The sequence below is a fragment of the Methylobacterium sp. 1A genome (genome assembly GCF_058072805.1).
The window spans coordinates 3,723,963-3,779,097 of sequence record NZ_JBYQVE010000001.1; the positions used below are offsets into that span (position 1 = coordinate 3,723,963).

Genomic DNA, 55,135 nt, shown 5'->3' on the forward strand with positions numbered 1-55,135 from the left:
GTTCTCGTTCTGGATCGACTCGAAGTACTTCATGCACGAGTAGGCCCCGGCGATGTTCTCGCCGCCGATGCCGTCAACCTCGTCCTCGGTCACCGACAGCGTCATCAGCACCTGCTTCGACAGGTCGATGCCCGCCGCCTTCAGCTGCTTGTAGAACGCCACGTTCGAGCCGCCCACGATCGTGGCGAAGATCACCTTCGGCTTGGTGAGCTTGATCTTGTTGATGACCGAGTTGAACTGCGTGTGGCCGAGGGGGAAGTACTCCTCGCCGACGACCTTGCCCTTGAGCACGGTCTCCACGTGCTTGCGGGCGATCTTGTTGGAGGTGCGCGGCCAGATGTAGTCGGAGCCGATGAAGTAGAAGCTGTCGCCGCCCTTCTCCTTGTGGACCCAGTCGAGGCCGGCGAGGATCTGCTGCGTGGCCTCCTGGCCGGTGTAGAAGACGTTCTTCGACTGCTCCAGGCCCTCGTAGAAGGTCGGATAGTACAGCAGGCCGTTGTACTGCTCGAAGACCGGCAGCACCGCCTTGCGCGAGGCCGAGGTGAAGCAGCCGAACACGGCGGCGCAGTGGTCGTTGACGAGGAGCTTCTTGGCCTTCTCGGCGAAGGTCGGCCAGTCGGAGGCGCCGTCCTCCTGGATGATCTTGATCTTGCGTCCGAGCACGCCGCCGGCGTCGTTGATCTGCTGGATCGCCAGCTTCTCGCCCTGGCTCGGCCCGGTCTCCGAGATCGCCATGGTGCCGGTGATCGAGTGCAGGATGCCGACCGTCACCTCGCTGTCGGTCACCGCCAGAGCGCCGGCCTCGGCGGCCGCCGCGACGCGCGGCAGCGATGCCGCGAGCGGGGCCGCCGCCAGCCCGAGCAGCAGGCGCCGGCGGAGGGTGAAGTGCGCGGGATCGTCTGTCGCCATGGGGGGCAAATCCTTCAGATCGTTCGAGAAGGTGGGCCGCCCCGTCCGCACCGGATCAGCCGTCGCGCACGGATCGTCTCCTTCGGCATATTTCTTCAAAAGAAAATAAATTTCGCAAGATGAAAACATCGGCAGCCTGCCCATATCGGCGGCGGCGATCCCGGGCGCCGGCTTCCTATTTGCGGCGGCGCGCCGGGGCGAGCCCGGTCAGCGCCGCGAAGGCGCGACCAGCGGCCGCCTCCAGCCCCGCCGCCAGGGTGCCGCCGTCGGGCGCGAGGAGCCGGAGGCCGAGCCCGGCCGCGTTCGGCAGCGGGCTGAGCCCGGCCCGGCAGCCGGTGCGGTCGGCCGCGGCCTGGACGTCCCCGGGATCCGGCAGGCACGGGGCCGGACCGAGGATGACGAGGGCGCCGTAGGCCCGCCACGGGCCGAGCGGCGAGGCCGGATCGCGGAACTCGGCGCCGGCGATGCGCGCCCGCTCGCGGACCAGGACGGCCCCCGCCGCCGTCTCGATGCCGAGGGCGAGCTCGACGTGCTCGAACGGCCTGCCGCGGCCCTCCGGGTCGTGACACGCAATGCTCTCGGAGACGACGGCACGGGCCCCGGGCTCGAGCGTGACCCGGGTCGAGGCCGAGAGGGCGGCGCCGGGGAACAGGATCAGGGGATCGGGCACGCAGTGGAGGAAGGCATCGGCGCCGACGCGGATCCGCGTGTCCTGGCGGGCCGGCTGGTCGGCGCTGCGATGGACGACCGTGGCGGCCTGGGTGGTGACGTGCGCCGCCGAGCCCGGACCCATCGTGATGTCGAGGCCGAGACGGTCGCCGCGGTAGAGGCCGCCGGAGGCCGATTGCAGGTACAGCGTGATCAGCTCCGGCCGCTGCGGATACAGGCGGAACGGCTTCGTGATGTGGAACGGGTACGGCACGTGCTGGTCGGCGAGCACGCTGGTCCCGCCGCCGCGCACGAAGCCGAGGCGGGCCGTCGCGCGGCGGCCGGTCTGGACGTCGTCGGGCACGGCTAGGGCGCGAACAGGACGGCCCGGCCGATGGCATCCGCCACCGCGTCGATGCCGAGGCCCGCGCGCGCGTTCGTGGCGAGGACCGGCCTGCCGCTCCGGACCCGCGCGGCCTCCGCGAGCATCCCGTCGAGGTCGACGCCGACATGCGGCGCGAGGTCGACCTTGTTGATCACGAGGAGGTCGCAGCGCAGCACGCCCGGGCCGCGCTTGCGCGGGATGTCGTCGCCGCCGGCCACGTCGATCACGAAGATCCACCAGTCCACGAGGTCGAGGGAGAAGGTCGAGGCGAGGTTGTCGCCGCCGGATTCGAAGACGAGCAGCTGCAGGCCCGGGAAGCGCGCCTCCAGCGCGTCGCCCGCGGCGATGTTGAGGGTCGGGTCCTCCCGGATCACCGTGTGCGGGCAGGCCCCGGCCTCCACCGCCTCGACGCGGCTCGGATCGATCAGCCCGGAGCGGCGCAGCCGCTCGGCATCCTCCTTGGTGACGAGATCGTTCGTGATCACCGCGAGATCGACGCCCCGCGCCCGCAGCACGGGGATCAGCCGCTCGATCAGCGCGGTCTTGCCGGATCCGACCGGGCCGCCGATCCCGATCCGGGCGGCGTTCGCGGGAGTCACGTCGGTCATGGGGAGCGGGGCCGTGAGAGGGGTGGCGGGGTTCGGCGCCGCTCAGCGCAGCATGTAGCGCTGGGCGAGCGGCAGAGTCCGGGCCGGCTCGCAGGTGGCGAGCACGCCGTCGACGAAGACGTCGAAGGTCTGCGGGTCGACGCGGATCTCCGGGCAGGCGTCGTTCCAGAGCATGTCGGCCTTCGTCAGCGTGCGGGTCCCGCGGGCGGGCAGGAGCGCCTTGCGCAGGCCGAGCCGGCCGCCGAGATCGGCCTCGATCGCCAGGGGGTGGACGAAGCAGGCCGAGAGCGCCTGCTTGGCGCGCCCGAAGGCGCCCCATTGCGGGCGCATCAGCACCGGCTCGCAGGTCATCAGCGAGGCGGCGGAATCGCCCATCGCGCCCCAGGCGATGAAGCCGCCCTTGATCACGAGCTCCGGCTTGATCCCGAAGAAGGCCGGCCGCCAGACCACGATGTCGGCCATCTTGCCGGGCTCCAGCGAGCCGACATGCTCCTGGATGCCGAAGGTGCGCGCCGCGTTGATCGTGTACTTGGCGATGTAGCGCCTGATCCGGGCATTGTCGCCGAAGCCCGGCCTCTCCTCGGGGAGCGGGCCGCGCTGGTCCTTCATCTTCGAGGCGAGCTGCCACGTCCGGCAGACGACCTCGTGGATCCGGCCCATGCCCTGGCTGTCGGAGCCGAGCATCGCGATCGCCCCGATGTCGTGGAGCACGTCCTCGGCGGCGATGGTCTGGGCGCGGATGCGGCTCTCCGCGAAGGCCACGTCCTCCGGCAGGGCCGGGTTGAGGTGGTGGCACACCATCGTCATGTCGAGGTGCTCGTCGAAGGTGTTGACCGTGTAGGGGTTGGTCGGGTTCGTCGACGAGGGCAGGCAGTGCGGCAGCCCGGCGACCCGGATGATGTCCGGCGCGTGGCCGCCCCCGGCCCCCTCGGTGTGGTACATGTGGATGGTGCGGCCGCCGATCGCCGCCAGCGTGTCCTCCACGAAGCCCGACTCGTTCAGCGTGTCGGTGTGGAGCTGGACCTGGAAGTCGTACGCGTCGGCGAAGCCCAGGCAGGCGTCGATCGCGGCCGGCATCGCGCCCCAGTCCTCGTGGATCTTGAGGCCGAGGACGCCGGTCTCCAGCTGCTCCTTCAGGGCGGCCGGCCGGTGGGTGTTGCCGCGCCCGAGGAAGCCGAAATTGACCGGCCAGGCCTCGGCGGCCTGGAGCATGCGGCCGGTGTTGAACGGGCCGCCGGAATCGATGCCGACGGTGATCGGCCCGAGCGAGCCGCCGAGCAGGGTCGTGACGCCGGAGGCGATCGCGTGGTCCGGCAGGCCGGCGGAATCGAAGTGCACGTGCACGTCGATGGCCCCGGGCGTCGCGATCAGACCCTCGCAGTCGCGCACCGTCGTCCCGGCCGACACGATCAGGCGCGGGTCGACGCCGTCCATGATCGCCGGGTTGCCGGCCTTGCCGAGCGCCACGATCCGCCCGTCCTTGATGCCGAGATCGCCCTTCTGGATGCCGAGGACGGGGTCGATCACCACGACGTTGCAGAGGAGGAAGTCGAGCGCGCCCTGCGCGGCGGTCACCCCGGGCGCCATCCCGATCCCGTCGCGCAGGGTCTTGCCGCCGCCGTGCAGGCACTCGTCCCCGTAGACGGCGTGGTCGTGCTCGACGACCGCCACCAGGGAGGTGTCGGCGAGCCGCACCCCGTCCCCGGTGGTCGGCCCGTAGAGGGCGGCGTAGTCGCGGCGCGGGATCGTCACCATGGCACTCTCCCTAGGCGCCCTTGAAGCCGCGGGCCTTGGCGCGGGCGAGGGCCGCCGCCCGCGCCGCGTCGTCGGGCAGGGTCCCCTGCGTCAGGTCGTTGAGCCCGGTCAGCTCCCGGGCGCCGCCGAAGCCGACCAGCGTCACGGTCTTGCGCTGCCCCGGCTCGAAGCGGATCGCCGTCCCGGCCGGGATGTCGAGGCGGTAGCCCAGGGCCGCCGCCCGGTCGAAATCGAGCGCCCGGTTCACCTCGAAGAAGTGGTAGTGCGAGCCGATCTGGACCGGGCGGTCGCCGGTGTTGACGACGTCGAGGGTGACCCGCGGGCGGCCCGCGGCCAGCTCGATCGCGCCGTCGGCCGGCAGGATCGCCCCGGGCTCCAGGGTGTCGGCGGGGGCGCCCGCCCGGGCGCGGACCGGCTCGTGGACCGTGACGAGCTTGGTGCCGTCCGGGAAGACGCCCTCGACCTGCAGGATCGGCAGCATGGCGGCGATGCCCGGCATCACGTCCTCGGTCGACAGGATCGTGGAGCCCCAGCCGATGAGGTCGGCGACGCTGCGCCCGTCGCGCGCGCCCTCCAGGATCTCGTCGGTGATGAGCGCCACCGCCTCCGGGTAGTTGAGCCTGAGGCCGCGGGCCCGGCGCTTGCGGGCGAGCTCGGCCGCGGTGAAGATCGTGAGACGTTCCAGCTCGGTGGGCGTGAGCAGCATCACCCGCTCCCTAGTTGGCGAACAGGCGCAGGTCGGCGCGCGCGTGCCGCATCGCGGCGACCTCGATCAGCGGCGTGAAGCCCGTGAGGACGATCGCGCCGTCGGGGTCCTCGGTCACGGGCCGCTCGGCGATCTCCGCGACGAGCGACAGCACCGTCTGGAGGGCCTGCTGGCCCTGGATGGCGCCCACCTGACCGAGCCGGACCGTGGCCGAGACCAGGCCGGAGACGAGCTGGTAGCCGGCGACGGCCGCCGCCTCCGCTTCCGACAGGCCCAGCCCCCGCCACAGGGCGCCCTGCACGGTGGCGAGGTGCCCCAGCATGAGCCCGGACCGGATCGCGGCGCGAATGTCCCCGGCACCGGGCGTGGCGAGCCGCGCGTGGGTGGTCAGCAGGGAGGCGCCGTTGCGCCGGCTGCCGGTGCGCATCGCCTCGACGAGGGCGGCCGCCTCCACGGCGGCGTCGATGCGGCCGAGCCGGGCCGGATCGGGGCCGGCGCGGTGGGCGAGGATCAGGGCGACGCGGTCGCTCTCCGCCCACCGGAAGCGCACGAGGGCCGTGAGCGTCCGCGTCAGGCTCACCGTGTCGAAGGCCGGGTCGCCCGCGACGAGCCCCTCGATCCCGTTGGAGAAGGCGAAGCTCCCGCTCGGGAAGGCGGCGTCGGCCTGCTGGAACGCCAGGAGCCGGCTCAGCACGGCGCCGCCTCGTCGAGGATGGTGTGGGTCACCTGCCGGTCGGTGACGAGGGCGCCGAGGCGGACGAGGTACGCGTCGGCCGGTCCGTCCAGGGCCACCAGGAGGGCGCCGTCGGCGAAGCGAACCCGCCAGTGGAGGTTGCCGGCGTGGTAGCCGAGCTCGAGGGCGGCGGCCTGGCTGTCCGGGACGAGGCGGAGCCAGCGCTCGGAGCCGACCCGGGCGACGAGGGCGCGGTCCGCCTCCAGCGCCAGCACGGCCCCGTCGAAGAGCGGCTCGTCCCGCGGCAGGGCGAGGGCGATCTCCTCGCCGGACTGGGTGGTCGCGCGGATCCGCCGCCGGGCGACGTCGGTGCTCGACACGACGAGCACGTCCACCGCGCCGTGATGCGCGAGATGGTGCAGGCGCTCGGCCATCCCGGATTCGTGCCGGCTGCCCAGGATACGATGGATCACACGCATGTCGGTCCGCGTCCCGCTCCCCGTCGCCAGGATCGAACTGGGCCTTGCAAGAGCCGGTCCGCCGTTCGGCGCGTCACCGGCAGCACCGGCTCAGACATCGAGCGTGGTCTCGCGCTCCCAGGCGGTGAAATGGGCGCAGTAGCTGTCCCACTCATTTTGCTTCAACTTGAGGTAGGCGACGGAGAACGCGCCGCCCAGATTGTCCCGCAGGGCCTCGTCGGCCTCGAAGGCCCGCAGCGCGTCCAGCAGGTTGAGCGGCAGGCGCGGCGCGCCGGTGACGGCGTGGCCGTCGCGGTACATGTCGACGTCGCTGTGCGGCCCGGGATCGGCCGCCGACGCCACACCGTCCAGGCCCGCGGCCAGGATCGCCGCCTGGAGCAGGTACGGATTGGCCGCCCCGTCGGGCAGGCGCAGCTCGAACCGGCCCGGCCCGGGCACGCGCACCATGTGGGTGCGGTTGTTGCCGGTCCAGGTCACGGCGTTCGGCGCCCAGGTCGCGCCCGAGATCGTGCGGGGCGCGTTGATGCGCTTGTAGGAATTGACCGTCGGGTTGGTGATCGCGGCGAGCGCGGGCGCGTGCCGCATGATCCCGCCGAGGAAGTGCCGGCCCCGGGTCGAGAGGCCGAACGGCATCTCGGGATCCGCGAAGGCGTTCACGGTGCCGGCCGTGTTCCACACCGAGACGTGGCAGTGGCAGCCGTTGCCGGTGAGGCCGGGGAACGGCTTCGGCATGAAGGTCGCCCGCAGGCCGTGCCGCTCGGCGACCGAGCGGACCATGAACTTGAAGAAGGCGTGCTTGTCGGCGGTGGCCAGCGCGTCGTCGTACTCCCAGTTCATCTCGAACTGGCCGTTCGCGTCCTCGTGGTCGTTCTGGTAGGGCTTCCAGCCCAGAGCCAGCATGTGGTCGCAGATCTCGGCGATCACGTCGTAGCGGCGCATCAGCGCCTGCTGGTCGTAGCAGGATTTCTCCGCCCGATCGTGGTGATCCGAGATCGCCGATCCGTCCGCGCTCAGCAGGAAGAACTCGGCCTCGACGCCGGTCTTGACCCGCAGGCCCTCGTCGGCGGCCCGCGCCACGAGCTGCTTCAGCACCACCCGGGGCGCCTGGCCGACGGGGGCGTCCGCCATGGTGCAGTCGGCCGCCACCCAGGCGACGTCTGGCTTCCAGGGCAGGCGGATCACCGAGGCGGCGTCCGGCATTGCGAACAGGTCGGGATGGGCCGGGGTCAGGTCGAGCCAGGTGGCGAAGCCCGCGAAGCCCGCGCCGTCGCGCTGCATGGCGCCGATCGCCTGCGCGGGCACCAGCTTGGCGCGCTGGCAGCCGAACAGGTCCGTGTAGGAGATCATGAAGTACTTCACGCCGTGCTCGGCGGCGTAGGCGGAAAGGTCGGTCGTCACGGCAGCCCCCTGAGCGCGGATCGGGTGGGGGCCGGCCGCGCCCCGTTCCGGCGCGACCGGCGGGGTTGAAGGGCCCTAGAAGCCCGCTTTGCCCGGGTACCAGTCGGTGCCGGCCAGCGGCACGCGGGCCATGGCGGCGGCCTCGAGCGTCAGCGCCACGAGGTCCTCGGGCTCCAGATTGTGCAGGTGGTTGTGGCCGCAGGCGCGGGCGATGGTCTGCGCCTCCAGGGTCATCACCTTCAGGTAATTGGCGAGCTTCCGGCCGGCGCGGACCGGGTCGAGGCGGGCCGCCAGCTCGGGATCCTGCGTGGTGATGCCCGCCGGGTCGCGGCCCTCGTGCCAGTCGTCGTAGGCACCCGCGGTCGAGCCGAGCTCGCGGTACTCCTCCTCGTAGGCCGGGTCGTTGTCGCCGATGGCGACGAGCGCCGCGGTGCCGATCGAGACCGCGTCCGCCCCGAGCGCGATGGCCTTGGCGACGTCCGCGCCCGAGCGGATGCCGCCCGAGATCACGAGCTGCACGCTCCGCTGCAGGCCGAGATCCTGCAGCGCCTGCACGGCGGGGCGGATGCAGGCGAGCGTCGGCTGGCCGACATGCTCGATGAACACGTCCTGAGTCGCCGCCGTGCCGCCCTGCATGCCGTCGAGGACGACGACGTCGGCCCCGGCCTTCGCGGCGAGCGCGGTGTCGTAATAGGGCCGGGCGCCGCCGACCTTCACGTAGATCGGCTTCTCCCAGTCGGTGATCTCGCGCAACTCGCCGATCTTGATCTCGAGATCGTCCGGGCCGGTCCAGTCCGGGTGCCGGCAGGCGGAGCGCTGGTCGATGCTCTTGGGCAGGTCGCGCATGGCGGCGACCCGGTCGGAGATCTTCTGGCCGAGCAGCATGCCGCCGCCACCGGGCTTCGCGCCCTGGCCGACCACCACCTCGATGGCGTCGGCGCGCCGGAGGTCGCGCGGGTTCATGCCGTAGCGGGAGGGCAGGTACTGGTAGACGAGGATGTCGGAATGGCCGCGCTCCTCGTCGGTCATGCCGCCGTCCCCCGTGGTGGTCGAGGTGCCGGCCAGCGTAGCGCCGCGGCCGAGGGCCTCCTTGGCGTTGGCGGACAGGGATCCGAAGCTCATGCCGGCGATGGTGATCGGGATCTTCAACGCGATCGGTTTCTTGGCAAATCGCGTGCCGAGGGTGACGCCGGTCCCGCAGGCCTCCCGGTAGCCCTCCAGGGGATAGCGGGACATCGAGGCGCCGAGGAACAGCAGGTCGTCGAGATGCGGGAGCTTGCGCTTCGTGCCGCCGCCGCGGATGTCGTAGATGCCGGTGGCCGCGGCCCGGCGGATCTCCGCCAGGGTGTGGTCGTCGAAGGTCGCCGACTTGCGCGGCGGCATCGGCGGGTTCTGATAGGTCATGCCCGGTCTCCCGCTTGAGCCGCTCCCGATCGGGAGCGGCTTTAAGTCCTTGATTCGACGCGCTCGCTCGCGCCGAACCGGTATCCACTCCGGCGGCGCGCTCTCAGTAGGCGTCGGCGTTGTCGATGTTGAAGCTGTAGAGTTTGCGGGCCGAGCCGTAGCGCCGGAACTCTTCCGGCCGGACGTCCGCGACCCCGGCGCGGTCCAGCAGGGCCGCGAGGTGCGCGCGGTGCTCGGGGCGCATCGGTTTCTCGATGCAGTCGGCCCCGAGGCTCTTCACGCTGCCGCGGACGAACAGCTTCGCCTCATAGAGCGAGTCGCCTAACGCCTCGCCGGCATCGCCCAGGACCACGAGGGATCCGGACTGGCCCATGAAGGCCGACATGTGCCCGATCGAGCCGTGCACGACGATGTCGATCCCCTTCATGGAGATGCCGCAGCGCGAGGCCGCGTTGCCCTTGATGACGAGGAGGCCGCCGCGCCCGGTGGCGCCGGCATATTGCGAGGCGTCGCCCTCGATCACGACCGTGCCGGACATCATGTTCTCGGCGACGCCCGGGCCCGCCGAGCCCTGCACCGTGACGGTGCCGCCGTCGTTCATGCCGGCGCAGTAGTAGCCGACCGGGCCGCGCACCGTGACGGTGACGGGCCCGTCGATCCCGACCGCGACCGCGTGCTGGCCCCGCGGGTTCAGCACCTCGAATTCGGTGTCGTTGGCGCCCGGCGCGACGCCGTGGAGGGCCTGGTTCAGGGCGCGCAGGGGCGTCGCCGCCAGATCGAAGACGGGCATGGGCGAGATCCGTGAAGGCTGCGGGGGGAGCGGCTCAGGCGGCCTGCCGCTGATCCCAGAAGTAGACGGTCGCCGGCTCGGGCTCCCAGACGCGGGCGGATTCGATCCCCGGCAGGCCGACGAGCGCCCGGTATTCCGAGCCGAAGGCGACGTAGCGCTCGGTCTCCGTCATGATCGCCGGCTTGCAGGCGATCGGGTCGCGCAGCACGCCGAAGCCGGACTTGGTGCCGACCACGAAGGTGAAGAACCCGTCGAGATCCGTGAGCGCCCCCGCGAGCGCCGCGCCGAGGTCCCGGCCACGCGCCATCGCGGTGGTGAGATAGGCCGCCGCGACCTCGGAATCGTTCTCCGTCTCGAAGGCCATGCCGGCCCGGGCGAGGCTCCGGCGCAGGTTGTTGTGGTTCGACAGCGAGCCGTTATGGACGAGGCACTGGTCGGCGCCCGTCGAGAACGGGTGCGCGCCCATCGTGGTCACGGCCGATTCCGTCGCCATCCGGGTGTGGCCGATGCCGTGGGTGCCCGACATTCCTGCGATGCCGAAGCGCGCCACCACGTCCTTCGGCAGGCCGACCTCCTTGTAGATCTCGACGCTCTCGCCCGCGCCCATCACGCGCAGATCGGGCGCGAGGCCCTTCAGGGCATCGCGCGTCGCGGCGAGGCAGTCGGACGCCACGGTGATGACCGCGTGCGAGCTCTTCACCGCCACCCGCGCCGAGCCGCCGGAGGCCTCCGCGAGGCGCTGCTCCAGGGCGGGGAAATCCGCCTCCGGGCGTGCCGACTGCACGGTGATCTTCGACAGGCCGGGGGCCGGCGGCCGGTAGATCGCGAGGCCGGCCGAGTCCGGCCCCCGATCCGTCATGGTGACGAGCATGTCGGCGAGCAGCGCGCCGAGCTGCGGCTCCAGGGCGGGGTCCTTCAGGAACAATCCGACGATGCCGCACATGGCACCACCTCCGTCGCGGGTTCGCCCGGAGCATAGGCGGCCTGCGCGGCGGAAATCAACCCTCAAGAAATAAGATTTCTTCTTGAGAACAACGCGGCCCGTCAGCCGGTGCGGCCCGACTGCGGATACGCGATCACCGAGAGGTAGCGGGCCGGCAGCACGAGCAGCTCCGCCGGCCCGTGCGGGGCATCGGCGTCGAAGAACAGGCTGTCGCCGGGCTGCATGTGGAAGTGCCGGTCCCCGTGCCGGTACAGCACCTCGCCCTCCAGCATGTAGAGGAACTCCAGGCCGGGGTGCTGGAAGGTCGGGAACACGTCCGAATCGGTCGTGAGCGTGATCAGATACGGCTCGACCGTCACGCCGCTGGTGTTCTCGTGGATGTGCCCGAGCAGGTTGTACTGGTGCCCGGCCCGCGTGCCGCGCCGCTCCAGCTCGATCCCCTCCCCGGCCTTGACGAAGACCGCGTTGCGGACCTCCTCGTAGCCGCGGAAGAAGCCGGTGATCGGCATGCCGAGCGCCTGGGCGAGCAGCTGCAGCGTCGTCAGGGACGGCGAGATGTTGCCGTTCTCGATCTTCGACAGCATGCCGGGCGACAGGCCGGTCGTCGCGGCGAGGTCCGCCGAGGTGATGCCGAGCCGCTTCCGGCGCTCGCGCACCGCGTGGCCGATCGCGCGCTCGAGGTTGTTCTCGCGCGGCTCGCGGACGGCGTGCGGATCCTGCAGCAGGACCGGCTCCCGCTCCGGCCGCGGGGCCTCCCCTGCCGTCCGGTTCGAAGCGCCTGACGGCATGGCGGATCTCCCTCCTCGGCGATCGTGGGCTCCGGCCAAGCGGGTCCTCCGCCGCCGTGCCGTGGCCCCGGACGCCTGTCAACGTCGCGATCCGCGACCCGTCGAAGAATCGCGGTTGAGGACGGATCGGCGCGCGGCGCCGACGGCCGGAGCGCGGGCGCTCGACCGCGCCGGGGGCGGCGTGGCATCGTCCCGGCCGGCGGCGCACCGCGCTCCGTGCGTGATCTCACGCCGCCGGATCCGAACCCGTCGCAGGGTTGGCCGGCGGGGCGAGCCGGTCGCCCCGCCGGCGCGAATCGAGGGTGGGCATGGCCGGGACAGGACCGAGCAGGCGCGGGATCCTCGCGGGCGGCGGCGCCGCGGCGGCCGCCGCGCTGCTGCCGCGGACGGCCCGGGCCGCGCCGCGGATCATCCTCAACGACGCGAGCGGCCTCAACCCGACCCCGGTGACGCGCCACGCCGTGCTCCCGACGGGCTCGACCGACGCCCTGATCGAGGCCGTGCGCGCCGAGATCCGGGACGCCGCCGCCGCCGGCCGGCCTGTCGCCGTCGGCGTCGCCCGCCATTCCATGGGCGCCCAGAGCCTCGCCCGCGACGGGACGGCCGTGACCCTGGAGGGCGGCCCGATCGAGCCCGACACAGCCGCCGGCCTCTACCGGGTCGGGGCCGGCGCGCGCTGGTCGCAGGTCATCCGGCAGCTCGACCGGATCGGCTACTCGCCGACGGTCATGCAGTCGAACAGCGATTTCGGGGTCGGCTCGACCTTCTGCGTCAACGCCCACGGCTGGCCCGCGCCGCACGGCCCGTTCGGCTCCACCGTCCGCGCCCTCCGCCTCGTCCTGGCCGACGGCAGCCTCGTGACCTGCTCCCGCGAGGAGAACGCCGAGCTGTTCGGGCTGGCGATGGGCGGCTACGGCCTGTTCGGCATCGTGGTCGACCTCGTGGTCGAGATGGTGCCGAACCGCCTCCTGACGCCGACCTTCGCGGTGATGCCGGCCGCGGATTTCGCGCCGGCCTTCGCGGCGGCGGTGGCGCGCGACGCCCGCCTGCGGATGGCCTACGGCCGGCTCTCGGTTGCGCAGCCCGGATTCTTCGACGAGGCGATCCTCGTCACCTACGCGGAGACCGAGCACCCGCCGCAGGTCCTGCCCGCGGCGGCCGCGCAGGGGGCGTTCTCGGCGGTCTCGCGGGAGATCTACCGGGCCCAGGTCGGCAGCGAGTTCGGCAAGCGCGCCCGCTGGATCGCCGAGACCCGGCTCAACCCGACCCTGGATCCCGGCCTCGCCACCCGCAACAGCCTGATGAACGAGCCGGTCGCCAACCTCGCCTCGCGCGACCGCAGCCGCACCGACATCCTGCACGAGTACTTCGTACCGCCCGAGCGCTTCGACGCGTTCCTCGCCGCCTGCCGCGAGACCATCCCGCGCTCGGGCTGCGACTGCCTCAACGTCACCCTGCGCTACGTGGCGGCGGACCCGGACTCGACGCTGGCCTACGCGCCGGGCCCGCGGATCGGCGCGGTGATGTCGTTCTCGCAGGGGCTCACCCCAGGCGACGAGGCCGCGATGATGCGCATGACCGAGGCCCTGATCGAGCGCGTCGTGGCGATCGGCGGGGCCTATTACCTGCCCTACCGCCTGCACGCCCGGCGCGACCAGATGGCCCGGGCCTATTCGAAGCTCGACGCCTTCGTGGCGGCCAAGCGCCGCTACGATCCGGGGCTGCTGTTCCGGAACGCCCTGTGGTCGACCTACATGGCCTGACCGCGCCCCGGCACGGATCCGCCTCGCGCGGGCCGCGCGTGCCGACTCAGGAGACGCCCATGAGACCCACGCCCCCACAGGTGGCCGCCCTCGCCTTCGCGGCCATCCTGCTGTTCGCCGCCGCCACCGACTACGTCCCGGCCTTCCGGGACGCGGAGGGCCGCGTCTTCGGCCTGTTCCGGCTCGACGTCTACAAGGACGCGCTCCACCTCGCCTCCGGCCTGTGGGCGCTCGCCGCCGGCCTGTGGTCGCGCTCCGCCGCCGTGACCTTCCTGCGGGCCTTCGGGGCGATCTACCTGCTCGACGGCGTCGTCGGCGTGCTCACCGGGTCGAGCTTCCTCGACCTGTCGCTGTTCCTGAAGGGCTTCCAGGACAGCCCGCTCCTCTCCAACGGCCCGCACCTGAGCCTCGGCCTCGCCGGCGTCGTGCTCGGCTGGTGGCCGTGGCGCGCCCGGACCGCGGCCGGGGTCGCCGCGTGAGCCCCCGGCCCCCCCGCCGCCGGCGACGGGTCGTCCGCTGGGCGGTCGCCGGCCTCGCCGTTCTGGCCCTCGCCTGCGCCCTGCCCGTCGCGGCGATCGAGGGGGGCTGCACTGTCAGGCCCGATCCCGCCGGGCCGGGGCGTTCGGCGGGCGGCTCGCGCTTCGGGATCGCCCCCGAGGGCTACAAGCGCGCGGCCGGCGACAGCTACCTCACCTTCCCCGAATGGGACATCGTCCACGCCTACGCGGACCTCGCCGGGGTGACGCGTTCCGCCTCGGAATCGGCCTTCGACTACTGGGCGGCGACGACGGGCTTCTGGACGAGCCTGTGCGGAGCGACCCGGGCGGCCGGGCGCACCGGCGACGTCACCGCGGGCCAGAAAGTCACCAACTACGTGATCGGCCTGAGCTTCACGGCCGAGATGTTGATCCAGGGCGCCTACGAGCGCACCCTCGGGGCGCTGACCGCGTGGTGGCGGGGGCCGGAGCCGACGGACGAGGACCGGTTCAACGCCCGGCTGCTCGGGGATTACGCCGCGTTCCTGCGCCAGACCCCCTGGTACCGCTACCCGTTCGACGCGGAGCTGTCGCGGCTCTGGCACGAGGTCCCGTTCACGCCGTCCCTGCGGGCGGTCGAGCGGCGCGGCGCGCTCACGCTGCAATACGGGGTGAAATGGGCCTACGCCCAGGGGATCGCGTGGCTCGCCGGGATGGACCCGGCCGGCCTGACGATCCGCAGCGTCGTGGCGGGGCTCGATGCCGGCGACGCGGCCGCCGACCCGCGCATCACCCTCCTCGGCCCCGTCCCGGCCGGCGACGGCGGCCCGGCCGCCCTGATGGAGACGCCGCGCTACCGGGCCTTCACGGAGATCGTCCGGGGCCTCGGCGCGCGGGGCCGGAACGTCCTGGAGATCGCCGGCAACCACCGGATCCTCACCACCGTCCTCCTGCCGCCGGGCCGGACGGTCACCCTCGGCGGGGCCGAGCCGCTGTTCGCGATGCCGATCCAGTCCGAGCCGGGCTGGCAGCGCGTCGGCTACGACACCGCGGTAGAGCAGCTCGTCGCGCAGATCCGCGACGTGGAGGCCGCGGGGGGCCGGTTCGAGCATGCCTACGATTACTGATCGGCGCCCCCGGCGCGGCCTGCCGGTCGGCGCCGTCGCGGCGGCGCTCGCCGGGGGGCTCGGCGTGACCGCGCTGACCGCCCTCGCGGTCCAGCCGGAGACCGTGGTGGCGCTCGGGAACCCCGCCGCCCTGGCGGCCGCCGACGACGGGGCCCTGGTCTCGGCCGGCCGCGCGTATCTGGTGCTCCGGCCCGCCGCGCCGGGCGCGGTCCGGCGCCTCTACGCGGGCGGCGCCTGGCTGGTCCTGCCGGCGCCCGGGACCGGCTGCCTCGGCGTGCGCTGAGGACAGCGCCCGCGGGGCGGCCGGAGGGCCGGCCGCGGGCCGGTGCTCAGTAGGGATCGGATCGCTCGAGGATCTCCTGCCCCATCAGCACGCAGCTCCCGGGCATCGGCGCGTAGATCAGCCGGATCCGATACGCGCCCTTGTAGATGCTGCCCTCCACCTCGATCACCTGGAAGCGCCGCGTCCCGACCAGGGACGCGACGGTGCCGACGGACCGGACGGACGCGGGATCGACCGTGGCCCGCGCGTCGCCGTCGCTGTGGAAGCGCAGCAGCTTGAGGGCCTGCCGCTCGGCGTCGGCCGCGCAGGGGGGAATGGGGGCCGCGACCGCGGCGGTCGCGGCCAGGCCCGTCACGGCGATCAGCGGCAGCGCCCGCAGGATCCGTCTCATCGGCACGCGACCCCGTACTCGTGGACCTCGGGCAGTTCGCCGTCGCCCGTCGTGGTCACCGAGAGCGTGCCGGCGGCCCCGGGCCGGCGCAGGGCCCGGATCAGGCGCGGGGGCGTGCGGTCCCATCGTCACCGGCTGCTCGGGGCGCCCGCCGGCGCGGGCGGGCTCGATCCCGGGGCCGTCCGGGCCGCCGAAACCGGGTCGGGCGGCGGATAGGCGGGGTCGGTCAGGCACGCCGAGAGCCAGGTCTCGGCATCGGCGTCCGGGGCCAGCTCGACGTCGAGGACGGGCCGAGGTCCCGCGGGTGCCGCCGCGCCGGCGACGGCCGGGGCGGCAGGCCGCGCCCAGCGGCCGTCGGCGCTGTCGGGACCCGGGCATTCCGCGTCGTCGCCCCCGCCGATCGTGCAGGTCGCGACCGTGCGCGCGGCGCCGTCGACGACCCGCGCGACCGTGCGCGTCTCGGAGGTGTGGCCGCTCGCCCAGTCGTCGGACAGCGTGCAGACCCGGTCGCCGTTCTGGTAGCGCCGGCTGCCGAAGCACCCGTAGACCCGGTCCTGCCCGACGGGCAGGAAGTCGCACGCCGTGTCGAACCCCGCGAAGGGGCCGCCGGTGAACCGCGCCGCGAAGGCCCGCTGCCGCTGCGCCGCCGCGATCCAGTGCGGTCGGGCGGGATCGCTCTTCGAGCGGCCGGACAGGTCCTCGGTCCGTGCCCGGATCGCCTTCAGCACGACGGCGCGCGCGTCGGCCGCGTCCAGGTCGCCGAGCCACGTGTCCCGGGCCGCCACCCAGCGTTTCTGGCTGGCGACCAGCATCGCGCGGATCTCGGCGTCGTCCGTGCTGTGCAGGAGGCCGGAATAGGCCGCACCCAGGGCGGCGTCCGCCTTCCGGAGCGCCGGGTCGGCGCAGATCACGCGCTCGAGTGGGCTGGCCGCCTTGCGGCAGTCGATCGCGCGGGCCGACGACGGCGCCAGGAGGGTTGCGGCGAGGAAAGCGGCGAGGGCTGCCGCGAGGGTGGCCGCCGGGAGGCGCGTCACGGCCGGCCCCGCGCTGAGCATCGCCCCGAACCTTGCCCCGAAGCTCGCACCGGACTGCGCATCGGAACCTCGCCTCTGGGCCGCGTGCCTGGAGCCGGTCGGCATCGGGGGCCTAATGCGCCGCGGCATCGACGATGCGGCACAGGTTCTGGTCGACGTCCTGGCCGATCTGGCCGGCCTGCACCATGAACAGGGCGTCGACCCGGCTGCCCGCCCCGGCCTTGCGCACGACGACCCGCAGCGTCTGCGGTCGCCCCGAACCGGATGTCTCCTGCTGGGCCGTCAGGGTGCCGAGCGCCTTCTCCACGTGCACGCCCACGAACCCCTCGGCCAGGACCGCCCGCGTCACCCGGTCGAACGCGGCCCTGGGGCTGACCGAGGGGAAGATCATCCACGTCTTGTAGGTGATGGCCTGGAGCATCGGCGTCCCCTCGCTCCGGTAATGGTCGCGGCACGTCTCCGCCGCGGCCGCCGGGAGCGGGAGCGTCGATAGGATGGCCGCGTAGATGGACGCGTTCCGCATCGATCCCATGGGGCGCCTCTCACTTCGCTCTGCTGGTGGTTCTACTGGTGGCTCTGTCGGTGACCTGCCGGACCTGTGCAGCGGGGGCCCGGTCAGGCGTGGATTCGCCGGATGAGCGAGGCCGGGCCGCACCGGCCGGCCCCGCGGGTCTCAGAGCTGCGGCGTGGCCGCTGGCCGGGGGCGCGGCGCCGGCGCCATCGCGCGTGGCGGCGGAGGCTCGGTCCGAGGCGGCGCGCCGGGCGCGTCCGCCGCGGCCGCCTCGGACTTCGGAGGCTCCGCGACCGGTGCCGGCCGCGGGGCCGCGACCGAGCCGCGGACCGTGTCGCGCAGGAAGTCGCCGGTGCTGGTGCCGGCCTCCCGGGGGGCCGGAGCCGGCGTCGCCCGGGCCGCCGGCGCGGCCTGCCCGGCGCCGCCCGCGCGCGGGACGGGCGCCTGCGACACCGCCGGGGCCCGGCGGGGCTCGCCCGGCGGCACGGTGATCCGGAACGTGTACGGCACCGTGGACCCATCCCCGAAGGTGACGTCGATCGACAGGGTGTCGAGTCCGGAGAAGTCGGGCCGTGCCGTGTAGTAGAGCGACATCGAGTCCTTCTTGGCGTCCTCGCAGCCGTCCGGCTGCCGGATCTGCGCCCCCGTCTCGTCGACCTTGCCGCTGAGGATCCGGAACTCGCGCCGCTGCTCGATGCGCCCGCCGCGCGGCGGCCTGACGAGCTCGATCGTGGCCGCGCGCGAGCGGCACCCCTGCGTGGCGAAGTAGTAGGTGAAGCCCTGGAGGAAGATCCGCTGGCCGGCGCGCGCGGTCTTGTTCTCCACCTCCGCCCGGGCCGGCAGGGCGAGGCAGAGCGGCAGGCAGAGCGGCAGGCAGAGCGCCGATCCGAGGGCGAGGACGCCGGCGCCGGCGCGCCGACGCGGTCGGGTCGGTGCCGCGGATCGGGGGGCGTTCGGGAGGCGCTGATGCACGGGACTCGTCCTCGGCTTGGCGGTGGGGGTGCGGGCGGCCGGTCCGGCCGTCCGCGCCGGAGCTGCGTCAGAGCTGCGGCGCGGCGGGCGGGCGCGGTGGTGCCAGCTGCTGCTGCGGCGGCGGTGCGGGCGTGCCGGGCACGGGCGCCGCGGCCTCGGCGGCTTTCGGGGGCGGCGCGGCCGGCGCCGGCCGGGTGGCCGAGACCGCGCCCCGGACCGCGTCGCGCAGGAAGTCGCCGGTGCTCGCCTCCCGGGGCGCCGGAGCCGGAGTCGCAGCCGGAGTCGCGGCCGGAGTCGCCCGCTCGGCGGGAGCGGCGCGCGCCGCCGGGGCCGGCCGCGCGAGGCCCGCGTCGCGGGGGGCAGGTGCCTGGGACACCGCCGGCGCCCGCCGACCCTCGCCCTCGGGCACCGTGATCCTGTAGGTGTAGGTGGCCTCCTCGCCGGTGACGAAGGTGACGATCACCGACACCGTGTCGTGGCCGGCGAAGTCGGGCCGGGCCGTGTAGTAGAGCGTCCGCGCGTCCCGCTCGACGTCCTGGCAGCCGTCCCGCGACGGGGTGCCGTCGATGTTCTGGCCGAGGACCAGGAACTCGCGCCGCTGCTCGATGCGGCCGCCGCGCGGGGGCGTGACCAGCTCGATCGCGGCCGCCGGAACGGACGGGCAGCCCGGTCGGGTCTCGTGGGTGGCGTAGCCGTCGAGGCGGACCCGCTCCCCGGGCCGCGCGGTCACGCTCGTGGATCCCGCGAGCGCCGGTCCCGCGAGGCAGAGCCCCAGGAGGCCGACGAGGATCCCGGTGCCGCCGGCCCCTCCCGTCGTCGCAACGCGTCGTGCCATGGGATCCTCCTCGGGTTCGCGGGTCGGGCGATTCCGGTCCGCGGCGAGAGCCTCACTTCGCGTCGCCGCGCGTCAGGACCGGCTTGCCGCCGTCGGTGCGGAACCGGACCGCGTAGGTGCTGTTCGCCGACTGGGCGTTGCAGGTGATGACCACCGGGCCGCCCATCGGGTTGGGCATCTCGCAGGTGCCCTTGACCTTGAAGGTCGACTGGTCGCGCTCGGCGTACATCAGCTCGTCGACGGGCTGGTGCAGGGTGCCGCCCTCGACGAAGCCCTTGGCCGAGGCCATGAACGCCATGGCCTTGCCGTCGGTGGTGCCGAAGATGAACCCGGCCTTCGGGCTGCCGACGACGGAGGTGTTCACCGCCTCCGGGGCGCAGGTCGCGGTGAGGTCCTCCCCGTCCATCATCAGGGACTCGCAGCGGCCCTTGAAGGACAGCTTCAGGAACGTGCCCGGCGGCGGATCGCGCCCCTCCGCGCCGTCGCGCGGCGGAGGCGGCGCCTGTGACGGCGCCTGTGACGGTGGCGGCGACGGCGGCGTCTCGGGCGGGGCCGGAGCCCGGGCCTCGGCCCGCCGGTCCCAGCCGCCGCGGGGCTGGCCGGGCTGCCAGACGCAGAGACGGGCGCCGTCATTGTCCCAGCAGGGGCCGCTCGGCGACAGGGCGCCGAGGGCCTCGGCGGCGCGCAGGCCCCCGGACGACCCGTTCCAGAAGGCCGTGGCCTTCAGCGGGTTCTGCGGGTCGCGGACGAGCTGCGCCACGACGTCGAGCTTGCCCGCGGCGTAGGAGCGGATCTCGAAGCCGCGGGCACCGGTCTGCCCGGTCTCCGACCGGAACTGGCAGGCCCCGTCGAGGCGGACATCGCCCGCGACCTCGAGGTAGCAGTCGGCGGCCCGCGGGGCGCCGGCCTCGGGCGCCGCCGCGGGGGCGCCGCCGAAGCCGGGGCGGCCCTCGCCGACCTTCCAGGCGCAGATCCGGCTCCGGGACCCGGTCCAGCAGGCGCCCTCCGCGGTGACGCTGTCGGCGGGGCCGTCCTCGGGCTTGCCGCCGGGCTCCCGGTTCCAGGTCGCCGTGCCCTGGCCGGGCGCCGTCACCGACACGACCACGCCGTCGCGCAGGTAGCCGTTGGTGTAGGTGGCGAGGCGGAACCCGCCCACGCCGTAGCTGCGCGCGTCGGTCAGGAACTCGCAGACCCCGTCGATGACGGTCCTGCCGTCGGCCGCGAAGAAGCAGTCGGCCTTGCGGACCTTGATCTGCGCCTGCGCGGCGGCGGGCAGGAGGAGGCCGGCCAGCAGGCCCGCCATCAGGGCGGCGGTGCGGTGGCCGATGCGGCTTCCGGCCCTGGGGGCCGGGAACCGCGCGGGATCCTTGCGGCGGGGACCCATGATGGCCGTCTCCTATGGATTGCCGAGGAGGCGGCGCGCCGCCTGGATGGTCCGGTCGTTGCGCTGGTCGACGACGCGGCCCTGGTAGAGATTCCGGTCGGCGAGGCGCTGCTGGAGGGCGGCCCAGAAGCCGGCGCCCCACTGGTCCTGCTCGAGATTCTGCAGGATCTCGGTGGACTTGAGCTCGAGGGCGCGGATCGTCAGGTCGGCCGCCTTCGCGGGATCCCGCTGCAGGCCGGCGCCGCCGAGGTCGTACAGGAAGGCCGCCGAGGCCGCCGCGGGGGCGAAGGAGCGCTCGACCGCGAGGCGCTCGAGATAGCGGCTCGCGAGGGGGCCGTCCGGCGCGGTGACCCGCTGCTCCTTGTTGGCCGGGGACAGGTGCATCGCGGCGTAGAGGTACTGCGCCACCGGGACGCCGCTCTCCGCCAGGCCCCGGAGCTTCGCCGCGTCGGCGGCGTTGGAGACCGCGCTCTTCGACAGCGCGATGAGGTCCTCGACGCTCGGCGTCGCCGCGGGCGGTGCCGGAGGCGGCGGGCCGGCGGGCTTTCCGGCTCCGCTGTTGCCGGCTCCGGGGTTGCCCGCCCCCGCACTGCCAGCTCCCGCGTTGCCCTGCGGGCCGGCACCCCGGCCGGCCAGGGCCTGCACGGCCGCGCGCGTCTGCGGCGTCGCCGTCCCGTCGGCCGGCCCGGTGTAGAAGCCGCGCTTGGCGAGGTCGCGCTGGATCGCCGCCACGAGGTCGGGGGGCTGGCGGCCGAGCTCGTCCGTGAAGGTGGTGACCGCCCGCGGCAGCTTGGCCGCCACCGTGTTCATGTAGAGGTCGGCGGCCTTCTGCGGATCCCGCGGGACGCCGCTCCCGGCATCGGTGTAGCAGCCGGCGATCCAGTAGAGCGTCGACCAGGAATCGAGGTAGTTGTTCCGGACCGCGACCGGGTTCGCCTGGAAGGCCAGCCCGTAGCGGCAGCCCCGCTTGAGATCGTGCTGGCCGCGGGCGGGGTCGAGCAGGAGCTCGGTCATGCCGCGCTGGGCCCCGGGGAAGCCGAGGTCGGCGGGCTTCTGGTAGTAGGTCAGCGCCTTGGCGGCGTCGGGCTTGACCGGGTTCTTGGCGTAGACCGCGGCCCATTCGGGATTGTAGAGGGCGCCCATGAACGAGCGGGCGCTGACGTCGCCGGCCTCGGCGGCCGTCCGCAGCTTCTCGAAGGCGGCCCGGTCGCCGTCCTTGCCGGCCTTGTCGAGCAGGTCGAGATAGAGCTTCTCGTTCTCCTTGCTGTCGGCGGGCTTGCCCCACTCGCCCGCGGGCTTCAGCAGCGCCAGGGCGAGGCCGGCCAGGAGGGCGACCGCGGCCTGGGGCAGGACCAGCCAGGCGAGGCGGTAGCGCGCGTCCGCGTACCAGAGCGTCGCGTGCGCCCGGAGCCGGTCGGTCCCGATCGTGACGCCGCTCATGACTTGGCTTTCATGTAGGCGCGCAGGGCCGTGATGACCGCGGAATTGCGCTTGTTCTCGACCGGGAGCGTGTAGAAGCCGCGGGCGGTCAGCGCGGCCTGGATCGCGCCCCAGAACCCGTCGCTCCAGTTGCCCGCCTCCGGGAACAGCAGCCAGAAGGTGATCTGGTCGTCCTTGAGGTCGACGCCCCGCAGGGCGAGGGCGGCGGCCTTCCGGGGATCCTTGGCGACGTTGCCGTAGCCGGAATCGTACAGCACCGCCGCCTCGCCGGCCGCCATGCCGTTGCCGGCGGCCGCGGCGCGCTCGTAGGCGGCGACGGCGACCTGCGCGTCCGGCGCGAAGACGTCGCCCTTGTTCATCACCGGGTTGAACAGGCGCGCGTAGGCGGTGAGCGCGTCCGCGTCCCCGGCCTCGGCGCGGCTCTTCAGGTCGGCCATCTTCCGCCGGTCGCCGGTCCGGGCGGCGGCCTGGAGGGCCAGCACCTCCGGATCCGGGCCCTTGGGCGTCACCCGCCGCGGCTCGGGCCGCGGGGTCGCGACCGTGTTGGTGATCCCCGCCTCCACCTGGAGGGCCGTGATGATCCCGGGATTGGGCCGCCCGTCCACCGGGCCGATGTACCGGCGCTGCTCGGCCAGGTGCCGCTGGATGCCCGACACCAGGGCGGGGTTCTGCTGCCCGAGATTGTTGATGAAGGCGTCCATCGTCGGCCGGTGGCGGCGCCACAGCACCGCGGTCACCAGCCCCCCGGCCCGCACCGGGTCCTGCGGCAGGCCGCTCTCAGGCTCGACGTAGCAGGTGGCGAGCTTGACGGTCAGCCGCTCCTCGCCGGTGATCGTGCGCTCGAGCGTCTCGGGGGCGTCGATCCAAGTCTGGGCCAGGCGGCAGCCGCGCCGGAGGTCGCGGTTGGGGTTGGCCGGGTCGAGCAGCACGTCCGCGAGGCGCGTGACCGCCAGGAGATCGCCGATCGCGGCGCCCGGTCCGTAGAGGGCGGCCGCCCGGTCGAAATCGTTCGGCGCGGGCTTGTTCGGGAAGTAGGCGGCGGTCAGGGGGTCGTAGAGCGTCCCGAGCTTGGTCGCGGCGTCGATCTGGCCCTGGGTGGCCGCGGCGGTCAGCGCGTCGAACGCCTTGCGGTCGCCGTCCTTGCCGGCCCGGTCGCGCAGGGCGCTCAGCTCGGCGAGCCGCGCCTTCGAGGCGGTGGCCGGCTGACCCCAGACACCCTGCGCGGCCAGCGCCATGCACAGGCCCGCCACCGCGCAGGTCACGGCCTGCGGCAGGGCGAGCCAGGCCAGGCGGTATCGGCGATCGTCGTACCAGAGGGCCGCGTGCGCGCGCAGCCAGTCCTCGCGGGCGATGCTCATGGCTGCGACGGCTCCCGGGCCGTCACGACAGGGCGGCGGCGCGCGGGGCCCCGCCGCCGAGCGCCCGCTCGACATCCACGAGCTCGAACTGGCCGTAATCGCCCAGGGGATCGCTGGCGAGGCGCATCGCCTGGGCCTCGCGCAGGCGCTCCAGGAGCGTGCGCATCTCGCGGGCATTCGCCCAGTCGTGCCGCTGCGCGCGCTGCTCGACCCACGGGATCAGCAGGGTCTCGAAGCGCGGCGGCAGCCGGAACGATTGCCGCGACGCCATCAGGCGCAGGATCTCGACGAGGTCGTACGGGTCGTAGGCCGGGAACGCGACGGTCTTGGTGAAACGGCCGGCGAGGCCGGGATTCGTGTCGATGAACCGGGCCATGTCGCCGGTGTAGCCGGCGACGATCACGATGATCCGGTCGCGGTTGTCCTCCATGAACTTGAGGAGGGTGTCGATCGCCTCCTTGCCGAAGTCGCTGCCGCCCCCGCCGCCCTCGGCCAGCGTGTAGGCCTCGTCGATGAACAGGATGCCGTCGAGGGCCTCGCGGCAGCGCTCCAGGGTCTTGGCCGCGGTCTGGCCGACGTAGCCTGCCACCAGCCCGGCCCGGTCGACCTCGACCACGTGCCCCTTCCGCAGGACGCCGAGCGTCCGGAAGATGTCGCCCATGATGCGCGCCACCTCGGTCTTGCCGACGCCGGGGGGCCCGGTGAAGACCATGTGCTGGCTCACCGCGCCGACCTCGATGCCCTCGGCGCGGCGCCGGGCATCGACCAGCACCCGCGCCGCCACGATCTTCACCTGCTCCTTGACCGGCGCGAGCCCGATCATCGCGTCGAGGCGGGCCATGACCTTCCGGGCCGCGTCCATGTCGACCGCGCCGCCGGCTTGGCGGCCGAGGGCCGCGGCGATGTCGGCGGGTTCGAGCCGGTTGATGTCGCCGCCGGGGCTGGCGGCGAGGCGCAGCGCCTGCGCCTGGCGGGCCTTCTCCAGGACCGTGCGCATCTCGCGGGCGTTGGCCCAGTCCTCGGCCTTCGACCGGGCCCCGACATAGGCGGCGAGGTCCTTCTCGAACCCCTCCGGCATGACGAAGCCCTGGCCCGCGGCCATGCGCTTCAGGATCTCGGCGAGCTCCGGCGGGCTGTAGGGCGGGAACTCGACGGTCTTGGTGAACCGGCTGGCGAGACCGGGATTCGCGTCGATGAACCGGCGCATGTCGTTGGTGTAGCCGGCGACGATCACGATGATCCGGTCGCGATTGTCCTCCATGAACTTGAGGAGGGTGTCGATCGCCTCCTTGCCGAACTCGCCGCCGCTCCCGCCGCCGGGAGCCAGCGCGTAGGCCTCGTCGATGAACAGGATGCCGTCGAGGGCCTCCTTGCAGCGCTCCAGGGTCTTGATCGCGGTCTGGCCGGCGTAGCCCGCCACCAGCCCGGCCCGGTCGACCTCCACGAGGTGGCCCTTGCGCAGCACTTTCAGCGCCTTGAAGACGCTGCCGAGGACCCGCGCCACCTCGGTCTTGCCGACGCCGGGGGGGCCGGTGAACACCATGTGCTGGCTCATGGCCGCCACCGGCAGGTTCTGGGCGCGGCGCTGCTGCTCCACCTGCATCCGGGCGATGACGCCCTTCACCTCCAGCTTCACGGGGTCGAGCCCGACCATGCCGTCGAGGGTCGCGAGCGCGGTGGCCAGGAGGTCCTTCTTCTCCGCGGCCGCGCCGTCGTCGACGAAGCGGATCGGGCGGATCTTGCGGCTCGCCCGGGCCCGGTCCAGGGCGCGCCGCGTCGCCTCGATCCGCGCCGGGATGTAGCTCGCCGCGAGCAGGCCGCCGACGAGGCCGCCGAGGATCAGGCCGTTGCGCAGCAGCGCCGACGGCGTCGCGGCGAGCGACCCGAGCACGTCCGGCCGCAGGGCGACCAGCAGGCCGGTGGCACCCAGCACGATGACCGCGAAGAGCGCGACCGGATGCTTGTCGAGGCGTTCCATGGACGTGGTGAACCTTGGTGCTGGCCCTGGTGATGGCCTGGGTGCTGGCCTGGGTGCTGGGCGCGCGTGGCCCCTCGGGCCGCCCTCAGGCGTCCTCGCCGGTGGCGCGGAGCAGATCGACGATCTCCAGGCGGCGCAGGTCGCCGCCCTGGAGGGCGACCCGGGCGGCCTGGGCCTCGCGGGCCTTCTCGAGGAGGGTGCGCATCTCGCGGGCGTTCGACCAGTCGTCGGCGCGGGACCGCTGCGCGAGCCAGGGGGTCAGCGCCGCCTCGAACCCCTCGGGGAGCGCGAATTGCTGCCGGGCCGCCATGCGCTTCAGGATCTCGCAGAGATCCTTCGGGCTGTAGGGCGGGAACTCGATAATCTTGGTGAACCGGCCGGCGAGGCCGGGATTCGTGTCGATGAACCGGCGCATGTCGTTGGTGTAGCCGGCGACGATCACGATGATCCGGTCGCGGTTGTCCTCCATGAACTTGAGGAGGGTGTCGATCGCCTCCTTGCCGAAGTCGCCGCCGCCCCCGCCGCCGGCGGCCAGGGTGTAGGCCTCGTCGATGAACAGGATGCCGTCGAGGGCCTCGTGGCACTTCTCGAGGGTCCTGGCCGCGGTCTGGCCGACATAACCAGCCACCAGGGCCGCGCGGTCGACCTCCACGAGATGCCCGCGGCGCAGCACCTCGAGGGACCGGTAGATCTCGCCGATCGCCCGCGCCACCTCGGTCTTGCCGACGCCGGGGGGGCCGGTGAACACCATGTGCTGGCTGATCGCCGCCACCGGCAGGCCCTCGGCGCGCCGCCGCTGCTCCAGCTCCAGCCGCGCGATCAGGGCGTTGACCTCGCGCTTGACCGGCGCGAGCCCGACCATGGCCTCGAGATTCGCGATCACGGCCTCGGGGGACCGGGCCTCCACGACCCGGCGCGGCGCCACGATCAGGCGCGGCAGGGCCAGCAGGCCGCCGGCCGGCTGCCCGAGGCCGGCCTCCGCCTTCCGCGCGGCCGTCGCGGTCGCGGCGAGGCCCAGAGCCGCCAGCAGGGCGACGGCGATCCCGATCGCCGCCTTCCAGCGCAGCTCCGGCCCGGCGGCGTTCCACCAGGCGATCGGGCCGTAATCGGTGCTCAGCAGGAGCGGGGTGAGGACCGCGACCACCAGCCCGGAGACGACGAAGGGGAGGATGGCGGATTTCGACATCCGTCAGCCTCCGCAGGGCTTGCTGGTATTCCAGATCACGGGGATCCGCTGGACGCCGCCGGTCGTGTCGATCTTCAGGCCCGGCGTCAGCTCGACGAAGACGTCCTTGGCGGCGCCCTCGATGGTGATCTCGCCCTTGCCGGTCTCGTAGGGCGCCGGGAACGGGACCGCGATGTTGATCGGGCCGTCGGCGACGTTGAAGGCGGGGGACAGGTAGTTCCCGGCCCGGATGCGCACCACGCCGCCGGCATCGGCCGCCATCTTCGACAGGCGCATCTGGCCCAGCGGGGCTCGGCAGGCCTTGGCCTCCGCGACGATCTTGTCCTTCTCGTCGGAGGGCAGGGTCTCGGCGGCCTTGTCGATCTCGCCCGCCTTGACCAGCGTCAGGGCCGGCCGCGCGGCCGTCCCGGCGGTCTCGCCGCCGCCCGAGAGCAGCACGCCCGCGACGGCGCCCGCCGCCACCAGGCCGCCCACGATCGCGATGAGGCTCGGCGAGAGGCCCGCCTTGGCGGCGGGCGGGGCGCTCGGGGCCGCGCGGGGCTCGGAAAGCCTATCCTGAGCCTGCCGCTCAGCATTCTGGTGTTCGACTTCCGACATCCAGCGGGCCCCCGAACATGGAACGACGTAATTCGTGCGTCGCGTCGGCGCGCACGACATGACCTGCAGCCTCGCTCTTTTTGGAAAGATTCGAAGAAATTAGCGGGTCGATGCCTGTCACCATGACCGGCCGACTTCTAGGCAGGCGGAAAAAACCGGTCTACTAGTGTATATGACCTATCGTCGCAGCCTTGACACGCCGGGGATTTTCCTCGGCATGGCTCCGCGCCGCGACGTCATGGGGATAGATTCCGATGCTGCGACCGGGAGTGGCATGAACGGCTCCGCGCGAGAGACCCTGATCGTTGCCGACGATCACCCGCTGTTCCGCGAGGGCATGCGGCGCATCGCGGAGCGGCTCTACCCGCAGGCCCTGGTCCGGGAGGCCGCCACCATGGAGCAGGTCCTGGCGATGGCCCGCGCCGGAGCGCCCCCGCGGGCGTTCCTCCTCGACCTCCTGTTCCCCGGCCTCGATCCCCGCCACTCCATCGGCGCGCTGCGCGTCGAGTTCGAGCGGGCCTCGATCATCGTCGTGTCGATGATCGAGGACGAGAGCCTGATCCGGACCGTCATGGCCGAGGGTGCCGACGGCTTCATCGGCAAGGCGCTGCCCGCCGCGGAGATCGCCCAGGCGATCGCGGCGATCCGCGACGGCGAGTTCGTGATCCGGCGCAGCCCGGTCTCGGGTCTCGCCGCGCCGCGCGGCCCGCTCCCGCCCCTGACGCAGCGCCAGCGCGACGTGCTGCGCCTCGTCGCCCTGGGACGCACCAACAAGGAGATCGCCCGGGAACTCGAGATCTCCCCCTTCACCGTCCGCATCCACGTCTCGGCGCTCCTGCGCGCCCTCGACGTCACCTCCCGGTCCGCCGCGGCCGCGAAGGCCGCCACGGCCGGCGTCGGGGATTGAGGAGGCGGACCGTGCTGCGGGGCCGATCGTACACCTGTCCGAATGGCCCGGTGCCGGGCTCCGTGGCAGAGCCCGGCGCATGAGACGGGCGGGACGGGGAGACGGGCGCGCGGCCCGCGGGCGTTTTCTGACGGGCCCGGCCCTGGCGGTGCTGCCGGTGCTGGCGGCCGGACTGGCGGTCGGACTGGCTGCCGGGCTCGCTGCCGCGCCCGCCGCGGCCGATCCCGACCTCGCCATGCTGCCGCGCGCCACGGTGCTGGCGGCGATCTGCGGGCGGCCCGCCGACAAGGAGGCCGAGACCTGCCGGATGAAGGACGGCCGCACGGCGGAATTCTGGACCGCCGCGATGTTCTCCACCGAGACCGGGAGCCGGTTCACCGGCTTCGTCACGATGCCGGCCCCGGGCGCGGACGCCGCGGCGCCCGACCGGCTGAGCGTCGCGGCCGCCACCTACGTCCTCAAGGATATGCGCTGGCGCCTCGAAGACGTGCAGGTCCTGTCCGGCCGGATCGGGACCGGGAACCGCAACGGCGGCGCCCCGGAGGTGGACGAGCGGCTCGGCGCCGTGTTCAGGCCGCTGAGCCGGGGCCGCCTCCTGATGGGCCTGCGCCTCACGGTCTACGGGACGGCCGGATCGCAGGGCTTCTCGTACCTCCTCCTCCAGTTCCGCGACGCGCCGGCGCACTGGACGCTCGCGGGCGAGGTCGCGGCGGGCGCCGACGAGACGGCCGGCTGCTCGGAGGATCCCTGCCGGCTGGGATCGAGCACGGGACGGCTGGAGATCCTGCCGGAGGATCCGCGCGACCCCGCCGCGTGGCCCCCGGTCCGAGTCGCCCTGAGCGGCACCGTGCTGGGCGCGGACGGGGTGCTGCGTCCGGCCACGGACCGGGATGCCCGGGTCTATCGATTCGATCCGGGCGCCGGCACCTACCGCTGACGGCGCCCGCGACCGTGCGTGCGGCCGGTCGACGAGATCAGACCTGCAGTGAAGTAAAAAATAATCTGCCGCATATTTTCCGCAGGAACGTCTCGCTGCAGCACGGGGACCATTGTAGCGGAGACTGAATAAGCGGTTCTAGCACCGAAGACTCGTCCGCGCCGCCACATCGCGGGCTCCCGCCGCGTCTGGTGGCGTCGATCACCTTCAGGTAGACTTGTCAGATCTGTCCGCGATCGGCGACGGCGGCGCGCCGTTGCCCGGATCCCGGGCGGCGACGCGGCAGGGCGACTGCACGATGAAGCGACAGCGGGAGACCGGGGCCGGCACGGCGCGATTCAGGGCGGACGCCGCGGGGTCCGCTCCGGCGGAGCGGGTGCCCGGCCTCGGTCTCGGTCTCGGCGTCGCTGCCGAGCGGGCCTGAGCCGACGATGTTCGGGTCGCGGCGCCGGCGGGACGAGACGTACGACAACGAGAAGGCGCAGGCGCTGATCCGGGCCGTCGTCATCGGCCTCGCCTGCCTGTATCTCCTGCCCCAGATCTACGGCGGGATCGCCCCGCCGGAGGCCCGGTTCGTCGCCTATCTGGTGACGTGCCACTGGGTCTTCGCCGTGGCGCTGTACGGCTGGATCAGCCGCAACCCCGGCAGCAACACGCCGCGCCGCGTCGTCACCTTCCTCCTCGACCTCGGCGGGATGACCTACACGATGGCGGTGGGCGGCGCGCCGTTCCTGCCGCTCTACGCGATCGTCATCCGGCTGATCGTCGGCAACGGCCTGCGCTACGGCGTCACCGCCCTGAAGGCGTCCACGGCGGCGGCCCTGGTCTCGATCGCGGTCACCACGTACTTCAACGCGTACTGGCGCGCGAACCCGTTCCTCGTCCTGACGCTGACGGCCATCACCGTCCTCGTGCCGACCTACATCTACAGCCTGCTGGAGCGCCTGCGCGGCGCCTACGAGCGCGAGCAGGAGGCGAGCCTGTCCAAGTCGCGCTTCCTGGCGCAGGCGAGCCACGATCTGCGCCAGCCGATCCACGCCATCAGCCTGTTCACCGCCTGCCTGCGCGGCGCCCGGCTGGGGCCGGAGGAGCTGCAGATGGTCGAGAACATCGACCGGTCGCTGCAGAGCGTCTCGCGCCTGTTCAAGTCGCTCCTGGACATCTCGACCCTCGACAGCGGACGGGTGGAGCCCCGGCCCGAGCCCGTCGCGATCAACGACATCCTCGAGGATGTCCGGCGCCAGAACTCCGAGGCCGCCCAGATCGCCGGGACGGCCCTGCGCAGCCGCGCCTGCGCGGTCGTGGTGCGCACCGACCGGGCCCTGCTCACGACCATGGTCCAGAACATCGTCAACAACGCGATCAAGTACGCGCCCGGCCGGCCGATCCTGATCGCCTGCCGCCGGCGGGGCGACCGGCTCGCCATCCAGGTCTACGATCGCGGCCCCGGGATCCCGGTCGCGCATCAGGAGCGGGTCTTCGACGAGTTCTACCAAGTCCGCCGCCGCGGCGACCGGGACGTCGAGGGGGTGGGCCTCGGCCTGCCGATCGTCCGGCGGCTCGGCGCGCTCCTGGACCTGACGGTGACGCTGCGCTCGGTGCCGGGGCGCGGGACCTGCGTGACGATCGGTGACCTGCCCCTCGCCCGGGCCCCGCAGCCCGTGGCCCTCCCCGCCCGGCTCGACCCGCCGGCGACGATCGGCGGCCTGCGCGTGCTGCTGGTGGAGGACGACGCTGCCGTGCTGCGGGCGACCGCCAGCCTGCTGGAGAAATGGGGCTGCCGCGTCCGGCCCGAGACCGGGATCCCCGACGCCGTGCCGGAGATCGACCTCCTCATCACCGATTTCGAGCTCGGGAACGGCGTCACGGGGACGGACTGCATCGCGGCGGTCCGGAGGCTCGCCGGCCGCCCGCTGCCGGCGGTGGTGATGAGCGGCCACGACGAGGCGCGCGTGCGCGAGGATCTGGGGGCGCCGGACATCCCGATCCTCTCGAAACCGGTCCGGCCGGCCGAGCTGCGCTCCGTGCTCACCGCCGCGAGCCTCCGGCTGCGCCCCCGGCCGGCGCCGGCCGCGTGAGGCGCGCGGTCGGCGCCCTACCGGGCCGGTTCGCCCGGGGCCCTGCCCGGCCCCCTGCCCGGCTCCTCGCCGGGACGCGCGGTCCCCGTCCGGCCGCCCTGCTGGTCGAGCATCGCCCGGAGCAGCGCGTCCCGCGCGAGGCCGTGCTCGGTCGCGATGCGGTCCACGATCCGGAGCGCCTGCGCGGCGGGGGAGCGGTCCGTCACCGGCAATTGCGCGAAGGCTTGGCTGAGTCGCGTTCCCGCGACGTATCCGATGACGATCCCGACGAGGACGCCGCAGGCGCCGGCCAGGATCAGGACGCCGAACTTCATCACTCACCCGCCGGCTGCCGCGAGACTGCCGGCCTTCTGACCATCCCGCGCGGGTGATCTCAAGAGGCGGGCCGCCGGCTCGGCGGCCCCGGTCGCCGCGTCAGCCCTGCTCCGCGCGGTCCGCGCCGTCGCGGGCCTCGGCCTCCCGCCGGGCCGCGCGGGCCTGGGCGATCAGGTCGACGGCCGTCAGCGGGGCATTCGCCCCCACGCCGCCGGCCAGCAGCAGGCCCGGCGGCACCGTCCGGACCTGGGCACGGCCGCCGCGGACGCCGCGGCGGCCGGCCCTTCGATCGGTCGCGTTCGTCATGACAGCGCGCCGCCCGTCAGCGCGGGCCGGCCTGCGGCCGCGGCCGCGGAACGGCGATGGTGACCAGCTCGCCGGTGATCGGATCCAGGATCGTCATGGGCCCCCCGTGGTTGTGCCCCATGGCGGACCTGAATTGTGTTTTAACATTGGCCAACCGGGGCCGTGTGCACAGATTTGGCGGTCGATGTCGGCCCCGGCCGCGCTCCGATTGTTGATTATCCGTCCCGATATCCGGATCGAAGTGCGGTATTCCCGGGCCCGGCGCCGGCGGGACGTGCGGCGGGACGTGCGGCGGGCGCGCTAGACGGACATCCAGCGGAGCACGTCGGCCTCGACCATCCCGGCCCGGGGGCCGGCCAGCACCACCTGCCCGCGATCCATCACCGCGTAGGAGTCGCAGAGGTCCCGGGCCCACTCGAAATACTGCTCGACCAGCACGATCCCCATCTCGCCCTTGCCGCGCAGGTAGGTGATCGCCCGGCCGATATCCTTGATGATCGAGGGCTGGATCCCCTCGGTGGGCTCGTCGAGCACGAGGAGCTTCGGCCGCGTCACCAGCGCCCGGCCGATGGCGAGCTGCTGCTGCTGGCCGCCCGAGAGGTCGCCGCCGCGCCGGTGCAGCATGTCCTTGAGCACCGGGAACAGGTCGTAGATCTCCCCCGGGATATGGCGGTCGCGGCGCCTGAGCGGCGCGAAGCCGGTCTCCAGGTTCTCCTTGACGGTGAGCAGCGGGAAGATCTCGCGGCCCTGGGGCACGAAGGCGATCCCGGCCCGGGCCCGGTCGTAGGGCGCGAGGCCCTGGATCGGGCGGCCGTCGAGACGGATCGCGCCGGAGCGCACCGGCTGCTGGCCGACGATCGCCCGCAGCAGCGAGGTCTTGCCGACGCCGTTGCGGCCCAGGACCGTGGTGACCCGCCCGGCCTCGGCCGTCAGCGAGACGCCGCGGAGCGCCTGCGCGGCGCCGTAATAGAGGTCGATGCCGTCGACGGAGAGCATGGTCATCGTCCCAGATACACCTCGACGACCCGCGGGTCGGCCGAGACGGCGTCGATCGAGCCCTCGGCCAGCACCGCGCCCTCGTGCAGGCAGGTGACCCGGCAGCCGAGGTCCCGGACGAAGTGCATGTCGTGCTCGACCACCAGCACGGCGTGCTCGCCGGCGATGCGGCGCAGCAGGCGGGCGGTCTCGGCGGTCTCGGCGTCGGTCATGCCGGCCACTGGCTCGTCGACCAGCAGGAGCTTGGGGTCCTGCGCGAGCAGCATGCCGATCTCCAGCCACTGCTTCTGGCCGTGGCTGAGATCGGCCGCCGGGCGGCCCCGGTGGGCCAGCAGGCCGACGGTCTCCAGCAGCGAATCGATCCGCGCGGCCTCCACCCGGTTGCGCCAGCCGAACAGGGACGCGAAGGCGGCGCGCGGACCTTTGAGGGCGAGCAGGATGTTGTCGGCGACCGTGTGGCTCTCGAACACGGTGGGCTTCTGGAACTTGCGGCCGATGCCGAGGTCGGCGATCGCCGGCTCGTCGCTCCTGAGCAGGTCGTGGGTGCCGTCGAACAGCGCGATGCCGCTGTCCGGCCGCGTCTTGCCGGTGATGCAGTCCATCATGGTGGTCTTGCCGGCGCCGTTCGGGCCGATGATCGCCCGCAACTCGCCGCGGGCCAGCGTCAGCGACAGGCCGCGCAGGGCCTTGTAGCCGTCGAAGGTCACCCGCAGGTCGTCGAGGTAGAGGAGCGCGTCCGTCTCGCGCTTCCGGTTGGCGGGGCCGCGGGCAGCGGCATCCGGCGGTTCGAGGAGGTCGGTGCTCACGAGCCCTGCCCTTCTTCGGCAAGTTTCGGGGCGATGGCGGGCTCCGGCGGCAGCTTGGCGGCGGCGCGCCGGGAGCCGAACCGCTCGATCGCGGTGCCGACGAGGCCGCGCGGCAGGAACAGCGTCACGAACACGAACAGGCCGCCGAGCGCGAACAGCCACGCGTCCGGCATCGCGCCGGTGAGCACGGTCTTGGCGTAGTTGACCAGCACGGCGCCGAGCGCCGCGCCGACCAGCGTGCCGCGACCGCCCACCGCCACCCAGATGACCGTCTCGATGGAGTTGGTGGGCGCGAACTCCCCCGGGTTGATGATGCCGACCTGCGGCACGTAGAGGGCGCCGGCGACGCCCGCCATCATGGCCGAGACCGTGAAGGCCAGCGTCTTGAAGTGCTCCGGCCGGTAGCCGAGGAAGCGCGTGCGGCTCTCGGCGTCGCGCACGGCGATCAGGATCTTGCCGTAGGCCGAGACCGTCATGACCCGGGCGATCAGGTAGCCCAGCGCCAGCGCGATTCCGGTGGCCACGAAGATGCCGACGCGGAAATTCTGTGCCTGAACCGAGAGTCCCAGGAGATCCTTGAAGTCGGTCAGCCCGTTGTTGCCGCCGAGCCCCATGTCGTTGCGGAAGAAGGCGAGCATCAGCGCGTAGGTCAGCGCCTGGGTGATCGACAGGTAGACGCCGGTCACCCGCGACCGGAAGGCGAGCCAGCCGAACACGAAGGCCAGCAGGCCCGGCACCAGCAGCACCATCAGGGCCGCGAAGGCGAAGTGGTCGAAGCCGTACCAGTACCAGGGCAGCGCCTTGTAGTTCAGGAACACCATGAAGTCGGGCAGGACTGGGTTGCCGTAGACGCCCCGGGCGCCGATCTGGCGCATCAGGTACATGCCCATCGCGTAGCCGCCGAGGGCGAAGAACGCCCCGTGGCCGAGCGAGAGGATGCCGCAATAGCCCCAGACGAGGTCGAGGCTGACCGCGAGCAGCGCGTAGGCGAGGTATTTTCCGAAGAGCGAGACGAGGTAGGTCGGCAGGTGCAGGCCGGAGCCCTCCGGCACCGCGAGATTCAGCACCGGCACGGCGAGGCAGAAGGCGGCCAGGACGGCGAGGAAGATCCAGCCCTTCAGGTCGATGAGGGGGGTGCGAGGCGGTATGGGGCTCACGATTCCACCGCCCGGCCCTTGAGCGCGAACAGGCCGCGCGGGCGCTTCTGGATGAACAGGATGATGAAGATCAGGAGGCCGATCTTGGCGAGCACCGCGCCGATATACGGCTCGGCGAGCTTGTTCACGACGCCGAGCGTCAGCGCCGCCACCAGCGTCCCCCAGAGGTTGCCGACGCCGCCGAACACCACCACGAGGAACGAGTCGATGATGTAGCCCTGGCCGAGATTGGGCGACACGTTGTCGATCTGCGAGAGGGCGACGCCCGCGATCCCCGCGATGCCGGAGCCGAGCCCGAAGGTCAGGGCGTCGACGTAGGGGGTGCGGATGCCCATCGCGGCGGCCATGCGGCGGTTCTGGGTGACCGCCCGGGTCTTCAGGCCGAAGGACGTCTTCCGCAGCACGAACAGGAGGCCAAGGAACACGGCGAACGCGAACACGATGATCCACATCCGGCCCCAGGTGATCGACAGGCCGTAGAAGTCGAAGGCGCCGCTCATGAAGGCGGGGGCGCCGACCTCGCGGTTGGTTGGGCCGAAGATCGAGCGCACGCCCTGCTGCAGCGCGAGGCTGACCCCGAAGGTGGCGAGCAGCGTCTCCAGCGGGCGCCCGTACAGGAAGCGGATGATGAACCGCTCGATCAGCACCCCGACGAGGCCGGCGACCAGGAACGCGCAGGGGATGCTGATCGCCAGCGACCAGCCGAACAGGACGGGCGCCTTGGTGCGGATCAGCTCCTGCACGAGGTAGGTCGTGTAGGCGCCGAGCATCACCATCTCGCCGTGGGCCATGTTGATCACGCCCATCACCCCGAAGGTGATGGCGAGCCCGATGGCGGCGAGCAGCAGGACCGAGCCGAGCGAGATGCCGTACCAGACGTTCTGGAGGGCGCCGATTATCGCGAGCCGCGTCTCGATCGCCGCGATGCCGCGGGCGGCGGCGGCGCGCACGGCCTCGCTCGGATCCGCCGCGAGACCGCGCAGGATGCCCATCGCGTCGCCATCGCCCCGGGCCTGGATGGCTGGAATCGCGGCAATCCGGTCGGGTTCCGCGGTGCCCGGCCTCGCGAGCAGCACGGCGGCGCGGGCCTCGGTGAGCGCCTGCCGGACGCCCGGACTGGTCTCGCGGGCGAGCGCCGCGTCGAGGGCCGGCAGCGCGGCCACGTCCCGCGCCTTGAACACCGCGTCGGCGGCGGCCCGGCGCCGGGCCGGGTCGGGGCTCGCGAGGTCGAGCTGCCCGCGGGCGGCCTCGATCGCCCGGCGGACGCGGTTGTTGGCCCGCACCGGCTTGAGGTCGGGGCTGTCGGCGGCCGGGGCGCCGGTCCTCGCATCCACGACGGCGCCGCCCTGCCGGATGAGCAGGGTCTTGTCCGGGCCCACCAGCAGGCGGCCGTCCGACAGGGCCGAGAGGATCGCGTCGGCCCGCGGGTCGCCAGAGGCGGCGAGGCCGGAGACGCCGGCCTCGATCTCGGCGTAGCCGTCGCCGGCGAGCTGCGCGTAGGGATCGGGCGCCTGCGCGAGCGCCGGGGCGCAGAGCAGCAGGACGAGGAGAGTCAGGAGACGAAGCATCGGGGCCGTTCTGCGAGCCGGGAGCGGTGCGCCCCACACGGGTGAGGCGCGTGTCCCCTCTCCCCGCTCGCGGGGAGAGGAGGTGCAGGGCTTACGCGCCGCCGCAGGACTTGGTCTTGGTGTTGTAGTTGCCGCACTTGAGCTTGACCCAGTCGGCCTCGAGGTCCTTCGAGCCCTCGAGCTGCTTCGACCACGCCTCGCCGGGGATCAGGCCCTCGGTCTTCCAGACCACGTCGAACTGGCCGTTCGACTCGATCTCGCCGATGAAGACCGGCTTGGTGATGTGGTGGTTCGGCAGCATCTTCGCGGTGCCGCCGGTGAGGTTCTTCTGCTCGATGCCCGGCAGCGCGTCGATCACCTTGTCGGGGTCCGTGGTGCCGGCCTTCTCGACCGCCTTCACCCACATGTTGAAGCCGATATAGTGGGCCTCCATCGGGTCGTTGGTGACGGCCTTGGGGTTCTTCTTGAACGCCTGCCACTTCTTGATGAAGGCCTCGTTCTCCGGCGTCTTGATCGACTCGAAGTAGTTCCAGGCGGCGAGGTGGCCGACCAGCGGCTTGGCGTCGATGCCGGCGAGCTCCTCCTCGCCCACCGAGAAGGCGACGACCGGGATGTCGGTGGCCTTGATACCCTGGTTGCCGAGCTCCTTGTAGAACGGCACGTTGGCGTCGCCGTTGATGGTCGAGACCACGGCGGTCTTCTTGCCGGCCGAGCCGAACGCCTTGATCTTCGACACCTCCGTCTGCCAGTCCGAGAAGCCGAACGGCGTGTAGTTGATCATGATGTCCTCGTCCTTGACCCCCTTGGACTTGAGGTAGGCTTCGAGGATCTTGTTGGTGGTGCGCGGGTAGACGTAGTCGGTCCCCTCCAGCACCCAGCGCTTCGCGCCGCCGCCATCCTCCGACATCAGGTAGTCGACCGCCGGGATCGCCTGCTGGTTCGGGGCGGCGCCGGTGTAGAACACGTTCCGCTCGCTCTCCTCGCCCTCGTACTGGACGGGGTAGAACAGGATGTTGTCGAGCTCCTTGAAGACCGGCAGCACGGACTTGCGCGACACGCTGGTCCAGCAGCCGAACACGGCCGCGACCTTGTCCTTGCTGATCAGCTCGCGAGCCTTCTCGGCGAAGAGCGGCCAGTTCGAGGCCGGGTCGACCACCACCGGCTCCAGCTTCTTGCCCAGCACGCCGCCCTTGGCGTTCTGCTCGGCGATGAGCATCAGCATCGCGTCCTTGAGGGTGGTCTCCGAGATCGCCATCGTGCCCGACAGCGAGTGCAGGATGCCGACCTTGATGGTCTCCTGCGCCCGGGCGGCGCCCGCTCCCAGCGTGCCCATCGCCAGCCCGGCGGCCAGCGCGGCGGCCGAGGCCCAAGTTCCAAATGCCTTCATGGCGGTCCCCTGCGTCGTCTTCCTCGCGACGGGCCGGGCTTCGCAAATCGTGTGCCAATTATTTAGGCATGGCGCGCCGGGAGGCTGCTCGGGGCGCGCCGGCGCCCAGAAGGACGGCGTTTCGCCCGCCGGAGCGGCAGCGCCGTGCCGCGTCCTGCGGCGTCGGGGGGCACGTCGGGGGGCGGGCGGACCAAGCGGTGGGCACCGGCGACCGCAATCTCGCCAGCACGTTGAACGGATGCGGATCGATGCCACTTACCTCAGCCCGCGGGGCGGGCGGCACCCGTCCGCCGGGGCGGGAGGGGGTCCTGGGCTGAAGGCTGTCATGGCAGAGCGCTACTATTTCCGCCTGAGGAGCGACGGCGAGACGATCGAGGACGAGACCGGCGTCCTCGCCGCGTCGGTCGCGCACGCGGAGGCGGAGGCGCTGGTGCTGATCGAGGAGTTCCGGAAGGCCGGCGAGCTGCCGGACGCTGCGGCGGGCTGGCGGATGGAGATCCACGACGCGAACGGCACAGTCCTGCGCACGCTGCCGCTCTCCTGATACGCCGACCCGGCCCCATGCCCCGACGGGCACGGCGCGGCGCGACCCCAGCGCGATCCGGTACGACCTTCGCGGCCGATGCCGGGAGGCGGCCCCGGTCCGATCGCGCCGAGAGCCGCATCCGGGCGTGGCGATCATTTGATGCGTTCGCGGAGTAAGGATAAGCCGTCACGCGTTTACGCAGAGGCGGCTCCGCGCGCGTGGCAGGATGTCCGGGAGATCCCTTGAACCCCTTCCTTCGGAAGCTGGCCCTGCGCGCGAACCTGGACGAGGGCGACGTGGCCGCCCTGGCAGCGGCCACCAGCGATGTCGCGCAGGTCGAGGCGGGCCGCGACCTGGTCTCGGAAGGCGTGCGGCCCGACGCCGCCTACGTGATCCTCGACGGGTTCGCCTGCCGCTACAAGCTGGTGCCCGACGGGGGGCGCTCGATCCTCGCCTACCTCGTGCCCGGCGACGGCTGCGACCTGCACGCGTCCCTGCTCAACCGGGCGATCCACTCCGTGGCGACGCTGACGCCCTGCACCGTCGCCTCGGTCCCCTACCGGACGATCAAGGAACTCGCCGCCCTCCGGCCCAACATCTACCGCGCCCTCTGGTGGTCGATCCTGGTCGACGAGGCCGTCCTGCAGGAATGGCTCGTCGGGGTGGGGCGCCGGTCCGCCGACAGGCAGGTCGCCCACATCATCTGCGAGCTCTTCGCGCGCCTGAACGCCGTCGGCCTCGGCCTGGAGCCCGATTACCGCCTGCCGCTGGCGCAGTCCGAACTGGCCGACACGGCGGGGCTCTCGAACGTCCACCTCTCGCGCGTCCTCTCCGATCTGCGCAGGGCCGGCCTGATCGAGAGCGGGCGCAAGAGCGTGCGCGTGCCGAATCTCGAGCGTCTGCGGGAGTTTTCCGGGTTCACGCCCGACTACCTGCTCCTGCCCGGCCCGAACCCGCCCGTGGAGGCGCTCGGCGCGCTGCCGCAGATGACCGGGCAGGTGCGGGCGGCGTCCGGCTCGTGAGGCTCACCGGCCGTCGCCGTCCCAGTCCGTCTCGGGATCCTCGGCCACGCGGCGCCCGATCTGGGCCGTGAGCGGCACGCGGATCGCGCAGCGCAGCCCGTCCGGCTCGTAGCGCTGGTCGACCGCCGCGCCGAGATCGTAGGCCAGCATCTCCGTCAGCACGTCCGTGCCGAAGCCGCGCCGTCCGGAGGCCTGCACACCGCGGCCGCCGGTCTCGGCCCAGTCGAGGCTGAGGACGGGCGGTCCGGCCTCCGCGTCCGTCACCCGCCACGCGGCGCGGATCCGGCCCTGGGGGAGCGCCAGGGATCCGTGCTCCACCGCGTTGCTGGCCAGTTCGTGCAGGGCCAGCGCGACGACCTGGGCGGCCTTGGGGCGGAGGCGCACCCGCGGGCCCGCGAGGCTGGCCTGCTCGCCCTCGCGGGCGAGGTGGAACATCAGCTCGTCCGAGATCAGCGTGTGCAGGTCCGCGTCGCCGAACGCGTCCGTGGCGGCCTGCACGCGCATGATCGCCCCGAACCGGCCGTCGAGATGCGCCACGTAGCTCTCGACATCCGCGGCGCTCTCGGCGGAGCGGTGCATGACGGTGCGCATCATCGCCATCGTGTTGCGCATGCCGTGGCGCAGGCCGTCCGGGAGCCCCGCCGCGTCGAGCAGCCGGCGCAAGCGCGCGTTGTTGGCCTCGAGGGCCGCGAGTCGCTCCGCCGGATCGCGAGGGTCTGTCATGCCGGGCCACTCCGGATGTCGTTCAACCTGGCTCAATCACCGCGGGGCGGCCAGGGTTCAGCGCGCGGCGGCGTGGCCGGCCTCGGTGAGATGGAGGTACGCGGTGTCGAAATGCGCGAGCCGGGCGAGCGCGGCCGGATCGTGGATCGTCAGGCGCCGGCTGCGCAGGGTGATCAGCCCCATGCCGCGCAGTTCCTGGAGCGTGCGGTTGATGTGCACGCTGGTCTGCCCCATCGCGTCGCCGAGATCGTTCTGCGTCATCGGCATCGCGCAGGTATTCCCGTCGTTCAGGCCGATGGCTGCCAAGCGCGCGTGCACCTCGCAGAACAGGTGGGCGAGGCGCTCGATCCCGGTGCGGCTGCCGAGGCTGACCGTCCACTCGCGCTGGATCGCCGCGGTGGCCAGGGCCTCGCGATGGAAGGCCATGTCGAGCCGCGGGCTGCGGGCGATCACGTCCCGCATCGCGGGGCCGGAGATCTGGCCGAGGAGCACGGGCGTGATCGCGCCGATCGCGTGATCCATCTCGTCGAGGAGGAAGATGTGCGGGTCGCACGGGTCGCCCGGGAGCAGGAGCGAGACGATCTGGCGGCGCCCGTTGGCGAACTGCCGGTACCGGCAGGCCCAGCCCTCGAGGATCACGTTGATCGCGCGCGGATCGTCGCCCTCGTGGATGATGTCGGTGCGCGCGGCGACCATGCGGCTCGGGCTCATGGCGTCGGCCAAGCACATCCGGTCGTCTTCGGAGAGCCCGACATAGCAATTTAGCTTGTGCACGAGCGGGTTTGGCATGGCGGCGTCTCCACGACGGCGTGGGGGCGCGAACCTACATTTTGTTTCAAGCCATGAATACTTACGCAGATTAGTTTGTGCTACCGTAAGGTGTCTTTCCGCCCGCCGCACCTGGCCGAATCGCCCGGATCCGGGCCCGTCACCGTCGCGAGGCGGCAATATCTCGGCGGTTCGGGCGGCCCATCGCGAGGACTAGGGCAGTGATCCCGCGCCGGACTCTCCCGGAGGGAGAATGTTCGCGCGTCGTGTCGAAATTGAAAAGACTGTGCTTTTGACTTCGTGGGCCCGGCGGAGCACGATTTGACGGGCGGGAGTGCCGGAATATCGGCTCGGGACACGTCGTCGTCCTGTTCCTCGCCTTCTCTCAACGGGTTCCGCCGGTTCGCGCCGCAGCGGACGGCCTATCGTGGACGGATTCCTGCCCATGCAGCCTGCGCTGCGCCTCGTCCGCCCGGTCCGGGACGGGCGACCCCCCCTCCCCCGGCCCGCCGCCCGCCCGGCGGCAGGCCCCGGCGGCGGCCCGCACCGGGACCGGGCGGACGCGGTCCTGTCGGTCGAGGGGCTGTCCCTCGCCTTCGGCGGCACCGTCGCCTTCGCGGAGATCGACCTCGCGGTCGGGGCCGGCGAGATCCACGCCGTGATCGGGCCGAACGGCGCCGGCAAATCCTCGCTGATCAACGCGATCACCGGCCTCTACGCGCCGCGGGCCGGGCGGGTGCGGCTCGGCGCGGAGAGCTTCGCCCGGGTGCCGGCCGGGCGGCTCGCCGCGCTGGGCGTCGCCCGAACCTTCCAGAACCTCGCCCTGTTCGCGGGCCTGAGCGTGCGCGACAACGTCCTCGCGGGGCTCTCAGCCGCGCGGCGCGCTGGGCCCGCGGCCCAGATCCTGGGCCTGCCCTCCGCCCGGCGGGAGGCGCGCGCCCACCGCGCCGCCGCCGAGGCGGTGATCGGACGCCTCGGCCTCGCGGCGGTGGCCGACCGCCTCGCCGGCAGCCTCCCCTACGGGCTCCAGAAGCGGGTCGAGCTCGGCCGGGCCCTGGTGGCCGGGCCGCGGCTCCTGCTCCTCGACGAGCCGATGGCCGGCATGACGGCGACCGAGAAGGCCGAGATGACCGGCTTCATCCGGGCGGCGCGGGATCGGTCCGGGGCCGCGATCGTCCTGATCGAGCACGATATCGGCGTCGTCATGCGCCTCTCCGACCGGGTGACCGTGCTCGATCACGGCCGCCGCATCGCCACCGGCACGCCCGCGGAGGTGCGGGCGGACCCGGCGGTCATCGCGGCCTATCTGGGGCTCGCGGACGGGGAGGCGGATGCCGCCGCGGATGGAGACGCGGATGGAGACGCGGCCGAAGACGGGGACGCGGCCGCCGCATGAGCCCGGATCTCGCCTTCCTGATCGAGGTTGTCGTCGGCGGCCTCCTGTCGGGCGTCATGTACGCCCTCGTGGCGATCGGCTTCGTGCTGATCTACAAGACCTCGGGCGTGCTCAACTTCGCCCAGGGCGCGATGGTGCTGTTCGCCGCCCTCACCTTCGTGAGCCTGACCGAGCGCGGCCTGCCCGTCCCGGCGGCCCTGGCCGCGACGCTCGCCGCGATGGTGGTGGTCGGTCTCGGCGTGGAGCGCCTGGTGCTGCGGCCGCTCGTCAACCAGCCGCCCATCACCCTGTTCATGGCGACGCTGGGCGTCGCCTACGTGATCGAGGGCGCGGCCCAGCTCGCCTGGGGCACCCAGGTCCACGGCCTCGACCTCGGCATCGACGACACGCCGATCGATCTCGGCGGCGTGCTGGTCAGCCGGTTCGACCTGTTCGCCGCCGCGGTGGCGGGCCTGATGGTGGCGGTCCTCGCCGCCTTCTTCCGCTACACCCGCACCGGCCTCGCCTTCCGGGCGGTGGCGGACGATCCGCTCGCCGCCCTCAACACCGGCCTGCGCCTGCCCCGGATCTGGTCGGCGGTCTGGATCGCCGCCGGGATCGTCGCGCTGGTGGCGGGGCTGCTCTGGGGGGCGCGGCTCGGCGTGCAGTTCTCCCTGTCGCTGGTGGTGCTGAAGGCGCTGCCGGTGCTCGTGCTCGGCGGCTTCGACTCCGTCGCCGGGGCGATCGTGGCCGGGCTGCTCGTCGGCGCGGCGGAGAAGCTGTCCGAGGTCTATCTCGGGCCGGTCATCGGCGGCGGCATCGAGGGCTGGATCGCCTACGTGGCGGCCCTGGGCTTCCTGCTGGTCCGGCCGTCGGGCCTGCTCGGCCTGCGCGCCGTCGAGCGGGTCTGAGCCGCCGTGGTGGCCCTCCCCCGCGCCGTGCCGCGCCCGCACCTGCCCGCCGGGACCCTCGGCCTCGGCGCCCTGCTGGTCCTGGCCTACGGGATCCTTCCGCTCACCGGCACGAGCTACCTGTTCGAGGCGCTGCTGACGCCGTTCCTGGCCCTGGCGCTGGCCGGCCTCGGGCTCAATCTGCTCACCGGCTATGCCGGGCTGCTCTCCCTGGGCTCGGCCGCCTTCATGGCGGTCGGGGCCTACGCGGCCTTCAACCTGTCGCTGCGCCTGCCCGGCCTGCCGCTCCCGGCGTCGCTCCTGCTCGCCGGCCTCGTGGCGGCGCTCGCCGGGCTGGTGGCGGGGCTGCCGGCCCTGCGCCTGCGGGGCTTCTACCTCGCGGTCTCGACGCTCGCCGTGCAGTTCTTCGTGGCCTGGGCGCTGAACCGGATCGGCTGGATCTCCGACGACAGCCCCTCGGGCATCGTCACCGCCCCCCGGCTGGCGGTGGCCGGCCTGTCCTTCGACGACCCGCGCGGCCGCTACCTGGTCACGCTCACGGTGGTCACGCTGCTGACCTTCGTCGCGTGGAGGCTCGTGACCTCGCCCACGGGGCGGAACCTCGTGGCGATCCGCGACAACGAGACCGCCGCCCGCCTCGTCGGCGTGCGGGTCGCCCGGACCAAGCTCCTGGCCTTCGCGGCCTCGTCCTTCGTGATCGGGATCGCCGGGGCGCTCTGGGCCTTCGCGTATCTGCGCACCGTCGAGCCGGCGGGGTTCAACCTCGACCGCTCCTTCCAGATCCTGTTCATCGTGATCATCGGCGGCCTCGGCACCCTGCGCGGCGCCTTCCTGGGCGCGGGCTTCATCGTGGTGCTGCCCCTGCTCCTGTCGCGCCTCGGCGCGGCGCTGCTCGGCGACGGGTTCGATTCCGGCACCCTGGAGATGGTCCAGCGCGTCGTGCTCGGCGCCCTGATCGTCGCCGTGCTGATCCGCGAGCCCGCCGGCCTCGCCGCCCTCCTCGACCGGGCGGGCCGCCGCCTCGGCCGCCGCGCGGCCTGATCCCCTCCCCGCCCGACCAACCCCAGGACGACCATGCCCCTGACGACCCGTCTCCGCGCCGCGCTCCTCGCCGGCACCGTCGCGCTCGCCGGCGCGGCCCCCCGGGCCGCTTGGGCCGACGAGCAGTATTTCCCGCTCCAGAGCTACCGGGTCGGCCCCTACGCGGCCGGCGGGACCGGCTTCTTCGGCGGCTTCATCGACTATCTCAACCTGATCAACGCCCGCGACGGCGGGGTGAACGGCGTCAAGCTCACCTGGAGCGAGGGCGAGACCCAGTACGAGGTCGAGCGCGGCGTCGAGGTCTACGAGCGGCTGAAGTCCCGGCCCGGCATCGCCGCCTGGAACCCGCTCTCGGTGGGCATCGCCTACGCGATGATCGACCGCATCACCGCCGACAAGGTGCCGCTGATCACGATCAACCACGGCCGCACCGACTCCACCGACGGGCGCGTCTTCCCCTACGTGTTCCCGCTGCTGCTCAACCCCTACAGCGAGACGAGCGGCATCATCCAGTATCTCGGCACCCGCGCGGGCGGCCTCGACAAGCTGAAGGGCAAGACCGTCGCGGTGCTCTACCACGGCTCGCCCTACGGTAAGGAGACGATCCCGATCTACGCGCGGCTCGCCGAGCGCTACGGCTTCACCGTCGCGCAGATCGAGGTGCCCCATCCCGGCAACGAGCAGCAGTCGCAGTGGCTCACGATCCGGCGCCTGAGGCCCGACTTCGTGGTGCTGCGCGGCTGGGGCGTGATGAATCCGGTGGCCCTGAAGACCGCCCAGAAGACCGGCTTCCCGGCCGACCGCATCGTCGGCAATGTCTGGTCGAACTCGGAGGAGGACGTGATCCCGGCCGGTGACGCCGCCAAGGGCTACGTCGCCATCACGACCCAGGCCTCGGGCACCGCCTACCCGGTGATCCAGGAGGTCGTCGGCAGGGTCTACGGGGCCGGCAACGGCAACCTCGCCGACCGGAAGCGGATCGGCAGCGTCTACCACAATCTCGGGGTGCTGAACGGCATCCTCAACGTCGAGGCGGTGCGCATCGCGCAAGCGCGGTTCGGCCAGCGGACGCTCACCGGCGACGAGGTGCGCTGGGGCTTCGAGCACCTGCGCCTCGACGAGGCCCGGGTGGCGGCGCTCGGCGCCAAGGGCCTGTTCCACTCGATCAACGTCACCTGCGCCAACCACGAGGGCGAGGGCCGCGTCACCTTCCAGCAATGGGACGGGGCGAAGTGGACCGTGGTGTCCGACTGGATCGCCCCCGACTGGGCGAGCCTGCGCCCGATCATCGAGGCGTCCGCGACCGCCTACGCCAAGGAGCGCGGCATCACCCCGCGCGACTGCGCCGCCGAGGAGGCCGCGGACGCGGCCGGCAAGCAGGCCGCCGCGGCGGCCCGGTGAGCGCCCGGTGAGCACCGCGCTGCCCCTCCTGCAGGTCGAGGCCCTGGAGGTCGTCTACGGCGGGGCGGTGCACGCCCTGCACGGCGTCGACCTCGCGGTCCGGGCGGGGGAGATCGTCGCCCTGGTCGGCGCCAACGGCGCCGGCAAGACGACCCTGCTGCGGGCGGTGTCGAACCTGCTGCCGGCCCTGCGCGGCCGGGTCACGGCCGGGCGCCTCGCCTATGACGGGCGCGACGTGACGCGGACCCGGACCGACGTCCTCGTCCGCGCCGGGCTCGTCGGCGTGCTGGAGGGGCGCCACTGCTTCCGGAGCCTGAGCGTCCAGGAAAACCTCGTGGCGGGCGGGCTCGGGCGCGGTACGGGCCGCGGCGGCGTGCGCGCCGATCTGGACCGGGTCTACGGCCTGTTCCCGCGGCTCGCCGCGAAGCGGGGCGTCGCCGCCGGCCTGCTCTCGGGCGGCGAGCAGCAGATGGCGGCGATCGGCCGGGCGCTGATGGGGCGGCCCCGGCTGCTCGTCCTCGACGAGCCGTCCATGGGGCTCGCTCCCCGCGTGGTCGAGGAGATCTACCGAGTGCTCGCCGGCCTGAACCGCGCCGAGGGTCTGACCCTGCTGGTGGCCGAGCAGAACGTCCACCTCGCCCTGCGCCACGCCCACCATGCCGTGGTGCTGGAGAACGGGCGCAGCGCGCTGGCCGGCACCGCCGCGTCCCTGCGGGCGCGGGACGACGTCCGGTCCCTGTATCTCGGGGGCGCCGACGATGCCGGGGCCGCCGCGCTGCCGGAGACGGGCCGCCGCGCATCGGGCTGACGGTGCCGGCCCGCGTCAGACCTCGCATCAGGCCTCGCGTCAGGATTCCCGGTCGGCCCGGCGCAGGGACCAGAGCAGGGTACCGTGGGCGTCGACCAGCCACAGGGCGTTCACCGCGTCGTCCTCGATCGTCAGCGAGCGGCTGTTGGCGAGGCGCACCGCCTCCTTCGCGTCCGCGGCCGTGAGCACCTCGTCGACGCGCGGCGCGCCGATCTCACCATCCTCGCCACGGACCGCCCCGCGCAGGCGATAATCCGGCATCCGTCGAACCCCCATCTCCCCGCGGCCGGCGCCCGTCCGGGGCGTGCCGCGGGTGCGAAGATAGGCGCCGGCGCGGCGTGTCGAGGGTCGGCGGGCCGCTACGGCCCGTCGCGGCTCGCCAGGATCCGCTGCGGCTCCGTGAGGAACACGGCCCGCAGCGCGGCGGCCGATTCGCGGGCCGCAAGGTCGAGGGCCCGCCGCGTCGCGGCGATCCGGGCGGCGCAGTCGCCCGAGGGGGCCGCCGCTGCGGCCATCGACCGCGCGGTGCCCGGATCCGCGGCGGGCGCGGCCGCCCCGTCCGGCCGCGCGGCCCGTGTCCGGGCGAGGAGCGGGGCGAGCCCGTGCGACGCGGGCCGCTCGGCCCGCAGCCGCGCGTCGAGCGCCACGAGGTCGCCGGCCGCGAGGAGGCCGCAGGCCGCCGCGTCCCCCGCGCCGGCCCGCTCCAGCGTCGCCAGGATCCGCTGGCCCAGGGCGCGGACGACGGCGTCGTCGGCCGACCGGAAGCGCCGCTGCAGGTAGCCGGCGGCCATCCACCTCAACCCCGCGGCGGCCTCCGCCTCCGGCCGGCCGGCGGCGTAGCCGTCCCGGTACCACCGGGCGATCGGGTCGAGCCCCGCCGCCTCGGCTTGGCGCAGGATCGGCAGGTTCCGCAGGATCGCGGCCCGCGCCCCGGCCGCGCTCGGATCCGCGTCCAGGGTGGAATCGGGGAAGCGGTCCGGTCCGACGACCTCGGTGACGATGCCGGCCGCGCGCAGCTCCCCGTCCGTCGGGATCCAGATCCCGGCCGGGGGCACCGCCAGCGCCCGCGTCACGAAGGCCGCCGGCAGGCCGGCGGCCCGGTAGGCCGCCCGCTCCGGCGCGGAATCCACCGGGTGCATCCGGCCCCGCGCCCCGATCTCGTAGGGGGCGTGGAAGCCGAGCCGGCCGCCGGTCGCGAGGTAGCGCGTCCGGCCGCGGATGAAGATCAGCGTGCAGGCCGAGGCGCAGGCGTCGGGGACGTAGGTGGCGAGGCCGCGGGCCGCCACGAGCGCCCCGATCGCCGCCCCCTCCTCCACGAGGCCGCCGTCGCTCGTGAGATGGATCCGGGCGATCCGCGGGTGCGCGGCGAGGATGGCCCGGACCCGCGCGGCGACCCCGGCCGCGAGATCGCCCGCGAGCCTCAGGTCCCGTCCGCCCGGCCCGACCGTGAGCCGGGCCGGGACGTCCGGCACGCCGGCCGCGCCGCGGCCCTTCGGCGGGTTTCCGGCCGCGGCCGGGCCGGCGGCACCGAGCGCCAGGGCGGGCGCCAGGGCGAGCGCGCAGGCGGCCGTCCCCGTCCAGCGCCTCCACCCGCGGGGGAAGACCGACATGGCAGGTTTCCATCGTTCGTGGTCGGAGAGGCCGGCGCGGCCGGCAGCGACGCGCCTACTGGAGGTAGGCGACGAACATCTCGGACACGGCCCGGGACGCGTAGGCTTCCGGGCTCTCGCCCCAGCGGATCGGGAAGGCCTCGGCCACCGGGCGGCCGGCGAGGATCTGCGCGACCTCGTCGGGCATCAGGCCGTCGTCGAGGGCGCTCGCGAGGGCGGCGCGTTCGTGGGAGGGATGGGAGCGGACGCTCCGGGACAGGGCCCGGCCGAGGGCGGCGGCCGGTTCGGGGCTCAGGTCGGGACGGGTGTTCCGGGTCGTGTCATAGGTCAGCATCGGTGGTCGCCTCGCGTGTCTGATGTCGTGCGCTCTCCTCCTCTTGGACGCGGCAACACGGCAGACACGGCGCAGTCATCCGGGCGAACCGTTCCTTGCTGGTGATCACGGCAAACCTCCGTTGGGCTCCGCATCGACTGTATGTCGACGCCGTCAATGTAGACGCCAGGCCCGAGAATGTGCTGCCAAATTGGCGAGGACTTGCAGCGCAGGTTGTTCGTCGAAGCCGCGAGCCGGAGCAGAAGCACGGGGTCGGCGGAGATATGCCCGGATCGCGGCCGCGATCGATCGCCGGTGCCGGTCGGCGACGGCCGGCTCCCGGGACTTGCCAAAGCCGGCGCGATGCCTGAATATCATTTTGTAACAACAACTTAGCGAAACAATGCTCCGGCAACGCGCTCGTGCGGTCGAAACCTTCTCCGCCGGGCCGGGGCATCCGGAAGAGACTTCTCGCCGGCGCCGCCGGCGGCGGAATCGGGCCGCTACCGCGACCGGTTCGAGGGAGACGACACCATGGCCCCGGGGACGATGATGCGGGGCGACGCCCCGGCCAATGTGGGCGTGACGGTCCAGGGGCACGACGCCCTGGAGCGCGGCCGGCCCGGCCCGTTCCGCCCCCTGCCGTGATCGGCGACGACCGATGCATCACGCTGCCCTGCCCGCCGCGGGCGCCACGATGGCCGTGGTCCAGCCGCCCCTGCGCATCACGAGCCGCAGCACCGCGGAGGCCGAAGTCTGGGCCGCCCTGCGCGCCGAGGCCGAGGCGGCCCTGATCGAGGAGCCCCTCTATGCGGGGATCATCCAGGCGACGATCCTCGACCAGCGCTCGCTGGCCCAGGCCCTCGCCTACCGCCTCGCCCACCGGCTCGGGGACGGCGACCTCGCTCGCCTGTCGATGCGCGACCTGTGCCTCTCGGCCTTCGAGGCCGACCCGCAGGCCGGCGCCCACGCGGTGCGCGACCTCGTGGCGATCCGTGAGCGCGACCCGACCTGCCGCCGCTACCTCGACCCGTTCCTGTTCTACAAGGGACTCGCCGCGCTCGAGGCGTACCGGGTCGGCCACTGGCTCTGGCACCGGGGCCGGGCGACCCTGGCGCTGCACGTCCAGAGCCGGATCTCCGAGGTGTTCGGCTGCGACATCCACCCGGCGGCCCGGATCGGTTCGGGGGTGTTCATCGACCACGCCACCGGCGTGGTGATCGGCGAGACCACGGTGATCGCCGACGACGTCTCGATCCTCCAGTCGGTGACGCTCGGGGGCAACGGCAAGGAGAGCGGCGACCGGCATCCCAAGATCGAGCGCGGGGTGCTGCTCAGCGTCGGCGCCAAGGTGCTGGGCAACATCCGCGTCGGGGCGGGCGCCAAGGTCGCGGCCGCCGCGGTGGTGCTGCAGGACGTGCCGCCCCACACGACTGTGGCGGGCGTGCCGGCCCGGGTCGTCTCGCGCCTGCCCGTCGACGAGGAGCCGGCGCTCAGCATGGACCAGTCCTTCGGCTACGGGGACGGCATCTGAGACGCGCGAAAGATTTTTCCTGACAACAAAGTCGTCCGGGCGCCGCCGCCGGGCGCGACTCCGTAGAATTAAGTTCTCTGACATGCCTGTCTGAGGACGGTCGTGTCCTGTTCGTCGTGCATACCACGGGATCCATTTCTACGAATCGATGAAAAATAGGGACATCATTCCGTTGACCCTTGGGCGAATCAGACTTTATCCAGACATCGCCGGAACAACGATGAAGTCGGCCCGGCCGAGCGTTCGACGATGGCTGTCGGACTGCTAGAGAATACATGATTTGATTGACGGTGCGGCCGCTCAAGTAGCGATCGTCGTCGCGTTCTGATCGGAACGACTTGCGTCCGCCCCGCACAGGCTGCGGGGCGCACCGCCGCCGCGCGGATCGGCGCGGCGCGCCTGAAATCCTGGATGGAGTGAGGACGAACGATGAGTGGACCGGGTCTGAGCGTGAGCGCCACGGCGGCACGCAATCTTGCGACGGCGACCGTCACCTCGGTCCAGAACGCGGCCAACACGCCGCGCTGGCTGCTCCGGCTCCTGCCCTTCGTGGACGTGGCGGGCGGGGTCTACCGCGTCAACCGCCGCGCCGTCGTGCTGGCCCGCCCCGGCCGGATCGATCTCGTCGCCGAGGACAAGGGGGACGGCAAGGTGATCCGTCCCGCCTCCCTGCGGGCCGTGCCGCTGTTCAGCCGGCTGGGCGATGCCGAGCTGGCGGCGCTGGCGGCCAAGTTCACCGAGAGCCGGCACAAGGCCGGAACGGTGATCCACGAGGAGGGCTCCGCCGGCCGCAGCCTCACGGTGGTGGCCGACGGCACCGTCGAGCTGACCCTGTCGGGCCCCTACAAGGGTCGCCTGCGCCAGGGGCTCGCCACGAAGGGCGACTATTTCGGCGATGCGGGCCTCGCCGGTGAGCGCGCGCCCGCCCCGGCCGTGAAGGCCCTGTCGGCCGTGACCCTCCTGACCCTCGACGCCGCCGCGGTGGAGAGCGAGGAGATCCGCGCCAAGATCGCGCAGTACCGCGAGGAGCGCGACCGCCTCAAAGGTCACACCAACTCCTACGGCGAGCAGGGGATCGAGCTGCTGGCGGTCCATACCGGCGAGCCGCGCCTGCCGACGACCTTCGTGGACTACGAGGTCGATCCGCGCGAGTACCACCTCTCGACCATCCAGACGATCCTCAACACCCATACCCGCGTCACCGATCTCTACTCCAACGAGATCGACCAGCTCCGCGAGCAGATCCGCCTCACGGTCGACGCCGTGAAGGAGCGCGAGGAGTGGGAGCTCCTGAACAACGCGCAGTTCGGCCTTCTCGGCGAGGTCGGCCCGCGCCAGCGCATCCCCACCCGCGGCGGCCCGCCCACCCCGGACGACCTCGACGAGCTGCTGACCCTGGTCTGGAAGAAGCCCGCCTTCTTCGTGGCCCATCCCCGCGCCATCGCGGCCTTCGGCCGGGAGGCGACCCGCCGCGGCGTGCCGCCGGTCGTCGTCCACCTGTTCGGCGCGCCGTTCATCACGTGGCGCGGCGTGCCGCTGGTGCCGAGCGACAAGCTGCCGATCGACCTCGACCCGGTGACCGGGGCCGAGACCACCTCGATCCTGCTGCTGCGCGTCGGCGAGGGCGAGCAGGGCGTGGTCGGCCTGCAGAAATCGGGCGTGACCGGCGAGATCGAGCCCGGCCTGTCGGTGCGCTACATGGGCACCAACGACCACTCGATCGCCTCGCACCTCGTGACCCGCTACTTCTCGGCCGCCGTGCTGGTCGAGGACGCGATCGCCCGCCTCGATAACGTGCTGCTGGGCAACTACCATGACTACGCCTGAGGCTGTCGCCCTCGGGCTGCCCGGGGCGAGCCCGGGCGAGCTGGCCCACGCGGATCTCGTCGGACGCCTCGCCCGGGAGATCTACGGGCAGGGTCAGGCCGCGAGCCGGCCCTTCGCGCCGGCGCTCCCCGCCGGCCCCCAGGTCCCGCAGGCCCTCGAGAGCCTGCCCCAGGGCCCGGGCGGCGCGCCGCTGCCGAGTGCGCCCCTGGGCGTCCCTTCCGCCCCAGCGGGCGGCCAGCCCGCCGGCCTGCCGCCCGACGCCTCCGCGCTGGCGGCGCGCTCCTTCGGGGCGCCGCCGGTCGGCCTGCCGGGCCTCTCCGGCCCGACCGTGCCGAACCTCGCACCCGCGAGCCCGGCCCTCGCCGATGTCGGGGCGATCCCGCCGGTCCACCCGGCGAGCCCGCGCCCCGTGCTGCCCGATTTCTCCTTCGCCAGCGCCCCGGCGCTGGCGGCCGCCCTGCCCGGCGGTCCGGAGCTGCACCGGCAGATCGCCGCGGACCATCCCCGCGCCAACGCCTTCGCGCACGCCCTCGCGCCGACTCTCGTGCCGGCCGACCCGTCGAAGGCCGGCCGCGATGCGGCGCAGGAGCGCTTCGCCCGGACCGGCCATCTGTCCCGGGTGCCCGAGGCGTCGGCCGGCGACTACTACTTCCTGAACCTCGGCCCCGGCCCGGCCCGCAGGGCGCCGGCGAGCCCCCGGGTGGAACCGGCCCGCGACCCGGGCCCGGCGCCGCGCCTGGCCGCGCAGGGGGCGAGCCCGGTGGCGGCGCCCTTCGACGTGGAGCATGTCCGCCGGGACTTCCCGGCCCTGCACCAGAGCGTCAACGGCCACCCGCTGGTCTGGCTCGACAACGCCGCCACCACCCACAAGCCGCAAGGGGTGATCGACGCGACCTCGGAGTTCTACGCTCGGCACAACTCGAACATCCACCGGGCCGCCCACACTCTGGCGGCGCGCGCCACCGACCTGTTCGAGGGCGGCCGCGCGGCGGTGCGCCGCTTCCTCAACGCGCCCACGAAGGACGACATCGTCTTCCTGCGGGGCACCACGGAGGCGATCAACCTCGTGGCGAACTCGTACGGCCGGGCCAATGTCGGCCCGGGCGACGAGATCATCGTCTCGACCATCGAGCACCACGCCAACATCGTGCCCTGGCAGCTGCTGGCGCAGCAGACCGGGGCGACGCTCCGGGTGATCCCGGTCAACGATCGGGGCGAGATCATCTTCGAGCAATACGCGGCGTTGCTCTCCGGCCGGACCAAGATCGTCTCGGTGACGCAGGTGGCCAACGCGCTCGGCACCGTGAACCCGGTGCGGGAGATCATCCAGCTCGCCCACGCCTACGGGGTGCCGGTGCTGGTCGACGCGGCGCAATCCGCGCCGCACATGCCGCTGGACGTGCAGTCCCTCGACGCGGACTTCCTGGTCTTTTCCGGCCACAAGGTGTTCGGGCCGACGGGCATCGGCGCGCTCTACGGCAAGACCCACCTGCTGGAGGCGATGCCGCCCTGGCAGGGCGGCGGCCACATGATCGAGGACGTCACCTTCGCGAAGACCGTCTACAAGGGCGCGCCCGAGAAGTTCGAGGCGGGCACACCCGACATCGCCGGGGCGGTCGGTCTCGGAGCGGCGCTCGACTACCTCGCGGCTATCGGCATGCCGGCGATCGCCGCCTACGAGCACGACCTCCTGGGCTACGCGCAGGGCGGGCTCGCCGACGTGAAGGGCCTGCGCCTGATCGGCACGGCCTGGGAGAAGGCGAGCGTGATGTCCTTCGTGATCGAGGGGCAGACGAACGAGGCGGTGGCCCACCACCTCGACGGTCACGGCATCGCGGTGCGCTCGGGCCACCACTGCGCCCTGCCGGCCCTGCGCCGGTTCGGAGTCGACCAGTCGGTGCGGGCCTCGCTCGCCTTCTACAACACCCGCGCGGAGGTCGACGCCTTCCTGCGAGCGCTGCACACCCTGCCGCGACCGTGACCGGCGCGTCGCCGGCCGGCGGGCGCGGGGGCGTCGTGTCCGCGCCGAACCCTGCCCTGCGGGCGTGAGGATCCGCGCGACCCGTCGCCGACGTCCGGCGCGGCGCGCGGATCCTCACGCCGCCGGCCGGAGATGCCGCGTCCGCACCGTGCCGTCGATGGCCCGCAGCGCGCGGAGCACCGCGTCCGCCTCGCCCGGCGGCACGGACGCGTCCACCACGACGTAGCCGAACTCGCCGTCCGTCTGCAGGTACTGCGCGTCGATGTTGAGCGACCGGCCCGAGAAGATAGCGTTGATCTGCCCGAGCACGCCGGGCACGTTCCGGTGCACGTGGAGGAACCGCGCACCCGACAGGCGCGGCGGCAGCTGGACCTGCGGGAAGTTCACGGCGCCGAGCGTCGAGCCGGTCTGGACGTAGTCGACCAGCTTGCGGGCCACCTCCGCGCCGATGCGGTCCTGGGCCTCCTCGGTCGAGCCGCCGACATGGGGGGTGAGGATCACGTTCGGCAGCCCCTGCAGGGGCGAGACGAAGCGCTCGGCGTTGGAGGTCGGCTCCACCGGGAAGACGTCGATCGCGGCCCCGGCGAGGTGACCGTCGCGCAGAGCCACCGCCAGGGCGTCCAGGTCCACGACCGTGCCGCGGCTGTTGTTAATCAGGTAGGCGCCCGGCTTCATCGCGCGGATCCGCTCCGCGCCCATCAGCCCGTGAGTCAGCGGCGTCTCCGGGACGTGCAGGCTGACCACGTCGCTCACGGCGAGCAGGGCCTCGAAGCTCTCGGCCGGCTCGGTGTTCCCGTGGCGCAGCTTGTCGGTGAGGTCGTAGAAGATGACGCGCATGCCCATCGCCTCGGCGAGGTTCGAGAGCTGCGCGCCGATATTGCCGTAACCGACGATGCCGAGCGTCTTGCCGCGCACCTCGAAGGCGCCGGTGGCCGACTTGTCCCAGCCGCCTTCATGGGCCGCGACCGAGCGCGGCACGATGCGCCGGAGCAGCATCACGATCTCGCCGATCGTCAGTTCGGCGACGCTGCGCGTGTTCGAGAACGGCGCGTTGAACACGGGCAGGCCGCGGGCGCGCGCCGTCTCGAGGTCGACCTGGTTGGTCCCGACGCTGAAGCAGCCGATGGCGGCGAGGTCGGGCAGGGCGTCGAGAAGCGCGGCGGTGACCTGCGTGCGCGAGCGGATGCCGAGGACGGTGACGTCGGCCAGTTCGCCGGCGTCCCCGGGGCTGACCGCGCGCGACAGCTGCCGGATGGCGCCGATCCCGGCCTGGGTGAAGATCCTGGACGCTGTCGGCGCTATGCTTTCGGTCAGAACGACGCGCTCGGTCGACACGGTCTGTCCTCCCTCTACGGACGGGATGGGATCCGCGACCTTGGCGCCGGCGCGGCGCAGCGGCAAGGGCGGCGCGGGCGGGACGGGGTTGCGGGCGCGCGGCGCGGGCCGCCCTCCCCGCCCCGCGGCGGACGGCCCGGCCCCGTCGTCTCGACGGCGCGCGCCGGGCCTGCCAGTGTCCGCCTCCCGGCGGCCGAGGCCGCGGAGCGACAGGTGCACCATGACCGGATCGACAGCCCGGGCCGTGATCGTCCAGCCCGGCGGCGGCTTCGACGCGGTGACCTTCGGCGAGCGGCCCGTGCCGGAGCCCGGGCCCGGCGCGATCACCGTCCGCCTGCGGGCGAGCTCCCTCAACTACCACGACTACGCGGTGGTCAGCGGGATGTGGGGCCCGAGCGAGCCGCGCATCCCGATGTCCGACGGGGCCGGAGAGGTCGAGGCCGTGGGGCCGGGCGTGACCGAGTTCGCCGTGGGCGACCGGGTGGTCAGCACGTTCTTCCCGACCTGGCTGGAGGGCACGCCGCGCGTCGAGGGCTTCGCCACCGTGCCGGGCGACGGGGTCGACGGCTACGCCCGCGGGGGCGTAACCGCGCCCGCCACCGCCTTCACCCGCGCCCCGCGGGGCTGGGACCACGCCGAGGCGGCGACGCTGACCACCGCCGCGCTCACCGCGTGGCGGGCG

54 protein-coding genes (2 of these 54 only partly in view) are annotated in these 55,135 nt (G+C 73.0%); 18 read left to right on the forward strand and 36 right to left on the reverse strand.

All coding sequences use genetic code 11. From position 1 onward, the window contains the following. From urtA (ACX9MN_RS17990) to ACX9MN_RS18045, 12 genes are all read right to left on the reverse strand, one after another. On the reverse strand, window positions 1-909 hold the 5' portion of the coding sequence (gene urtA, locus ACX9MN_RS17990) for an urea ABC transporter substrate-binding protein (RefSeq protein WP_205833573.1). The gene continues 324 nt to the left of window position 1, outside the view; the window shows 909 of its 1,233 coding nt (coding positions 1-909); it begins with the start codon at window positions 907-909; its stop codon lies off the left edge, out of view. A 175-nt stretch (window positions 910-1,084) separates the two neighbouring features. Then, a complete protein-coding gene (locus tag ACX9MN_RS17995) occupies window positions 1,085-1,921 on the reverse strand; it encodes an urease accessory protein UreD (RefSeq protein WP_020095177.1) in 837 nt (278 codons plus the stop codon). A 2-nt stretch (window positions 1,922-1,923) separates the two neighbouring features. After that, the gene (gene ureG / locus ACX9MN_RS18000) at window positions 1,924-2,550 is read right to left on the reverse strand and encodes an urease accessory protein UreG (protein WP_020095176.1); all 627 of its coding nucleotides are present in this window, start codon (window positions 2,548-2,550) and stop codon (window positions 1,924-1,926) included. Window positions 2,551-2,592: 42 nt separating this feature from the next. Continuing rightward, the gene (gene ureC, locus ACX9MN_RS18005; RefSeq protein WP_020095175.1) at window positions 2,593-4,305 is read right to left on the reverse strand and encodes an urease subunit alpha; all 1,713 of its coding nucleotides are present in this window, start codon (window positions 4,303-4,305) and stop codon (window positions 2,593-2,595) included. A gap of 10 nt (window positions 4,306-4,315) precedes the next feature. Beyond that, on the reverse strand, window positions 4,316-5,011 hold the full coding sequence (locus tag ACX9MN_RS18010) for an urease subunit beta (RefSeq protein ID WP_020095174.1): 696 nt from the start codon (window positions 5,009-5,011) through the stop codon (window positions 4,316-4,318). A 10-nt stretch (window positions 5,012-5,021) separates the two neighbouring features. Continuing rightward, on the reverse strand, window positions 5,022-5,705 hold the full coding sequence (locus ACX9MN_RS18015) for an urease accessory protein UreF (protein ID WP_489725011.1): 684 nt from the start codon (window positions 5,703-5,705) through the stop codon (window positions 5,022-5,024). Continuing rightward, window positions 5,699-6,163 carry an urease accessory protein UreE gene (ureE, locus tag ACX9MN_RS18020; protein WP_026605247.1) on the reverse strand — a complete coding sequence of 155 codons (465 nt, stop codon included), beginning with the start codon at window positions 6,161-6,163 and terminating at the stop codon, window positions 5,699-5,701. The genes ACX9MN_RS18015 and ureE overlap by 7 nt, the downstream gene beginning before the upstream one ends. A 90-nt stretch (window positions 6,164-6,253) precedes the next feature. Then, on the reverse strand, window positions 6,254-7,561 hold the full coding sequence (glnT, locus tag ACX9MN_RS18025) for a type III glutamate--ammonia ligase (protein WP_020095171.1): 1,308 nt from the start codon (window positions 7,559-7,561) through the stop codon (window positions 6,254-6,256). A 75-nt stretch (window positions 7,562-7,636) separates the two neighbouring features. Beyond that, entirely contained in the window at window positions 7,637-8,965 is a 1,329-nt protein-coding gene (locus tag ACX9MN_RS18030) for an FMN-binding glutamate synthase family protein (RefSeq protein ID WP_489725012.1), read from the reverse strand. 103 nt (window positions 8,966-9,068) lie between these two features. Further along, complete coding sequence (locus ACX9MN_RS18035; protein ID WP_020095169.1) at window positions 9,069-9,755, reverse strand: GltB/FmdC/FwdC-like GXGXG domain-containing protein; 687 nt, start codon at window positions 9,753-9,755, stop codon at window positions 9,069-9,071. Window positions 9,756-9,789: 34 nt separating this feature from the next. Beyond that, on the reverse strand, window positions 9,790-10,698 hold the full coding sequence (locus ACX9MN_RS18040; protein ID WP_020095168.1) for a class II glutamine amidotransferase: 909 nt from the start codon (window positions 10,696-10,698) through the stop codon (window positions 9,790-9,792). Window positions 10,699-10,799: 101 nt separating this feature from the next. Beyond that, window positions 10,800-11,486, reverse strand: a complete 687-nt coding sequence (locus tag ACX9MN_RS18045) for a helix-turn-helix domain-containing protein (RefSeq protein ID WP_020095167.1) — start codon at window positions 11,484-11,486, stop codon at window positions 10,800-10,802. Between the two features lie 308 nt (window positions 11,487-11,794). Here ACX9MN_RS18045 and ACX9MN_RS18050 point away from each other — a divergent pair, with 308 nt between their 5' ends. From ACX9MN_RS18050 to ACX9MN_RS18065, 4 genes are read left to right on the forward strand one after another with little or no spacing between them, the layout of a single operon-like run. Continuing rightward, window positions 11,795-13,249, forward strand: a complete 1,455-nt coding sequence (locus tag ACX9MN_RS18050) for an FAD-binding oxidoreductase (protein ID WP_205833571.1) — start codon at window positions 11,795-11,797, stop codon at window positions 13,247-13,249. 59 nt (window positions 13,250-13,308) lie between these two features. Beyond that, entirely contained in the window at window positions 13,309-13,728 is a 420-nt protein-coding gene (locus ACX9MN_RS18055) for a DUF4383 domain-containing protein (protein WP_026605246.1), read from the forward strand. Further along, window positions 13,725-14,852 (forward strand): hypothetical protein, encoded by a 1,128-nt coding sequence (locus ACX9MN_RS18060; RefSeq protein WP_043713076.1) that lies wholly within the window; start codon window positions 13,725-13,727, stop codon window positions 14,850-14,852. The genes ACX9MN_RS18055 and ACX9MN_RS18060 overlap by 4 nt, the downstream gene beginning before the upstream one ends. Further along, complete coding sequence (locus tag ACX9MN_RS18065) at window positions 14,836-15,135, forward strand: hypothetical protein (protein WP_020095163.1); 300 nt, start codon at window positions 14,836-14,838, stop codon at window positions 15,133-15,135. Before ACX9MN_RS18060 ends, ACX9MN_RS18065 begins: the two co-directional genes overlap by 17 nt. A gap of 46 nt (window positions 15,136-15,181) precedes the next feature. Here ACX9MN_RS18065 and ACX9MN_RS18070 read toward each other — a convergent pair whose 3' ends face one another. From ACX9MN_RS18070 to ACX9MN_RS18120, 11 genes are all read right to left on the reverse strand, one after another. After that, entirely contained in the window at window positions 15,182-15,526 is a 345-nt protein-coding gene (locus ACX9MN_RS18070; RefSeq protein WP_020095162.1) for a hypothetical protein, read from the reverse strand. Between the two features lie 128 nt (window positions 15,527-15,654). Beyond that, window positions 15,655-16,581 carry a lysozyme inhibitor LprI family protein gene (locus tag ACX9MN_RS18075; protein ID WP_020095161.1) on the reverse strand — a complete coding sequence of 309 codons (927 nt, stop codon included), beginning with the start codon at window positions 16,579-16,581 and terminating at the stop codon, window positions 15,655-15,657. Window positions 16,582-16,672: 91 nt separating this feature from the next. Next, window positions 16,673-17,092, reverse strand: a complete 420-nt coding sequence (locus ACX9MN_RS18080; protein ID WP_020095160.1) for a hypothetical protein — start codon at window positions 17,090-17,092, stop codon at window positions 16,673-16,675. 141 nt (window positions 17,093-17,233) lie between these two features. Then, window positions 17,234-18,043, reverse strand: a complete 810-nt coding sequence (locus tag ACX9MN_RS18085) for a hypothetical protein (protein WP_026605244.1) — start codon at window positions 18,041-18,043, stop codon at window positions 17,234-17,236. A 67-nt stretch (window positions 18,044-18,110) separates the two neighbouring features. Continuing rightward, window positions 18,111-18,878, reverse strand: a complete 768-nt coding sequence (locus ACX9MN_RS18090) for a hypothetical protein (protein ID WP_020095159.1) — start codon at window positions 18,876-18,878, stop codon at window positions 18,111-18,113. 52 nt (window positions 18,879-18,930) lie between these two features. Then, the gene (locus ACX9MN_RS18095) at window positions 18,931-20,262 is read right to left on the reverse strand and encodes a hypothetical protein (protein WP_020095158.1); all 1,332 of its coding nucleotides are present in this window, start codon (window positions 20,260-20,262) and stop codon (window positions 18,931-18,933) included. 12 nt (window positions 20,263-20,274) lie between these two features. Next, complete coding sequence (locus ACX9MN_RS18100) at window positions 20,275-21,702, reverse strand: peptidoglycan-binding protein (protein ID WP_020095157.1); 1,428 nt, start codon at window positions 21,700-21,702, stop codon at window positions 20,275-20,277. After that, entirely contained in the window at window positions 21,699-23,060 is a 1,362-nt protein-coding gene (locus tag ACX9MN_RS18105; RefSeq protein ID WP_026605243.1) for a hypothetical protein, read from the reverse strand. The genes ACX9MN_RS18100 and ACX9MN_RS18105 overlap by 4 nt, the downstream gene beginning before the upstream one ends. A gap of 22 nt (window positions 23,061-23,082) precedes the next feature. Next, window positions 23,083-25,038: an AAA family ATPase gene (locus tag ACX9MN_RS18110; protein WP_489725013.1), complete on the reverse strand. Its 1,956-nt coding sequence runs from the start codon at window positions 25,036-25,038 to the stop codon at window positions 23,083-23,085. A gap of 85 nt (window positions 25,039-25,123) precedes the next feature. Further along, window positions 25,124-26,224 carry an AAA family ATPase gene (locus tag ACX9MN_RS18115; protein WP_020095155.1) on the reverse strand — a complete coding sequence of 367 codons (1,101 nt, stop codon included), beginning with the start codon at window positions 26,222-26,224 and terminating at the stop codon, window positions 25,124-25,126. A 3-nt stretch (window positions 26,225-26,227) separates the two neighbouring features. Then, the gene (locus tag ACX9MN_RS18120; RefSeq protein WP_020095154.1) at window positions 26,228-26,821 is read right to left on the reverse strand and encodes a hypothetical protein; all 594 of its coding nucleotides are present in this window, start codon (window positions 26,819-26,821) and stop codon (window positions 26,228-26,230) included. Between the two features lie 274 nt (window positions 26,822-27,095). On the opposite strand from ACX9MN_RS18120, the gene ACX9MN_RS18125 reads away from it, so the two are divergent. The 3 genes from ACX9MN_RS18125 (at window position 27,096) to ACX9MN_RS18135 (ending at window position 30,743) form a co-directional block, all read left to right on the forward strand. Then, window positions 27,096-27,728 carry a LuxR C-terminal-related transcriptional regulator gene (locus ACX9MN_RS18125; protein ID WP_020095153.1) on the forward strand — a complete coding sequence of 211 codons (633 nt, stop codon included), beginning with the start codon at window positions 27,096-27,098 and terminating at the stop codon, window positions 27,726-27,728. Window positions 27,729-27,807: 79 nt separating this feature from the next. Further along, the gene (locus ACX9MN_RS18130; protein WP_106735945.1) at window positions 27,808-28,665 is read left to right on the forward strand and encodes a hypothetical protein; all 858 of its coding nucleotides are present in this window, start codon (window positions 27,808-27,810) and stop codon (window positions 28,663-28,665) included. Window positions 28,666-29,096: 431 nt separating this feature from the next. After that, the gene (locus ACX9MN_RS18135) at window positions 29,097-30,743 is read left to right on the forward strand and encodes a hybrid sensor histidine kinase/response regulator (protein WP_020095150.1); all 1,647 of its coding nucleotides are present in this window, start codon (window positions 29,097-29,099) and stop codon (window positions 30,741-30,743) included. A 17-nt stretch (window positions 30,744-30,760) separates the two neighbouring features. Here ACX9MN_RS18135 and ACX9MN_RS18140 read toward each other — a convergent pair whose 3' ends face one another. The 7 genes from ACX9MN_RS18140 to urtA (ACX9MN_RS18170) form a co-directional block, all read right to left on the reverse strand. Further along, window positions 30,761-31,057 (reverse strand): hypothetical protein, encoded by a 297-nt coding sequence (locus ACX9MN_RS18140; RefSeq protein ID WP_020095149.1) that lies wholly within the window; start codon window positions 31,055-31,057, stop codon window positions 30,761-30,763. Between the two features lie 100 nt (window positions 31,058-31,157). Continuing rightward, window positions 31,158-31,364, reverse strand: a complete 207-nt coding sequence (locus ACX9MN_RS18145; RefSeq protein ID WP_020095148.1) for a hypothetical protein — start codon at window positions 31,362-31,364, stop codon at window positions 31,158-31,160. 300 nt (window positions 31,365-31,664) lie between these two features. Continuing rightward, entirely contained in the window at window positions 31,665-32,360 is a 696-nt protein-coding gene (gene urtE, locus ACX9MN_RS18150) for an urea ABC transporter ATP-binding subunit UrtE (RefSeq protein WP_020095147.1), read from the reverse strand. Between the two features lie 2 nt (window positions 32,361-32,362). Further along, the gene (gene urtD / locus ACX9MN_RS18155) at window positions 32,363-33,166 is read right to left on the reverse strand and encodes an urea ABC transporter ATP-binding protein UrtD (RefSeq protein WP_020095146.1); all 804 of its coding nucleotides are present in this window, start codon (window positions 33,164-33,166) and stop codon (window positions 32,363-32,365) included. Continuing rightward, entirely contained in the window at window positions 33,163-34,314 is a 1,152-nt protein-coding gene (urtC, locus tag ACX9MN_RS18160; RefSeq protein ID WP_489725235.1) for an urea ABC transporter permease subunit UrtC, read from the reverse strand. The genes urtD and urtC overlap by 4 nt, the downstream gene beginning before the upstream one ends. A 5-nt stretch (window positions 34,315-34,319) precedes the next feature. Beyond that, window positions 34,320-35,891 (reverse strand): urea ABC transporter permease subunit UrtB, encoded by a 1,572-nt coding sequence (gene urtB, locus ACX9MN_RS18165; RefSeq protein ID WP_205833568.1) that lies wholly within the window; start codon window positions 35,889-35,891, stop codon window positions 34,320-34,322. Between the two features lie 91 nt (window positions 35,892-35,982). Beyond that, window positions 35,983-37,278: an urea ABC transporter substrate-binding protein gene (urtA, locus tag ACX9MN_RS18170; protein WP_020095143.1), complete on the reverse strand. Its 1,296-nt coding sequence runs from the start codon at window positions 37,276-37,278 to the stop codon at window positions 35,983-35,985. A 325-nt stretch (window positions 37,279-37,603) separates the two neighbouring features. On the opposite strand from urtA (ACX9MN_RS18170), the gene ACX9MN_RS18175 reads away from it, so the two are divergent. Beyond that, window positions 37,604-37,822 (forward strand): DUF6894 family protein, encoded by a 219-nt coding sequence (locus ACX9MN_RS18175; protein WP_020095142.1) that lies wholly within the window; start codon window positions 37,604-37,606, stop codon window positions 37,820-37,822. Window positions 37,823-38,046: 224 nt separating this feature from the next. Beyond that, complete coding sequence (locus ACX9MN_RS18180; protein WP_020095141.1) at window positions 38,047-38,826, forward strand: Crp/Fnr family transcriptional regulator; 780 nt, start codon at window positions 38,047-38,049, stop codon at window positions 38,824-38,826. Between the two features lie 3 nt (window positions 38,827-38,829). Here the strand turns inward: ACX9MN_RS18180 and ACX9MN_RS18185 are convergent, their stop codons facing one another. Beyond that, window positions 38,830-39,549 carry an HWE histidine kinase domain-containing protein gene (locus ACX9MN_RS18185; RefSeq protein ID WP_020095140.1) on the reverse strand — a complete coding sequence of 240 codons (720 nt, stop codon included), beginning with the start codon at window positions 39,547-39,549 and terminating at the stop codon, window positions 38,830-38,832. Window positions 39,550-39,606: 57 nt separating this feature from the next. Beyond that, the gene (locus tag ACX9MN_RS18190; protein ID WP_205833567.1) at window positions 39,607-40,338 is read right to left on the reverse strand and encodes a Crp/Fnr family transcriptional regulator; all 732 of its coding nucleotides are present in this window, start codon (window positions 40,336-40,338) and stop codon (window positions 39,607-39,609) included. Between the two features lie 424 nt (window positions 40,339-40,762). Here ACX9MN_RS18190 and ACX9MN_RS18195 point away from each other — a divergent pair, with 424 nt between their 5' ends. The 5 genes from ACX9MN_RS18195 to ACX9MN_RS18215 are packed head-to-tail and all read left to right on the forward strand — an operon-like array spanning window position 40,763 to window position 45,853. Continuing rightward, a complete protein-coding gene (locus ACX9MN_RS18195) occupies window positions 40,763-41,713 on the forward strand; it encodes an ABC transporter ATP-binding protein (protein WP_020095138.1) in 951 nt (316 codons plus the stop codon). Next, window positions 41,710-42,603, forward strand: a complete 894-nt coding sequence (locus ACX9MN_RS18200) for a branched-chain amino acid ABC transporter permease (RefSeq protein WP_020095137.1) — start codon at window positions 41,710-41,712, stop codon at window positions 42,601-42,603. The genes ACX9MN_RS18195 and ACX9MN_RS18200 overlap by 4 nt, the downstream gene beginning before the upstream one ends. 6 nt (window positions 42,604-42,609) lie before the next feature. After that, window positions 42,610-43,644 (forward strand): branched-chain amino acid ABC transporter permease, encoded by a 1,035-nt coding sequence (locus ACX9MN_RS18205; RefSeq protein ID WP_020095136.1) that lies wholly within the window; start codon window positions 42,610-42,612, stop codon window positions 43,642-43,644. A gap of 33 nt (window positions 43,645-43,677) precedes the next feature. Then, window positions 43,678-45,045, forward strand: a complete 1,368-nt coding sequence (locus ACX9MN_RS18210; protein ID WP_205833566.1) for an ABC transporter substrate-binding protein — start codon at window positions 43,678-43,680, stop codon at window positions 45,043-45,045. Window positions 45,046-45,052: 7 nt separating this feature from the next. Next, window positions 45,053-45,853, forward strand: coding sequence for an ABC transporter ATP-binding protein (locus ACX9MN_RS18215; RefSeq protein WP_020095134.1), 801 nt, complete (start codon window positions 45,053-45,055; stop codon window positions 45,851-45,853). A 39-nt stretch (window positions 45,854-45,892) separates the two neighbouring features. Here ACX9MN_RS18215 and ACX9MN_RS18220 read toward each other — a convergent pair whose 3' ends face one another. The 3 genes from ACX9MN_RS18220 to ACX9MN_RS18230 form a co-directional block, all read right to left on the reverse strand. Then, window positions 45,893-46,114: a hypothetical protein gene (locus tag ACX9MN_RS18220; RefSeq protein WP_020095133.1), complete on the reverse strand. Its 222-nt coding sequence runs from the start codon at window positions 46,112-46,114 to the stop codon at window positions 45,893-45,895. A gap of 98 nt (window positions 46,115-46,212) precedes the next feature. Then, complete coding sequence (locus ACX9MN_RS18225; protein ID WP_020095132.1) at window positions 46,213-47,463, reverse strand: hypothetical protein; 1,251 nt, start codon at window positions 47,461-47,463, stop codon at window positions 46,213-46,215. A 55-nt stretch (window positions 47,464-47,518) separates the two neighbouring features. Next, on the reverse strand, window positions 47,519-47,797 hold the full coding sequence (locus ACX9MN_RS18230) for a hypothetical protein (protein ID WP_020095131.1): 279 nt from the start codon (window positions 47,795-47,797) through the stop codon (window positions 47,519-47,521). Between the two features lie 640 nt (window positions 47,798-48,437). Here ACX9MN_RS18230 and cysE point away from each other — a divergent pair. From cysE to ACX9MN_RS18245, 3 genes are all read left to right on the forward strand, one after another. Next, window positions 48,438-49,310: a serine O-acetyltransferase gene (gene cysE / locus ACX9MN_RS18235; RefSeq protein ID WP_020095129.1), complete on the forward strand. Its 873-nt coding sequence runs from the start codon at window positions 48,438-48,440 to the stop codon at window positions 49,308-49,310. A 429-nt stretch (window positions 49,311-49,739) separates the two neighbouring features. Then, complete coding sequence (locus ACX9MN_RS18240; protein ID WP_026605239.1) at window positions 49,740-51,137, forward strand: family 2B encapsulin nanocompartment shell protein; 1,398 nt, start codon at window positions 49,740-49,742, stop codon at window positions 51,135-51,137. Then, window positions 51,124-53,118 (forward strand): family 2A encapsulin nanocompartment cargo protein cysteine desulfurase, encoded by a 1,995-nt coding sequence (locus tag ACX9MN_RS18245; protein WP_020095127.1) that lies wholly within the window; start codon window positions 51,124-51,126, stop codon window positions 53,116-53,118. The genes ACX9MN_RS18240 and ACX9MN_RS18245 overlap by 14 nt, the downstream gene beginning before the upstream one ends. Window positions 53,119-53,232: 114 nt before the next feature. Here the strand turns inward: ACX9MN_RS18245 and serA are convergent, their stop codons facing one another. Further along, the gene (serA, locus tag ACX9MN_RS18250) at window positions 53,233-54,453 is read right to left on the reverse strand and encodes a phosphoglycerate dehydrogenase (RefSeq protein ID WP_020095126.1); all 1,221 of its coding nucleotides are present in this window, start codon (window positions 54,451-54,453) and stop codon (window positions 53,233-53,235) included. 220 nt (window positions 54,454-54,673) lie between these two features. Between serA and ACX9MN_RS18255 the strand changes: the two genes are divergently transcribed. Next, on the forward strand, window positions 54,674-55,135 hold the 5' end (the start) of the coding sequence (locus tag ACX9MN_RS18255; RefSeq protein WP_020095125.1) for a zinc-dependent alcohol dehydrogenase family protein. It continues 558 nt past the right edge of the window; the window shows 462 of its 1,020 coding nt (coding positions 1-462); the start codon lies at window positions 54,674-54,676; its stop codon lies beyond the right edge, outside the window.

What these genes read in the sequence shown, in the direction of transcription:
- ACX9MN_RS18070 (WP_020095162.1), bottom strand. Translation starts at nt 15,526, where the DNA reads ATGAGACGGATCCTGCGGGCGCTGCCGCTGATCGCCGTGACGGGCCTG.
- ACX9MN_RS18115 (WP_020095155.1), bottom strand. Translation starts at nt 26,224, where the DNA reads ATGTCGAAATCCGCCATCCTCCCCTTCGTCGTCTCCGGGCTGGTGGTC.
- ACX9MN_RS18050 (WP_205833571.1), top strand. Translation starts at nt 11,795, where the DNA reads ATGGCCGGGACAGGACCGAGCAGGCGCGGGATCCTCGCGGGCGGCGGC.
- ACX9MN_RS18195 (WP_020095138.1), top strand. Translation starts at nt 40,763, where the DNA reads ATGCAGCCTGCGCTGCGCCTCGTCCGCCCGGTCCGGGACGGGCGACCC.
- ACX9MN_RS18175 (WP_020095142.1), top strand. Translation starts at nt 37,604, where the DNA reads ATGGCAGAGCGCTACTATTTCCGCCTGAGGAGCGACGGCGAGACGATC.
- ACX9MN_RS18080 (WP_020095160.1), bottom strand. Translation starts at nt 17,092, where the DNA reads ATGGGATCGATGCGGAACGCGTCCATCTACGCGGCCATCCTATCGACG.
- ACX9MN_RS18010 (WP_020095174.1), bottom strand. Translation starts at nt 5,011, where the DNA reads ATGCTGCTCACGCCCACCGAGCTGGAACGTCTCACGATCTTCACCGCG.
- ACX9MN_RS18030 (WP_489725012.1), bottom strand. Translation starts at nt 8,965, where the DNA reads ATGACCTATCAGAACCCGCCGATGCCGCCGCGCAAGTCGGCGACCTTC.
- ACX9MN_RS18110 (WP_489725013.1), bottom strand. Translation starts at nt 25,038, where the DNA reads ATGGAACGCCTCGACAAGCATCCGGTCGCGCTCTTCGCGGTCATCGTG.
- ACX9MN_RS18055 (WP_026605246.1), top strand. Translation starts at nt 13,309, where the DNA reads ATGAGACCCACGCCCCCACAGGTGGCCGCCCTCGCCTTCGCGGCCATC.
- urtE (WP_020095147.1), bottom strand. Translation starts at nt 32,360, where the DNA reads ATGCTCTCCGTCGACGGCATCGACCTCTATTACGGCGCCGCGCAGGCG.
- cysE (WP_020095129.1), top strand. Translation starts at nt 48,438, where the DNA reads ATGCATCACGCTGCCCTGCCCGCCGCGGGCGCCACGATGGCCGTGGTC.
- ACX9MN_RS18185 (WP_020095140.1), bottom strand. Translation starts at nt 39,549, where the DNA reads ATGACAGACCCTCGCGATCCGGCGGAGCGACTCGCGGCCCTCGAGGCC.
- urtB (WP_205833568.1), bottom strand. Translation starts at nt 35,891, where the DNA reads ATGCTTCGTCTCCTGACTCTCCTCGTCCTGCTGCTCTGCGCCCCGGCG.
- ACX9MN_RS18095 (WP_020095158.1), bottom strand. Translation starts at nt 20,262, where the DNA reads ATGGGTCCCCGCCGCAAGGATCCCGCGCGGTTCCCGGCCCCCAGGGCC.
- ACX9MN_RS18075 (WP_020095161.1), bottom strand. Translation starts at nt 16,581, where the DNA reads ATGCTCAGCGCGGGGCCGGCCGTGACGCGCCTCCCGGCGGCCACCCTC.
- ACX9MN_RS18225 (WP_020095132.1), bottom strand. Translation starts at nt 47,463, where the DNA reads ATGTCGGTCTTCCCCCGCGGGTGGAGGCGCTGGACGGGGACGGCCGCC.
- ACX9MN_RS18190 (WP_205833567.1), bottom strand. Translation starts at nt 40,338, where the DNA reads ATGCCAAACCCGCTCGTGCACAAGCTAAATTGCTATGTCGGGCTCTCC.
- ureE (WP_026605247.1), bottom strand. Translation starts at nt 6,163, where the DNA reads ATGCGTGTGATCCATCGTATCCTGGGCAGCCGGCACGAATCCGGGATG.
- ureC (WP_020095175.1), bottom strand. Translation starts at nt 4,305, where the DNA reads ATGGTGACGATCCCGCGCCGCGACTACGCCGCCCTCTACGGGCCGACC.
- ACX9MN_RS18135 (WP_020095150.1), top strand. Translation starts at nt 29,097, where the DNA reads ATGTTCGGGTCGCGGCGCCGGCGGGACGAGACGTACGACAACGAGAAG.
- ACX9MN_RS18245 (WP_020095127.1), top strand. Translation starts at nt 51,124, where the DNA reads ATGACTACGCCTGAGGCTGTCGCCCTCGGGCTGCCCGGGGCGAGCCCG.
- ACX9MN_RS18125 (WP_020095153.1), top strand. Translation starts at nt 27,096, where the DNA reads ATGAACGGCTCCGCGCGAGAGACCCTGATCGTTGCCGACGATCACCCG.
- ACX9MN_RS18200 (WP_020095137.1), top strand. Translation starts at nt 41,710, where the DNA reads ATGAGCCCGGATCTCGCCTTCCTGATCGAGGTTGTCGTCGGCGGCCTC.
- ACX9MN_RS18090 (WP_020095159.1), bottom strand. Translation starts at nt 18,878, where the DNA reads ATGGCACGACGCGTTGCGACGACGGGAGGGGCCGGCGGCACCGGGATC.
- ACX9MN_RS18240 (WP_026605239.1), top strand. Translation starts at nt 49,740, where the DNA reads ATGAGTGGACCGGGTCTGAGCGTGAGCGCCACGGCGGCACGCAATCTT.
- ACX9MN_RS18120 (WP_020095154.1), bottom strand. Translation starts at nt 26,821, where the DNA reads ATGTCGGAAGTCGAACACCAGAATGCTGAGCGGCAGGCTCAGGATAGG.
- ACX9MN_RS18220 (WP_020095133.1), bottom strand. Translation starts at nt 46,114, where the DNA reads ATGCCGGATTATCGCCTGCGCGGGGCGGTCCGTGGCGAGGATGGTGAG.
- ACX9MN_RS18045 (WP_020095167.1), bottom strand. Translation starts at nt 11,486, where the DNA reads ATGCCGTCAGGCGCTTCGAACCGGACGGCAGGGGAGGCCCCGCGGCCG.
- ACX9MN_RS18065 (WP_020095163.1), top strand. Translation starts at nt 14,836, where the DNA reads ATGCCTACGATTACTGATCGGCGCCCCCGGCGCGGCCTGCCGGTCGGC.
- ureG (WP_020095176.1), bottom strand. Translation starts at nt 2,550, where the DNA reads ATGACCGACGTGACTCCCGCGAACGCCGCCCGGATCGGGATCGGCGGC.
- ACX9MN_RS18230 (WP_020095131.1), bottom strand. Translation starts at nt 47,797, where the DNA reads ATGCTGACCTATGACACGACCCGGAACACCCGTCCCGACCTGAGCCCC.
- ACX9MN_RS18035 (WP_020095169.1), bottom strand. Translation starts at nt 9,755, where the DNA reads ATGCCCGTCTTCGATCTGGCGGCGACGCCCCTGCGCGCCCTGAACCAG.
- ACX9MN_RS18040 (WP_020095168.1), bottom strand. Translation starts at nt 10,698, where the DNA reads ATGTGCGGCATCGTCGGATTGTTCCTGAAGGACCCCGCCCTGGAGCCG.
- ACX9MN_RS18140 (WP_020095149.1), bottom strand. Translation starts at nt 31,057, where the DNA reads ATGAAGTTCGGCGTCCTGATCCTGGCCGGCGCCTGCGGCGTCCTCGTC.
- ACX9MN_RS18105 (WP_026605243.1), bottom strand. Translation starts at nt 23,060, where the DNA reads ATGAGCATCGCCCGCGAGGACTGGCTGCGCGCGCACGCGGCCCTCTGG.
- ACX9MN_RS18130 (WP_106735945.1), top strand. Translation starts at nt 27,808, where the DNA reads ATGAGACGGGCGGGACGGGGAGACGGGCGCGCGGCCCGCGGGCGTTTT.
- ACX9MN_RS18100 (WP_020095157.1), bottom strand. Translation starts at nt 21,702, where the DNA reads ATGAGCGGCGTCACGATCGGGACCGACCGGCTCCGGGCGCACGCGACG.
- urtA (WP_020095143.1), bottom strand. Translation starts at nt 37,278, where the DNA reads ATGAAGGCATTTGGAACTTGGGCCTCGGCCGCCGCGCTGGCCGCCGGG.
- ACX9MN_RS18210 (WP_205833566.1), top strand. Translation starts at nt 43,678, where the DNA reads ATGCCCCTGACGACCCGTCTCCGCGCCGCGCTCCTCGCCGGCACCGTC.
- ACX9MN_RS18145 (WP_020095148.1), bottom strand. Translation starts at nt 31,364, where the DNA reads ATGACGAACGCGACCGATCGAAGGGCCGGCCGCCGCGGCGTCCGCGGC.